This window comes from Streptomyces sp. NPDC019937, assembly GCF_040631655.1.
In the GTDB taxonomy this organism is placed as follows: Bacteria; Actinomycetota; Actinomycetes; order Streptomycetales; family Streptomycetaceae; genus Streptomyces.
Window position 1 is genome coordinate 1 of the sequence record NZ_JBEYAL010000059.1, and the last position, 42,172, is coordinate 42,172.

Here is a 42,172-nt window from a genome sequence, read left to right on the forward strand (position 1 = left end):
CAAGGAACGGACGCTTCCTTTGAAACCGTATCACCGGTTTCTCCGGGCTTTTCCCTCCGGACCTTTCAGCCTTTCGGCTTTCCGGCCTTTCGTGTCTCACACACTATCAGACCTTTTTCCGCTCTCCGAATCCGTGTCTTTCGCATGGCATGCGAAAGCAGATCCGAGATTTGGATCAAGTGACTGAAGGTGCCGCCCTCACCTGGACGAGTCCGCAGTTGACTGCGATGCTTCATCCGGATGGGCAGGAGTACGACAGTACAGCGCCTCACGCGGCCGTGGCAAATCGATTCGGGGTCCTCCGGGGGTCTCCGGCCTGCGCCGCTTGTGCGGAATCCCAAGTTCCTATGACTTACGCTTCTGGGCAGTGCGCTGTCCGGGACAGGCGGTGACGGCGCGAGATGGATCTTCACCCCGGGAGGCCTCCCATGACCACCGTGACGTCTCCGCTCGCCGGGCGCGCGATCGGACTGACAGCGGTTCCCGATCCCGTGTTCTCGGGCGCCATGGTCGGTCCGGGTACGGCGATCGACCCGGTGCTCGAGACCTGTGTGGCCGTGGCTCCGGTCGACGGCATCGTCGTCTCGCTGCACCCGCACGCGTTCGTGGTCGTGGACGAGGACGGGCACGGGGTCCTCACCCACCTCGGGATCGACACCGTGCAGCTCAACGGTGACGGCTTCGATGTCCTCATCAACAAGGGGGACACCGTGAAGCGCGGTGACGCGATCGTGCGCTGGGACCCCGCGGCGGCCGTGGCCGCCGGTAAGTCGCCGATCTGTCCGGTCGTGGCCCTGGAGGCCACGACCGATTCCCTTGCCGCGGTCCGGGAGGACGGCGATGTGAAGCCGGGCGACGCGCTCTTCAGCTGGACGTGACCCCGACGCCGTCCGGAACCGGTCCGGGCGGCGTCGACGGCTAGTACGACATCCACCACGGCGGGGTTCCGCCGTATCAACCGGGGACAGGTGACATGGAGACAACGCTGCGAGGCGTCGGCGTGAGCCACGGGGTGGCCATCGGCGAGGTGCGCCACATGGGCACGGCGGTACTGGAGCCGCCCGCGAAGCAGATTCCGGCCGACGAGGCGCCGCGTGAGCAGGGTCGGGCGCGCCAGGCGGTGGAGGCCGTATCGGCGGATCTGATCGCGCGCGGCAACCTCGCGGGCGGTGAGGCCCAGGCCGTGCTCGAGGCGCAGGCCATGATGGCGCAGGACCCGGAGCTGATCGCCGACGTCGAGCGGCGGATCGCGGTGGGCAGCACCGCCGAGCGCGCGGTGTACGACGCCTTCGCCGCGTACCGGGCGCTGCTGGCCGGGGCCGGGGAGTACCTGGCGGGCCGGGTGGCCGACCTCGATGACGTGCGGAACCGGATCGTGGCGCGGCTGCTGGGTGTGCCGATGCCGGGCGTGCCCGACAGCGACGAGCCGTACGTACTGATCGCTCGCGATCTCGCCCCGGCCGACACGGCGCTCCTCGACCCGACCCTGGTGCTCGGCTTCGTGACCGAGGAGGGCGGGCCGACGAGCCACAGCGCGATCCTGGCGCGCGCCCTCGGGGTCCCGGCCGTGGTGGCGCTGCCCGGTGCCGGGGAGCTGGTCGAGGGCACCATGATCGCCGTGGACGGCAGCACGGGCGAGATCTTCGTGTCGCCGAGCGAGGAGAAGCGGGCGGAGCTGACCCGGGCCGCCGAGGAGCGGCGGGCGGCGCTGGCCGCCTCGTCCGGTCCGGGGGCGACATCCGACGGGCACAAGGTGCCGCTGCTGGCGAACGTCGGCGGTCCGGCGGACGTACCGGCGGCGGTCGAGGCGGGCGCCGAGGGCGTGGGGCTGTTCCGGACCGAGTTCCTCTTCCTGGACGACAGCACGAAGGCGCCGTCGGAGGAGAAGCAGACCGAGGCCTACCGGCAGGTGCTGGAGGCGTTCCCCGAGGGCCGGGTGGTGGTCCGGGTCCTGGACGCGGGTGCGGACAAGCCGCTGGACTTCCTCACCCCGTCCGATGAGCCCAACCCGGCGCTGGGCGTACGCGGGCTGCGCACGCTGCTGGACCACCCCGAGGTACTGCGGACGCAATTGACGGCGCTGGCCAAGGCGGCCGAGGGGCTGCCGGTCTATCTCGAGGTCATGGCGCCGATGGTGGCCGACCGGCTGGACGCCAAGGCGTTCGCGGACGCGTGCCGGGAGGCCGGACTGCAGGCCAAGTTCGGCGCGATGGTGGAGATTCCGTCGGCCGCGCTGCGGGCCCGCTCGATCCTCCAGGAGGTCGAGTTCCTGTCGCTGGGCACCAATGACCTGGCCCAGTACACATTCGCCGCGGACCGCCAGGTGGGGGCGGTGTCGCGGTTGCAGGACCCGTGGCAGCCCGCGCTGCTCGACCTGGTCGCGGCGTCGGCCGAGGCCGCGCAGGCCGAGGGCAAGAGCTGCGGGGTGTGCGGTGAGGCCGCGTCGGACCCGCTGCTGGCGTGTGTGCTGACCGGTCTGGGCGTCACCAGCCTCTCCATGGGTGCCGCGTCGATCCCGTATGTCCGCGCCACGCTGGCCAAGCACACCCTCGCCCAGTGCGAGCGGGCCGCTTCGGCGGCGCGCGCGGCGGACACCGCCGAGGACGCCCGCCGGGCCGCGCAGGCGGTGCTGTCCGGCGAGTGAGCCGATGAGCTGAAGCAGGGCGAGAGGGCCCGTCCCGCCGCGGTGACCGCGGTGGGACGGGCCCTTCGCCGTGTCACTCCTCCTCGGGCCGGGGCAGCGGCCTGGGCAGGGGGAGGCCCGCCCGGTACTCGACGCCGTGCTCCGGCGGGATCGGCTCACCGGTCCGGGCGTCGGTGCAGTACGCGGTGAACACCTCGGCCTCGCTCAGTGGGCGGGGCCAGCCGTCGCGCAGCGCCCAGCCGCGGACCGTGTCCGGCGCTCCGGGCCGGCTCGTCCGCAGGACGATGCCGCCGGGGCTTCCGGTGGCGATGCCGCAGGCCAGCACGGTGCGGAAGACGAGGGCGCCGGGCTCGGCGAGCCTCGGCGGCCGGCCTTCGCGCACGGTGGCGTGCACCACGGCGGCCAGCGGGGTGTCGTCCACCGGGACGCTGCACACCAGGTGGTGCAGGCCCGGTCCCGCCGCGTCGAGCACCGCGTACAGCGCGGCCGTGGCGCGGTCGAACGCCGCGCGGCCGGTGCCGTCCCCACAGGCGTCGCAGCCGTCACGGCCGCCCGCGCGGGCGAGCACGGCCGACGCGTACTCCCAGGTGGCGCGCTCCTCGGCCGCGGTGATCAGGCGTGGCAGCAACTGGTCGACGGACTGGCCCTCGTAGACGACGGTGGCACCCGTGGACGCCACCTCCGCCGTGAAGCGGCTGCGGCTTGCGGGGGTGTCCGGGTCGAGCCGGGTGTGCGCGCAGTACTCCTGGTAGGCCACCGGGTCGAAGAGGGCGACGGTGGTGTGCACGCCCTGTGACGAGAGCGCCCGCAGCAGCCCCTCCATCCGCCGCAGGTACCGGGCATGGTCGTCGAAGCCGAACGACGCGTAACGCCGCATGGCGGCGAAGTCCTCCTCGGCCGCCAACAGCGCCACCACGCTGGGCACTTCCTTGCGCAGGGCGCGGATCGCGGTGGGCGTGCCGCGGTCGTCGCCGTGGTCGTGGGTGCGGCCGGGGCCGCCGGTTCCGGTGTCGGTGTGCGCCATGACTCCCCCTCAGCGCAAACGTTCAGTGCTCACTCACCGTAACCGGGGGCACCGACAACGCTCCCTCAGTCGGCGGCGACGCCCTTCGTCCGGGCCAGCCGCTCGTAGTAGCGCAGCAGCTCCAGGTCGTCCACGGATCCCGGGTTGACGGCCTTGTCCAGGGCCGTGCCCTGCAGGAGCCGCTTGACCGGGACCTCGATGCGCTTGCCGGTGAGGGTGTGGGGGACGCCCGGGACCTCGATGACCTCGTCGGGGACGTGGCGCGGGGACAGCTCGGCGCGGATGGTGCTCTTGATGCGGGCCAGCAGCTCGTCGTCGAGGGTGGCGCCCGGGGCGAGGTGGACGAAGAGCGGCATCCAGTAGCCGCCGTCGGGCTGTTCGACGCCGATGACGAGGGATTCGCGGATCTCGGGGAGGCGTTCGACCGCCTCGTAGATGTCGGCGGACCCCATCCGTACGCCCTGCCGGTTGAGGGTGGAGTCGGAGCGGCCGTGGATGACGACGGTGCCGCGCGAGGTGAGGGTGATCCAGTCGCCGTGGCGCCAGACGCCGGGGAACATCTCGAAGTAGCTGTCGCGGTAGCGGCTGCCGTCGGGGTCGTTCCAGAAGCGGACCGGCATGGACGGCATGGGGCGGGTGACGACCAGCTCGCCGACCTCGTCGGTCACCGGCCGGCCCTGTGGGTCCCATGCCTGGAGGTCGGTGCCGAGGCCGGGGGCCTGCAGCTCGCCGATGTGGACGGGGAGGGTGGGCACGGCGCCCGCGAAGCAGCTGCACACATCGGTGCCGCCGCTGACGGAGGCGATCCACATGTCCTCCGCCACCTCGTCGTGGATCCAGCGGAAGCCGTCCGGTGGCAGCGGTGAGCCGGTGGTGGCGACGCACTTCACCCGGGACAGGTCGAAGTCGCGCCCCGGATGGACACCGGCCTTGCGGCAGGCCATGACGTACGCGGCGGAGGTGCCGTACAGGGTGGTGCCGGTGCGCTCGGCGATGCGCCACTGGGCGGCGGTGTCCGGGTGGCCGGGGCTGCCGTCGTACAGCACCACGGTGGCGCCGACGAGCAGCCCGGACACCAGGAAGTTCCACATCATCCAGCCGGTGGAGGTGTACCAGAAGAAGCGGTCCTCGGGGCCGAGGTCGCTGTGCAGGCCCAGCTGCTTGAGGTGTTCCAGCAGGATGCCGCCCTGGGACTGCACGATCGCCTTGGGCAGTCCGGTGGTGCCGGAGGAGTAGAGCACCCACAGCGGGTGGTCGAAGGGCACCTGCTCGAAGACCGGTTCCGTCCCCTCGCGGACCAGGTCGTCCCAGGCGAGCGCGCCCTCGGGGGCGGGGGTGCCCAGCAGCGGGATGTGGACGACGGCGCGCACGGTGGGCAGTTCGCGGCGCAGCTCGGCGACGGTCTCGGTGCGGTCGTGGGTCTTGCCGCCGTAAGAGTAGCCGTCGACGGTGAACAGGACGACCGGTTCGACCTGCTGGAAGCGGTCCAGGACGCTGCGCGCGCCGAAGTCGGGGGCGCAGGAGGTCCATACCCCGCCGACGGCGGCGGTGGCGAGGAAGGCGATGGCGGCCTGCGGGATGTTGGGCAGGTAGCCGCTGACCCGGTCGCCGGGGCGGACGCCGAGGCGCCGCAGGGCGGCGGCGGCCGCGCCGACCCGGGCGCGCAGCTCGGCCCAGGTGACGGGGCGGGGCTCGTGGGTCTCGTCGACGTGCAGCAGCGCGGGGTCGTCGGCGCGGGCGGGGTCCTCGCCCGCGCGCAGGGCGTGTTCGGCGTAGTTGAGGGTGGCGCCGGGGAACCAGCGGGCGCCGGGCATGGCGGGGTCGGCGAGCACGGTGTCGTACGGGGTGCCGAAGCGCACCTCGAACCACTCGGCGACCGACTGCCAGAAGGTCTCCAGCTCCTCCACCGACCAGCGGTGCAGCGCGGCGTAGCTCGCGGCCGGGTCGCCGGGGAGGGCGGCGGGCGCGCCGTGCCGCTCGGCCGCCCAGGCGTGGAAGCGGGTCAGCTGGGCGCGGGCGATCCGGTCCGCGCCGGGCTGCCACAGGGGGCCGGGCAGGTGGTCGGGGTGCGCTGCGGTGTTCATCTGTGTTCGGCTCCCGGGAGGTCCGCTTCGGTGCGCTAGATCCGGTTGGTCCGCGTCGTCGGCTGCTTCGGCGTCCGAGCAGGACGATGCCATGTGATCGACTTGTGCACCAGGGGCGCCACTCCACATCCGCGGTGGGTGGCATGTGGGACGACCACGGGTGAACGGCAGTTGAACTATGGTCGCGTCCTGCCTCGTCAATGGCACAGTGATCAGTATGAATGCGCGTGGCCTGGTGCGGTCGGTGAAAGTGGTCGGTACGGCGCGGGGGCTGCGCTCCCTGCGCTGGGCGTGGCGGCGCCGCCGCACGGACGCGACCGGACTGCCGCGGCGGGGCGCGGAGCTGGCCCGGGTGCCGGGTGTGGTGGAGGGCGCGGATCCGCAGCCGGGCGGTGGCGTGGTGCGGTTCGCGCGGTCCTCGCTGCGGGTGCGGGTGGCGGCGGGCGGGGCGGTGTTCTGCGGCTGGGACGGGGCCGAGCCGGAGCCGTCGTACGCGCTGGACGGGGCCTGTCCGGAGGCGGACGAGCGGGCCCAGCTGGAGCCGGACACGGACGGCGGCTGGCGGGTGGTGTCGGAGCGGGTGACGGTCGCGGTGTCGCGGATGGGCGCGGTGGAGGTGCGCACTCCGGGCGGGGTGGTGCTGCGGCGGGATCTGCCGCCGCGCTGGTGGGAGCCGGCCGGGGCGGTGGTCGACCGGGGCTGCGAGGGCGGGGCTGCGGGGGTGCCGGGCTCGCGCTGGCACCAGCGGTCGGAGGTGGCGGCGGACGCGCGGTTCTTCGGGCTCGGCGGACGGGCGGGCGGGCCGCGGCTGCGGGACGGCTCGTACCGGCTGTGGAACACCGACCCCGGCGGCGGCTTCGGGCCGGGCGACGATCCGCTGTATCTGACGATGCCGGTGCAGCTGGTGGTGGCCGACGCGGGCACCCATCTGGTGTTCCACGACAACTCGTGGGACGGCACGGTCGGCCTGCGGGAGGGCGAGGAGGGCGCGGGCTCGGGGCACGACCGGCCGGGTGGTGTGCGGATGCGCATGGAGGGCGGGCCGCTGCGCTACTGGGTGTTCGTGGGCACCCCGGCCCGGGTGCTGCACGGCTGGGCGGCGCTGACCGGCTCCCCCGCGGTCCCGCCGGGCTGGGCGCTCGGCCACCACCACGCGCGCCGGGGGTTCGGCGACGCACAGGAGGTGCGGCGGGTGGTGGCGGGCTACCGGGAGCGGGACCTGCCGCTGTCGGCGCTGCACCTGGACATCGACCATCTGTCCGGGCACCGGGTCTTCACGGTGGACGCGGCGCGCTTCCCCGATCTGCCGGGGCTCGCCGCGGAACTGCGCGGGGACGGGGTGCGGCTGGTGTCGATCGTGGACCCGGCGGTGAAGGCGGAGCCGGGCAACGCGGTGTACGACAGCGGGTCGGCGGCGGAGGGGTTCGTGACCGACGCCCGCGGCCGGGAGGTGCGCGGGGTGGTGTGGGCGGGCGAGTCGGTGTTCCCGGACTTCACCGATCCGCGGGTGCGCAAGTGGTGGGGCGGGCTGTACGCGGAGCGGCTGGAGCAGGGCTTCTCCGGGGTGTGGCACGACAGATGCGAGCCGGTGTCGTTCGCCGCCTTCGGCGAGCCCACGCTGCCGCGCTCGGCCCGGCACGCCCTGGAGGGCCGGGGCGGGGACCACCGGGAGGCGCACAACGTGTACGGGCTGGCCATGGCCCGGGCCGGGTACGAGGGGCTCGGCGAGCTGCGCCCCGACGAGCGGCCCTTCCTGTTCTCCCGCTCCGGCTGGGCGGGGCTCCAGCGGTACGGGGGCAGCTGGTCCGGTGGTGTGACGACGGGCTGGCCGGGGCTGCGGGCCTCGCTGGCGCTGGTGATCGGGCTCGGTCTGTCGGGGGTTCCGTACTCGGGCCCGGACATCGGCGGCTTCACCGGTTCTCCGTCGCCGGAGCTGTATCTGCGCTGGTTCCAGCTGGGCGCGTATCTGCCGCTGTTCCGTACGCATTCGGCGATCGCGGCCGGGCGGCGCGAGCCGTGGGAGTTCGGGGCCACGGTGCTGGAGCACGCGGCGGCGGCGCTGCGCGAGCGGCAGCGGCTGCTGCCGTACTTCATGACGCTGGCGCGGCTGGCGGAGCGTACCGGCGCGCCCTATGTGCGGCCCGTGTGGTGGCGGCAGCCGAAGGACCGCGGCTTGCGCGACTGCGAGGACGCCTTCCTGCTGGGCGACGCGCTGCTGGTGGCGCCGGTGCTGGAGGAGGGCGCGGTGCGGCGGGCGGTGCGGCTGCCGCGCGGCCGCTGGTACGACACGGCGACCGGCCGCGCCTACGAGGGCCCCGGGCAGGTGGTGGTGGACGCCCCGCTGTCCCGGATCCCGGTGCTGGCCCGGGCGGGCGCGGTGATACCCGTCGCGGCGCCGGACGGCGGCGTGGAGCTGGAGGTGTGGGCGCCGTGTCAGGGGCGCAAGGGCGGCGGGGCGATGGCGGTGGACGCGGGCGACGGCTGGGCCGAGGCGGAGCTGGTGCGGTTCGTCTCCCGGCTGCGCGGGGACGAGGTGCGGGTCGAGCGGGAGGGCGGCGTCGAGGCGGGGTATCCGGTGCGGGTCCGGGGTGGTTCGCGGCCCGGCGGCACGGGGTAGTTGGGTGTGCATGCCAAGACTCACCACCGCGCTGCGCGCGCTCGCCCTGCCCGTCGCCGCTCTCATGGCCCTCGCCTCGCCCGCCCCGGCGCAGGCGGAGGCCGGGCCCGAGGCGCCGAAGGAGTTCGTGGCGCTGAGCGATGTGGACCCGACGATCCGCCAGGAGATCCGGTACTTCACGCCGCACAACTTCACCGGCCGCCCCGTGGACGGCTATCGCGAGCCCCTGTGCCTGCTGACCCGCCCGGCGGCCAGGGCGCTGCACCGGGTGCAGCGTCAGCTGCTGCGCCGGGGCTACACCCTGAAGGTGTACGACTGCTACCGGCCGCAGCGCGCGGTGGACACCTTCGTCGACTGGGCGAAGGACCTCGACGACCAGCGGATGAAGCGCGAGTTCTATCCGGACGTCGACAAGACCCGGCTGTTCGAGGACGGCTACATCGCCGAGAAGTCGGGGCACAGCCGGGGCAGCACCATGGACCTGACGATCGCGAAGCTGCCCGCGCTGCCGACCCGCCCGTACGTGCCGGGCGAGAAGCTGGTGCCCTGCTACGCGCCGAAGAAGGACCGCTTCCCCGACAACTCGGTGGACATGGGCACCGGTTACGACTGCTTCGACACCCTCTCGCACACCCTCGATCCGCGGATCAAGGGCACGCAGCGGGCCAACCGGCTGCTGCTCAAGGGCGCGATGGAGGCCCAGGGCTTCGTCAATCTGGCCGAGGAGTGGTGGCACTACACGTACCAGCCGGAGCCGTTCCCGGACACCTTCTTCGACTTCCCCGTCTCGCGCCGGTCGCTGACGAGGCACTGAGACTCACAGCCGCCCGCCCGCGGTGTCCGAGGACAGCCGCTGCGCGATGGCCACGGGCACCACGGACAGGGCGATGAGCGTCGCGGCGACGACGTTGACGACGGGGGCCTGGTGGGGCCGGGCCAGGTTCTCGTAGATCCAGATGGGCAGGGTGCGGGTGCCGGGGCCGGCGGTGAAGGTCGTCACCACGATCTCGTCGAAGGAGAGCGCGAAGGCGAGCAGCGCGCCCGCGAAGAGCGCCGAGCGCATGGCCGGGAAGGTGACGTGGCGGAAGGTCTGCCAGGGGCGCGCCCCGAGGTCCGCGGACGCCTCGGCCATCGAGGGCGCGATGCGACGCAGCCGGGCCGCCACGTTGTTGAAGACGACCACGACGCAGAAGGTGGCGTGCCCGACGACCACCGTGAACAGGCCGAAGCCGATGCCGAGCGGGCCCAGGACCGTGCGGAAGGCGGCGTTGAGGGCGATGCCGCTGACGATGCCGGGCAGCGCGATCGGCAGCACCAGCAGGAAGGACACGGTCCGGCGGCCGAAGAAGCGGTGCCGGTGGACGGCGTACGCGGCCATGGTGCCCAGGCACAGGGCGATCCCGGTGGCGGCGAGCCCGGCCTTGAGCGAGGTGAGCAGGGCGTCGCGGGCGCCCTGGTTGTGCAGGGCGGCTCGCCACCACTGGCCGGTGAGGCCGCTGGGCGGCCAGCCGAAGGAGCGGTCGGCGTTGAAGGAGTTGAGCAGGACGAGCAGCAACGGCGCGTAGACGACGGCGAGTCCGGCGGCGGTGACGCAGCCGAGGACGATCCGGGCGGTGCGCGACAGCCTCATCCTGCGTTCTCCTAGAGCGAGTCGAGGGCGCCGGCGCGGCGTACGGCGGCCAGGTAGCAGACGATGAGGACGACGGGCACGGCGGAGAGCGCGGCGGCCATCGGCAGGTCGAGGGTGACCTGGGAGGCGATGGCGTTGCCGAGGAGCTGGGTCTTGCCGCCGACGATCTGCACGGCGATGTAGTCGCCGAGGCTGAGCGAGAAGGTGAAGACGGATCCGGCGAGCAGGGCGGGGCGTACGGCGGGCAGGACGACCGAGCGCAGGGTGCGCCAGGTGCCGGCGCCGAGGTCGGCGGAGGCTTCCAGGGTGCGTTCGGGGAGCCGTTCCAGGGCCGCGTACACCGGGAGGATCATGTACGGCAGCCACAGGTAGGCGAGCACCAGGACGACGGCGGTGGTGCCGTAGCCGGGCCCGTGCAGTCCGAGCGGGGAGAGCACGGAGTTGACCACGCCGTCCTCGCCGAGCATCACCCGCCAGGCGTACGCCTTGACCAGGTAGCTGGCCCACAGCGGGGTGAGCACGGCCACCAGCAGCGGCCGGCGCCACCGCGGGCCCGCGACGCGCGCCATGCAGAACGCCATGGGGAGGGCGAGGAGCGCGTCGAGGACGGTGACGGCGGCGGCGGTGGTGAGGGTGCGCAGCGCGATGGTGCGGTAGACGGGGGTGGTCAGCAGTTCGTGGACGTTGTCGGTGTTCCAGGTGCGGACGACGTCGGAGGTGAAGGAGTCGGTGGTCCAGAAGGCGGAGAGGAGGAGGACGGCGAGCGAGCCGAGGTAGGCGAGGGTCAGCCACAGCAGCGGCGGTCCGAGGAGCGCGGCCAGGCGCAGCCGCGCCCGGCCCGATGCGCGGGACACGCGCTAGCCCTTGACCTCGGTCCAGGCGCGGGTCCACTGGGCGTAGTCGGTGCAGGTGGTGTTCTTGCGGCCGTCGAGGCACTGTTTGATGGGCGTGGTCCAGAAGTGGACGCGCTGGAAGTACTTCTCGTCGTCGGCGTGGAAGACGGCGCAGTGGTTCGGGTCGGCGGTCTCGGCGCACGCCTTGCGGTTGGCGGGGGCCTCGCCGAAGTACTCGGCGACCTGGGCGTTGACCTTCGGGGAGACGATCCAGTCGAGCCACTTGTAGGCGCAGTTGGGGTGTTCGGCCTTCGCGGAGACCATCCAGGTGTCGGACCAGCCGGTGGCGCCCTCCTTGGGGAGCACGGCCTTGACGGGCGCCTTCTCGGCCCGGGCGAGGTTCGCGATGACCTGCCAGGTGGTGCCGATGACGCTGTCGCCGCCCTTGAATGCGGTGATTTCCTTCTGGTAGTCGCTCCAGTACTCGCCGACCGCCCGGTGCTGCTTCTTGAGCAGGGTGACGGCGGCGTCGAGCTGCCGGGAGTCGAGCGCGTACGGGTTCTTGATGCCGAGCGACGGTTTGGCTCGCATCAGATAGAGGGCCGCGTCGGCGATGTAGATGGGCGAGTCGTACGCGGTGACCCGGCCGTTGTGCGCGGCGGCGTCGTCGAAGACGGCGCGCCAGGAGTCGGGCGCGGGCTTGACCTTGTCGGTGCGGTACATGAGGAGGTTGGCGCCGCGGCCGTGCGGGATGCCGTACATGCGGCCGTCCCTGGAGTTGAACGGCTGCTGTTTGAGGGCCGGGAAGATGTCCTTGTAGTGGGGCACCAGCTTGGTGTTGACGGGGGCGGCGTCGCCGGAGGCGATGAGGCGCAGGGTGGCGTCGCCGGAGGCGGAGACCGTGTCGTACTGGCCGGTCTTCATGAGGGAGACCATCTCGTCGGAGGTGCCCGCGGTCTTGGTGTTGACCTGGCAGCCGGTCTTCTTCTCGAAGGGGTGTACCCAGTCGGCCTTGGGGTCGTTGGAGCCGTCCTCGGCATAGCCCGCCCAGGCGATGATGTTGACCTTGCCCTCGCCCTTGCCGAGCTTGTCGGGGGCGTGTGCGGCCTTGCCGCCGTCGTCGTCGGATCCGCAGCCAGCGGCGGTCAGCAGCAGCGCGCACACGGCTGCCGCGGACCTCCACGCGGATGTCGTCCGTTTCCGCATCCGGTCCTCCTCGTCCCACGTGGTGCTCGAGGCCCCGTCAGTATCCGCGCGTCCCTCATGCCGACGCCAGGGTGCCTTCGGCAATGAGAAGGTCAACTGGGCACCGGGAAGGCGTCCTTCTCGTCCCAGACCAGCCTGATCTCGGCCTGCGGGCGGGCGGTGGGCGGGAGTTCGGAGAGGTTCTGCCGGTGCACGGTGAGCCGGTCGCCGTGCGGAAGCGCGACGGTGAAGCGGGTGTGCGCCCCGGCGTGCACGATGTCGGCGATGCGCCCCGTGACCGTGCGCTCGCCGTCGAGGGGCGTGTCGGCGGGGTCGGCGAGCCGGATGCGCTCGGGGCGGATGCTGTACGCGCCGGGGCGGCCGATCACCCGGACGGCGGCCTCGCCGCGCAGCAGGTTGGTGGTGCCGACGAAGCCCGCGACGAAAGCGGTGGCGGGGCGTTCGTACACCTCCACGGGCGGGCCGGTCTGCTCGATCCGGCCGCCCGCGACGACGGCGACGCGGTCGCTCATGGTCAGCGCCTCCTCCTGGTCGTGGGTGACCAGGAGGAAGGTGATGCCGGTGGTGCGCTGGAGTTCCTTCAGCTCGGTCTGCATCTCCTGGCGGAGCCGGAGGTCGAGGGCGCCGAGCGGTTCGTCGAGGAGCAGGACGGCGGGCCGGTCGACGAGGGCCCGGGCGAGGGCGACGCGCTGGCGCTGGCCGCCGGAGAGCGCGTCGGGGCGGCGGGAGGCGAAGCCGTCGAGGCGGACGGTGGCGAGGGCCTCGCGGGCGCGCGCGGTGCGCTCCGGCTTGCGGACGCCTCGTACGGTGAGCGCGTACGCCACGTTCTGCTCGACGGTCATGTGCGGGAAGAGCGCGTAGTCCTGGAAGACGGTGTGGACGTCACGGCGGTGCGGGGGCAGCGCGGTGACGTCCCGCCCGGCGAGTTCGATACGGCCGCTGGTGGGCCGCTCGAACCCGGCGATCAGGCGCAGCAGGGTGGTCTTGCCCGAGCCGGAGGGGCCGAGGAGCGAGAAGAACTCGCCCGGGCGGAGGGCGAGGTCGACGGCGTCCAGCGCCCGGACCGTACCGGCGGTGCCGAACTCCTTGGTGACGGCGGTGCAGCGGACCGCCTCTTCCGTCTCCGCCACGCTTGGCTCACGCCGTTCACTGGCATCCGTCATGTACCTGGGTTACCCAGCGTGCGATCCCTGTGCAACACTCCTGACGTACCGTCAGTTATCACCGTGTCGTCCGTCAGGAGAGGCCGTGGCGTCTGCGCGTACGCCCGTGGTCGCCGGGTGGTTCACCTCCGGCGACGGGGACTTCCGGCTGCTGGGCACCCGCTGCCGGGCCTGTGGCGCGGTGTACTTCCCGCGCGAGGACACCTTCTGCCGGGCACCTGGTTGCGCCGGTGAGGAGCTGGAGGAGGTGCCGCTGTCGCGGCGCGGCCGGGTGTGGTCGTACACCGACGGCCGCTACCGCCCGCCCGCGCCGTACCCGTCCGATCCCGCGCGCGACTGGGAGCCGTACACGCTGATCGCCGTGGAGCTGGCCGCCGAGCGGATGGTGGTGCTCGGGCAGGGCGCGCCCGGGGTGACGGTGGCGGATCTGGCGGTCGGCATGGAGGTCGAGGTGGTGCCGGGGGTGCTGGCCGGGGAGGGCGGGCGGAGCTGGTCGACCTGGCACTGGCGGCCGGTCGCCGCGGAGGCGCGGTCATGACCGGCGAGGTGGCGGTGCTCGGCGCCGGGATGCACCCGTGGGGCAAATGGGGCCGGAGTTTCGTGGAGTACGGGACGAAGGCGGCGCGGGCGGCGCTCGCGGACGCCGGGCTCGACTGGCCGGACATCGCGTCGGTGGTCGGCGCGAACACCGTGCGCTGCGGCTATCCCGGCCAGGTGGCGGGGGCGACCTTCGCCGGGGCGCTGGGCTGGCAGGGGGCGCGCGTCACCAGCGTGTACGCCGCCTGCGCGTCCGGTGCGCGGGCCATCGACACCGCCCGCGCCCAGATCCTGGCCGGAATGGCGGACACCGTGCTGGTGGTGGGCGCGGACGCGGCGCCCAAGGGGTTCTTCGCACCGTCCGGCGGTGACCGGCCCGATGACCCGGACTGGCTGCGCTTCCGGGTGCTGGGCGCCACCAACCCGGCGTACTTCGCGCTGTGGGCGCGCCGCCGGATGGCGGTGTACGGCGACACGCCCGAGGACTTCGCGACGGTGAAGGTGAAGAACGCGGCCGCGGGCGCCGCCAACCCTCATGCCCGCTACCGCTCCCCCGTGACCGCCGAGGAGGTGGCCGCGTCGCCGGTGGTGGCCGATCCGCTGCGGCTGCTGGACATCTGCGCAACCTCGGACGGGGCCGCGGCGCTCGTGCTGAGCAGCGTGGACTTCGCGCGGCGGCACGGGGTGGCGGACCCGGTGCGGATCCGGGCCGTCTCCTCCGTATCGCCGGAGTATCCGCGGACCGCGCTCGACCTGCCGGACATCGCCACCGACTCCGCCGCCGGGTTCGGTTCCGCAGCGGACGCGTTCCGCCCGTCGATCGCGCGGGCGGCGTACGAGGAGGCGGGGATCGGTCCGGAGGACCTGTCGCTCGCCGAGGTGTACGACCTGTCCACCGCGCTGGAGCTGGAGTGGTACGAGGACCTGGGGCTGTGCGGCGCCGGGGAGGGCGCGGGGCTGCTCCGTGAGGGCGCGACGGCGCTCGGCGGCCGGATCCCGGTCAATCCGAGCGGTGGGCTCGCCTCCTTCGGGGAGGCGGTCCCGGCGCAGGCCATCGCCCAGGTGTACGAGCTGACCCAGCAGCTGCGGGGGCGGGCGGGCGACCGCCAGGTGGCGGGGGCGAGAGTGGGCATCACCGCGAACCAGGGCCTGTTCGGCCATGGCTCGTCGGTGATCGCGGTGCGCTGAGGTGCGCGCGGTGCGCTGACGGGCTCCGCCGCGGGGATCCGGCGTTACGGATCCGGGCGGCGGAGCGGCCGGTCAGTGGGTGGCCGCGGTGGCGAGCAAGGCGTGTTCCACCACCGATATCAGCACATGCTTGACGGACTCGCGCTCGCGCGCGTCGCACATCACCACCGGGGTGCCCGGGTCGAGGTCCAGCGCCTCGCGCACCGAGTCCTCCGGGTAGCTGTCGGCGCCCTCGAAGCAGTTGACGGCCACCGTGAAGGAGATGCCGCGCCGCTCGAAGTAGTCGACGGCGGCGAAGCAGTCCTCCAGCCGGCGGGTGTCGGCCAGCACCACCGCGCCCAGCGCGCCGGTCGCCAGCTCGTCCCACAGGAACCAGAAGCGGTCCTGCCCCGGAGTGCCGAAGAGGTACAGCACCAGGTCCTCGCGGAGCGTGATGCGCCCGAAGTCCATCGCCACGGTGGTGGTCTTCTTGCCCTCCACTCCCGCGATGTTGTCGACCGGCCTGCCCGCCTCGGTGAGCAGCTCCTCGGTGCGCAGCGGTTTGATCTCGCTGACCGCGCCCACCAAGGTGGTCTTTCCGGCACCGAATCCGCCCGCCACGAGAATCTTGAGCGTCACGGGTTCGATGATGTGGGGGCGGCCCGGGTCAGAGTGCCCGTAGACCATTGATCACCTCGCGCAGAATCCTCTCGTCCGGCAGTTCCGCCGGAGGTACGGGCCGGGACACTCGGACGAGTGCCGCGTGAAGCAGGTCACCGATGAGTACGCGGACCACGCCGACCGGAAGGTCGAGCTCGGCCGCCAGCTCGGCGACGGACTGTGGGGTGTCACGGCTGAGTTCGACGATGTCGATGTGCTCCGGTGACAACGTCTGGTCGGCGACGCTCCCCCCGGTGCCCACCCGGTCGGCGACGACGACGGCGATCAGGTCGAGCTTGTCCTCCGCGGCGCTGCGGGTGCGGCCCCGCGTCATCGCGTAGGGCCGGACCACCGGTCCGGCGGCGTCGTCGAACCAGCGGTCGTCGGTCGCACCGTCTCCGGTCATCTCCCCCCGCCTCCGTCACCCACCGGATCGCGCGGCGGAGCCCAAATGCGCTCCCACCCGCTTGACCAGCAGCGTCATCTCATAGGCTACCTGTCCGACGTCGGAGTCCGCATCGGCGAGCACCGCGAGGCAGCTGCCGTCACCGGCGGAGGTGACGAACAGGAAGGCGTCGTCGAGCTCGACGACGGTCTGCCGGACCCGGCCGACGTCGAAGTGGCGGCCGACCCCCTTGGCGAGGCTGTGGAATCCCGAGGCCACGGCGGCCAGGTGCTCGCCGTCCTCCCGGGACAGATCCCGTGAACCGCCGGTGGGCAGTCCGTCGCCGGAGAGCACCAGCGCCTTGCGGATGCTGCCGACGCGGCCCACGAGTTCGTCGAGCAGCCAGTTCAATTCGCCCGACGGTGCCGATCCGTTGCGTGCTGCGGCGTTCGATGCGGTCATCGCCCGTCCCCCTCATCTCTCGTTCCTGGTGCCGTGTCCGAACCGCCGGGACCGGTGGCCGTCTGCCGCCGACCGCGCTGCCATCCCCGTTGCAGCGAGGCCATGGTGGCCCTCGCCTGTTCGGCATCGCGTTCGGGATCGGTGTCGGCAGCGTATCGGCCGCCCTCCGCCGGTGGTTCGGGGTCGTCCTTCAACTGCGGGGCGAGGCTCGCCTGCCGTACCCGCTTGGGGAGCCCGGAGGCGGGCCGGCGCTCCGGCGCCGGACGCTCCGGGGCCGGCGCCTGGTCCTGGCGCCGGTCCTCGCCGTCGTTCCCGGCCTCCGGGTCCGTTTCCGGATGCCGTGTCCGGTCGGCCCAGGAGGGCCGGGTGTGCCGTCCGCCGCCGCTGCCGCCGCCGTCGACCGGGTGGCCGTGGTCGGAGACCAGCACCGGCGGCACGCGGCGGGGCAGCGGCGCGGGGCCGCCGTCGCGGGCGCCGGAGCGGCTGTCGGACGCCTGCTGGTGCTGCTCGGCGGAGGGCTCGCTCACCACGGACGGGGACGGGCCGCGGGGCCTGCGCTGCTTGGGCAGGGCGGCGTCCCGCTTCCGCCGCTCGTGGCGGCCGGTGTCGGCGTCCGCGCGGTCCCCGCCGGAGCCCGCCTCGGTGAGCAGGGCGGACGGGATCAGCACGACGGCGGTGGTGCCGCCGTACGCGGAGGGCTGGAGCGAGACCCGTACGCCCTGCCGCTGGGCGAGCCGGCTGACCACGAACAGACCGAGCCGGTCGGTGTCGGACAGCTCGAACTCGGGGGTCTCCGCGAGCCGGAGGTTGGCCTCGGTCAGGGCGTCGGGCGTCATACCGAGGCCCCGGTCGTGGATCTCCAGGGTGAAGCCCTTGGCGACCCGCTCCCCGTGCACCTGGACGGCGGTGTGCGGCGGGGAGAAGACGGTGGCGTTCTCCAGGAGTTCGGCGATGAGGTGGGTGAGGTCGCCGACGGCGGGGCCGTTCACCGCCACCCGGGGCAGCCTGCGGATCTCGATCCGCTCGTAGTCCTCGACCTCGGCGACGGCGGCGCGCACGACGTCCATCAGCTGGATGGGTTTGCGCCACTGCCGGGCGGGGGCCGCGCCGGAGAGGATGACCAGGCCCTCGGCGTGCCGCCGCATGCGGGTGGTCATGTGGTCCAGCCGGAAGAGGTCGGCGAGTTCGTCGGTGTCCTCGGTACGCCGCTCCATCGCGTCCAGCAGGGTCAGCTGGCGGTGCAGCAGCACCTGGCTGCGGCGGGCGAGGTTGACGAAGACGTCGGAGACGCCCCGGCGCAGTTCGGCCTGTTTGACGGCGGCCTCGACGGCGGCCCGCTGGAGGGTGTTGAGCGCCTGGCCCACCTGGCCCATCTCGTCGGAGCCGTGCCGCAGGCGGGGCACCTCGCGTTCGACGTCGACCGGCTCGCCCGCGCCGAGGCGGCGCATCACGCTCGGCAGCCGGACGCTGGACGCCTCCTGGGCGTCGTCGCGCAGCCGGGACAGGTCGCGGACCAGGCCGCGGCCGATCCGGACGGAGACGACGACCGAGACGACGAACGCGAGGAGGCCGAGGATGGCGGCGGCGCCCGCCTTGAGCAGGACGCTGTTGGCCACCGGGTCGATGCGCTTCTGGAGCCGGTCGGTGGCCTCGTCGCCCAGCCGGTCGTAGTCATTGAGGACGGGCCCGGCCGCGTTCTCCCAGTGCTCCCGGTCCATGGCGCCGATGGCCTGCCTCGGCTCCATGGTGGCCAGGATCCTGCCCTCGGCGATGCGCAGCGCCGCGGGGGCGGCGTTGGTGCGCCGGTAGTCGGCGAAGATCTTCTGCTCCGAGGCGGGCAGGATCGGCAGGTTGGTGTTGTAGAGCAGGGTGCGCTCGGCGATGAGGTCGGACATCGACTTGAGGTCGTTCAGCGTCAGCTTCCGTGCCGTCAGCGCGGAGACGTACAGGGCGTCCTCCCGGGACAGCGCCTCCCGGGCTCGGATCATGGCGACCAGCGCGCGGCCCTGCTTGTCCAGGTCGGTGTCGGGCACGGCGTGCAGCGAACTGCGGAACGCGTAACAGAGCTCGACGAGTTTGTTGTAATACTCATAGGCGGCGGTCCGCGAGGTACCGTTGTCCTCGACCTTCCGGCGCAGGCTGTCGAGGCCTTCGGATGCCTTGAGGACGTCGTCGAGCAGATCCTCGGACTCGCTGTTCATCCGGTCGTGCAGGGCGCTGTCGGACTCGGCGTCGCGGAGCCGTCCGATGGCCTCGTCGGTGGTGCGCTGCCGGGTGTGGAGCAGGGGCAGCGCGTCGGACTGGCGTGGGTCCGCGAGGAGGATCAGGGTCTGACGGCGCTCCTGCTGGACGGCGTGCACGGCGTCCTCGGCGGGCTGGCCCGCCTTGTCGATGATGGCGGAGGCGTCGAGCAGTTGCAGCGCCTCCCGGCCGGTGATCACTGTCGCGAAGGCCCAGATCGCCGTCAGCGAGACAAGCGGCACCAGCAACAGCGCCACGATCTTCCTGCGGATGGACTTCCCGCGAAAGTGCATGGCCTCCCCAACGTCGTCCCCGGGGGCCGGGGCGGTGACTGATGTTCTCGGACAACGAGCGACAACGAGCGGCGCGAGCCTACTACTGAGGAATGGTCATTCCGAAGGCTTGTCCTACGGCTTCCGGCAACTCTCCACATTCGATGATCACCAGTTGTCAGGTGATTATCGGACTTAAGCCCCGTGGCAGCGCACACCGACGCCCGTCACGGTGCGCGCAGGGCCGGACACCGTTGGCCGGATTTCCTCTCCCCACGGGAACCGCCGATCGCTGCCATTCGTGATCCAACAAGGCACACTAGGGGTGCATACGACCCAAGTCCCGCCATGTGTGACCGACCGGACCGGGGCAGCGCCGAAAGGGGTGGGAACGTCATGGACGCCTTGGACAAGGATCGCGACATCCCGGCACCAGGGGCCCGCCGGCTGTGGACCGAGGAGCCGGCCCGCAGACGGCGGCTGCCCGATCCGGTGCGCACGTCGGCGGTGCGGGCGGTCATCATCGTGGCGGTGACGATGGTGCTGGCGATGGTGGCGGTGCTGTGCGCGTTCGCCGGTTCGTGGTTCGCCTTCCCCGCCGTGCTCATCGCGGTGGCGAGCACGGTGGTGGCGACCTGGGGAGTGCTGGACGTCTGGGTGACCCGCCAGGTGTGGAACCAGCGTTACGGGGTGGTGTCCCGGCCCAGCAGCACGGCGCGGGAGATGCGCCGGCAGCGGCGGCGGGCCCGTAAGGAGGCGGTCAGCGCGCGGCGAGCCGGGGAGCGCGGGCGAGCTCGCGGCGCAGCCGCGTGAACGGCTTGGGACGGTTGACGGCGAGGACGGCGGTGGGGACCGCGTCGCGCTCGTAGACGGCGAGGAAGCCGGCGCCGGGGTCCGCGCCCTCATCGGGGTCGCCCTCCGCGATCCGGACGGTGTCGCCGGGTTCGCGCCGGCCGGCGAACTGGATCCGCGCGCCGTACTGGTCGGACCAGAAGTAGGGCAGCGCGCCGAACGGCTGGACGGTGGTCCCGGCGAGCAGGTTGCGGGCGGCGACCGCGCCCTGTTCGGCGGCGCTGGTCCAGTGCTCGGCCCGTACGGTGCGTCCCGTACCGGGCAGGGCGAGGCGGGCCACGTCGCCGACGGCGACGACGGACGGCAGCGCGGTGGCGCAGCCCTCGTCGCACAGCACCCCGTCGTCCAGGGCCAGTCCCGAGCCTTCCAGCCATCCGGTGACCGGGCGCACCCCGACCCCGACGACCACCACGTCGGCGGGCAGCACCCGGCCGTCGGCGAGTTCGACGCCGGTGACGCGGTCGCTGCCGCGCAGGGTGGCGACGCCCGTGCCGCACAACAGGGTCACGCCGTGCGCGGCGTGCAGCGCGGCGCACGCCCGGGCCATGCGCTCCCCCAGTTGCGGGACGAGCGGCAGCGGCGCGGCCTCCACCACGGTCACGTCGAGACCGAGCGCGGCGCAGGAGGAGGCGACCTCGGCGCCGATGAAACCGGCGCCGATGACGACCACCCGCTCCGCCCCCGCCCTCAGCTCGGCGCGCAGCCGCCGGGCATCGTCGAGGGTGCGCAGGGTGTGCACCCCGGGCGGGGCGGCGGCGCGCAGCGTCCGGGGCGCGGCCCCGGTGGCGATGACGACGCCGTCGGTGCGCAGGGTGCGGCCGTCGGCCAGTCCGACCGTGCCCGCCGCGGGGTCCAGCCGGTCGGCCCGGACGCCGAGCAGCCACTCGGCGTCCAGTTCGGCGTCGTCCTCGGGGCCGGTGAGAGCGAGCGGGCCGAGGCCGCCGTCCGGCTCGCCGTCACCGGTCGGGCCCTCACCGGTCGGGTCCTCACCGGTCAGGAACGCTTTCGACAGCGGAGGGCGGTCGTACGGGCGGTGGCGCTCCTCGCCGACGATCACCAGCCGCCCGTCGTAGCCCTGGTCGCGCAGGCCCCGCGCCGCGTGCAGTCCCGCGAGCGAGGCCCCGACGACGGTGACCGTCCGCATCATGCGACGGCTTCTTCCTGGGCGGCGGGCACCAGGGGGTGGACATGGAGCATTCCGTCGACCACCGTGACGGCATGCGTCCGTACCGGTTTGCGGGCGGGCAGACAGGTGGGCATGCCGGAGCGCAGATCGAACAGGGCGGCGTGCAGCGGGCATTCGACGTAGCAGCCTTCGACCCAGCCTTCGGAGAGGGAGGCGTCCTGGTGGCTGCAGGTGTCGTCGACGGCGTAGAACGCGCCCTCGGAGTGGAACACCGCGATCGCCGCGTGGCTGTCGCCGGCCTCGATGCGCACCGACTCGCCTTCCGGCAGATCCTCGATACGGCAGACGGGAATCATTGGCCCCCCTCACGTTGATCGGTATCATGCGTTGTGAATGGCGCATCGAAATGCGCGATGCGCAACAGAATCCAGATTAGGAAGGCAGCCGTCAAGAGTTGCCCGTCGAGAGGCCCCACTCGGAGCCGCCGGATGGTGAGATCAGACCCATGACGAACACGACCGAGGACCGGGCCGAGGAAAAGCGGGGGGCCGCCGGGGCAGTGCAGTCGGTGGACAGGGCGGTCAGCGTCCTGGAGATCCTCGCCAAACTCGGCGAGGCCGGAGTGACCGAGATCGCCGATGAGCTGGGAGTGCACAAGTCGACCGCGTTCCGGCTGCTGGGCGTGCTGGAGAACCGCGGCCTGGTGGACCAGGAGCGCGACCGCGGGAAGTACTACCTGGGCGCCGGGGTGCTGAGACTGGCGGGCGCGGCCGCCATCCGGCTCGACATCTCGCAGGAGGGCGCCCCGGTGTGCCGGGCGCTGGCCGACGAGACCGGCGAGACGGCCAACATCGCGGTCCTGGACGGGGACGCGGCGGTCAACATCATGCAGGCGCGCGGGGCCGCAGCCGTCACGGCCTACAACTGGCTGGGGCGGCGCACCGCGCTGCACGCGACCGCCAGCGGCAAGATGCTGCTGGCCCATCTGAGCGGCGAGCGGCGGGAGCGTCTGGTGACGCGGAAGCTGCCGCGGTTCACCGAACACACCATCACCACATCGGCCGAGCTGCGGCAGCAGCTGGAGACCGCCGCCGAGCGCGGTTTCGCCTACTCGTGCGAGGAACTGGAGATCGGGCTGAACGCGGTCGCGGCCCCGGTGCGCGGCCACGACGGCGCGGTCATCGGCGCCATCGGCGTGTCCGGGCCGGTGTACCGGATGGCCCAGAGCCAGCTGCTGGACCTCGCCGAGCAGGCCATGAAGACCGCCGAGGAGCTGTCCCGCCGCATGGGCTTCCCCGGTTGACCGGATAACGTCCATCGACCCACCCGAAGGGGCCGGATCCGATCCGGCCCCTTCGTCGTGCGCTGGAGGGGAAACCCACTGTCAGCGCTGGTTTACGGACGGTTTTCGCGTACCTCTTGACGCGTCGTGGACGCGGCTTTCAGGATGTCCCTCATCGCGCAACACGCCGCGCCATACGCAACTGAGGGGTAACCAGCGGCCCTTGAACCGGCTGGCTTCCCCACCTCTTCCCCGTAGCTCATGCCAGCTCGTGCCAGCTCCCACGCACCGGTCCCTGCCAGCGCAGGAGAACAGAGGAGTGAGCCATGCCGCAAGAAGTCCGCGCCGTCGTCGCGCTGAAAAGGGCCGCACCCGTGGAGGTGCTGCCGGTCCTCGTGCCCGATCCCGGACCCGGCGAGGTGCTGGTGGGGGTCCAGGCGTGCGGGGTGTGCCACACCGATCTGCACTACCGGGACGGCGCCATCGGCGACGAATTCCCGTATCTGCTCGGACACGAGGCGGCCGGGATCGTCGAGGCCGTGGGCCCGGGGGTCACCGGGCTGGCCCCCGGCGACTACGTGGTGCTGGCCTGGCGCGCGCCCTGCGGCGCCTGCCGCTCCTGCCGCCGCGGCCGCCCCTGGTACTGCTTCGAGAGCCGCAACGCCGCCCAGCCCATGACCCTCGCCGACGGCACCCGGCTGAGCACGGCGCTCGGCATCGGCGCGTTCGCCGAGAAGACGCTGGTCGCGGCGGGGCAGGCGGTGAAGATCGACCCGTCGGCCCGCCCCGAGGCGGCCGGGCTGATCGGCTGCGGGGTGATGGCCGGCTACGGCGCGGCCGTGCACACCGGCGGGGTGTCCAACGGCGACACCGTCGCGGTGATCGGCTGCGGCGGGGTCGGCAACGCGGCGATCGCCGCGTCCGCGCTGGCCGGGGCGCGCCGGGTGATCGCCGTGGACATCGACGACGCCAAGCTGGACGCGGCCACCCGCTTCGGCGCCACCGACACCGTCAACTCCCGGGGTACGGACCCGGTCGAGGCGGTCCGCGAGCTGACCGGGGGCGTGGGCGCCGACATCGTCATCGACGCGGTGGGCCGTCCCGAGACCTACCGCCAGGGCTTCTACATGCGCGATCTGGCCGGAACGCTGGTGCAGGTCGGGGTGCCGGACCCGGAGATGCGCATCGAGTTGCCGCTGATCGACGTGTTCGGGCGGGGCGGCGCGCTCAAGTCGTCCTGGTACGGGGACTGTCTGCCCAGCCGGGACTTCCCCGTCCTGGTCGACCTCCACCTCAGCCGCAAGCTCGACCTGGAGGCGTTCGTCAGCGAGACGATCTCGCTGGACGAGGTGGAACCCGCGTTCGCCAAGATGCAGCGCGGTGAGGTGCTGCGCTCGGTGGTGGTGCTGTGATGACCAGGGATGTGACGGCCGGGAACGTGACCGGTGATCAGAAGGACCGGCGCGTCGTCATCGTCGGCGCCGGGATCGTCGGCTGCTCGCTCGCCGACGAGCTGACCGCCCGCGGCTGGAGGGGGGTCACGATCCTGGAGCAGGGCCCGCTGACCGCCCCCGGCGGCTCGACCTCGCACGCGCCCGGGCTGGTGTTCCGGACCAGCCCTTCCAAGACCCTCACCGAGTTCGCCGTCTACACGGTGGAGAAGTTCTCCGCGCTGGAGGCCGACGGACTGTCCTGCTTCAACCCGGTCGGCGGTCTGGAGATCGCCACCAGCGAGGAGCGCTGGGCCGATCTGCACCGCAAGGCGGGGCTCGCCGCGTCCTGGGGCGTCCGGGGCGAACTGCTCACCCCCGCCCGGTGCGCCGAGCTGTGGCCGCTGCTCGATCCGGAGAAGATCCTCGGCGGCTTCCACACCCCCGACGACGGGCTGGCCCGCGCGCTGCTCGCCTGCCGTGCCCAGATGGAGCGGGCCACCGCGCGCGGCGCCCGCTTCCTGGAGCGGCACACCGTCACCGGCATCGAGCAGGAGGGCGGCCGGGTCACCGCCGTCGTCACCGACCGGGGCACCTTCCCCGCCGACATCGTCGTCTCGGCGGCCGGGTTCTGGGGGCCGCTGATCGGTGCGATGGCGGGCGTCCGCGTCCCCCTGCTGCCGCTGGCCCATCAGTACGCGAAGACCGCGCCGCTGCCGGAGCTGGCCGGGGTGAACGACCCGCGGACCGAGGCGAGCCGGCCGCTGCTGCGCTTCCAGGACCGCGATCTGTACTTCCGCGAGCACACCGACCGCATCGGCATCGGCACTTACGCCCACCGCCCGATGCCGGTCGACCCGGCCGCGGTGCCCGCCTACGACGACGCGCCGGTGATGCCGTCCTCGCTGCCGTTCACCGAGGCGGACTTCGCGCCCAGCTGGGAGGAGAGCGTCGGGCTGATCCCGGCGCTCGGCGCGAGCCGCGTCGAGGAGGGCTTCAACGGGGTCTTCTCCTTCACCCCCGACGGGATGCCGGTCATCGGCGAGTCCCGTGAGGTGCGCGGCTTCTGGCTGGCCGAGGCGGTGTGGGTGACCCACTCCGCGGGCGTCGCCAAGGCCGTCGCCGAGTGGATGACCGACGGACGGCCGTCCATCGACGTCCACGCATGCGATCCGTACCGCTTCGAGGACGCCCAGACCTCCCCCGCCTACATCGCCGAGCGCGGTGCGCAGAGCTTCGCCGAGGTCTACGACGTCATCCACCCGCTGCAGCCCATGGAGCGGCCGCGCCCGCTGCGGGTCAGCCCCTTCTACGAGCGCCAGCGGGAACTGGGCGCGTACTTCCTGGAGGGCGGGGGCTGGGAGCGGCCGCACTGGTACGAGGCCAACGCCCCGCTCGCCGAGGGGCTCGAACTGCCCGCGCGCGACGCCTGGTCGGCCCGCTACTGGTCGCCGATCGCCGCCGCCGAGGCCAAGGCCACCCGGGAGCGGGTCGCGCTGTACGACATGACCCCGCTCAAGCGGCTGGAGGTCTCCGGCCCCGGCGCCCTGGACTTCCTGCAGCGCATGACCACCAACCAGCTCGCGAAGAAGCCGGGCGCGGTCACCTACACCCTGCTGCTGGACGAGGCCGGAGGCGTACGCAGCGACCTGACCGTCGCGCGCCTCGCGGACGAAAGCTTCCAGGTGGGCGCGAACAGCGGCCTCGACCTGGACTGGCTGCTGCGCCACGCGCCCGACGGCGTCCACATCGCCGACATCACGCCCGGCACCTGCTGCGTCGGGGTGTGGGGCCCGCTCGCCCGGGAACTGGTCCAGCCGCTGACCCCGGACGACTTCTCACACCGGGCGTTCGGCTACTTCAAGGCCCGGCGCACCTACATCGGCCATGTCCCGGTGACCGCGATGCGACTGAGCTACGTCGGCGAGCTGGGCTGGGAGCTGTACACCACCGCCGACCTGGGCCTGCGGCTGTGGGACACGCTGTGGGAGGCCGGGCAGCGGCACGGGGTGATCGCCGCCGGCCGCTCCGCCTTCAACAGCCTGCGGCTGGAGAAGGGCTACCGGGCCTGGGGCCATGACATGACCACCGAGCACGATCCGTACGAGGCGGGCGTCGGCTTCGCCGTCCGGATGGACAAGGGCGACTTCGTCGGGCGCGCGGCCCTGGAGGGCCGCGGCGAGGAGACGGCGCGGCGCAGGCTGGCCTGCCTCACCCTGGACGATCCGGCCGCGATCGTCATGGGCAAGGAGCCGGTGTACGCCGTCGGCGAGACCGGGCGGCCCGCGGGCTACGTGACCAGCGCCGCGTACGGCTACACCATCGGCCGCACCGTCGCCTACGCCTGGCTGCCCGCCGACGTGGCCGTCCCCGGCACCGCCGTCCACATCGAGTACTTCGGGGAGAAGGTCCCCGCGACCGTCGCCACCGAGCCCCTCTTCGATCCGGGCATGGACCGCATCCGCCGGTGACCCCCCGCGCCCGATCGACCTCCTCGACCTCCCGTCGGCCGACCACCGCCGCGCCCACCTTACGGAGAATTCCATGACCGTGGCTCCCGAATCCCCCGCCGCCACGTCCCCCAGCCTGATCAGCACCCTCCCCGGCCACTGGTACACCTCCCCCGCCGTCTTCCGGCGGGAGCAGGAGCACCTCTTCGAGGCGATGTGGTTCTGCGCGGCGCGCAGCGCCGATCTGGACCGGCCGGGGGCGTTCCGCACCGTGCGGGTGGGCCGCGAGAGCGTGCTGATCACCCGTAACCGCGCCGGTGAGCTGCGCGCGTTCCTCAACATCTGCCGCCATCGCGGCGCCCGGCTGTGCACCGAGGAGTCGGGCACGGTGCGGCGCTCGCTCCAGTGCCCGTACCACGCCTGGACGTACGACCTGGACGGTCGGCTCACCGCCGCCCCGAACCTGACGAGCATGCCCGATGTGGACCGCACCGAGCGCGGGCTGCTGCCGGTGCGGCTGCGCGAATGGCTGGGGTACGCCTGGGTGTGCCTGGCCGATGAGCCGCCGTCGTTCGAGGAGACCGTCGTCGGGGCGGTCGCCGAGCGGCTCGGCGACGCCGGGGCCGTGGAGCGGTACGGCGTGGCGGGGCTGTCGCTCGGCCGCCGGATCGACTACGACATCAAGGCCAACTGGAAGCTGATCATCGAGAACTTCATGGAGTGCTACCACTGCGCCACGATCCACCCCGAACTCACCGAGGTGCTGCCGGAGTTCGCCGACGGCCTGGCGGCGCAGTACTTCGTGGGGCACGGTGCCGAGTTCGCCGAGGAGGCCCAGGGGTTCACGGTGGACGGCAGCGCGGGCTTCGACCGGTTCAGCGGCATCGCCGACGAACAGGACCGCCGCTACTACGCGATCACCGTGCGGCCGCAGGTCTTCCTCAACCTGGTCCCCGACCATGTGATCGTCCACCGGATGTTCCCGATCGCCGCCGACCGCACGCTGATCAGCTGCGACTGGCTGTACGCGCCGGAGGTGGTGGCGTCGGAGCGGGACCTGTCGAAGTCGGTCGAGCTGTTCCACCGGGTCAACGTCCAGGACTTCGACGCCTGTGAGCGCACCCAGCCCGCCATGGACTCGCGCGCGTACCGCCGCGGCGGGGTGCTCGTGCCCAGCGAGCACCACATCGGGGCCTTCCACCGATGGGTGACCGACCGGGTCCCGGGCCCGGAAGGGGAGGAATGCCCGTGAGGGATCTCTTCATAGGCGGCGAGTGGACCGGGGCGGTCGACGAGCGCACCCGGGAGATCAGATGTCCGGCCGACGGCTCGCTGGTGGCGGTCGTCGACGAGGGCGGCGGCAAGGACGCGGCCGAGGCGGTGGCCGCCGCCCGGCGGGCGTTCGACCACGGCCCGTGGCCGCGTACCCCGGTCGCCGACCGCGGGGACCTGCTGCTGCGGGTCGCCGGTCTGCTGGCCCGGGACCGGGCGGCCCTGGCCCGGGCGGAGTCCCTGGACACCGGGAAGCGGCTGGTGGAGAGCGAGGGGGACGTCGACGATGTGATCGCGTGCTTCCGCTACTACGGGCAGCTGGTGCGCACCGAGGCGGACCGGGTCGTGGACACCGGCACCGAGGGCGCCGTCAGCCGGGTCGTCCACGAACCGGTCGGGGTCTGCGCGCTGATCACCCCGTGGAACTATCCGCTGCTGCAGACCGCGTGGAAGGTGGCGCCCGCGCTCGCCGCGGGCAACGCCATCGTCCTCAAGCCCAGCGAGCTGACCCCGTCCACGGCCATCGCGCTGATGCGGCTGCTGGACGAGGCGGGGCTGCCGGGCGGGGCGGCCAATCTGGTGCTGGGGCCGGGCGCCGAGGCGGGCGCCCCGCTCACCGACAACCCCGATGTGGACCTGGTGTCCTTCACCGGCGGGCTGCGGACCGGGCGGCGCGTCATGGCCGCGGCCTCCGGCACGGTCAAGCGGACCTTTCTGGAGCTGGGCGGCAAGAACCCCAACATCGTGTTCGCGGACGCGGACTTCGAGGCGGCCGTCGACTACGCGCTCACCGCCGTCTTCCTGCACTCGGGGCAGGTCTGCTCGGCCGGTGCCCGGCTGCTGGTGCAGAACCCGGTGCACGACGCCTTCGTGGAGGAGGTGGTGCGGCGCGCCCGGAGGATCCGGCTCGGCGGGCCGTTCGACGAGCGGGCCCAGACCGGTCCGCTGATCTCCGCCGCGCACCGGGCCAAGGTCGAGGCCTACGTGGCCACCGGGCTCGCGGAGGGCGCCCGGCTGCGCTGCGGCGGCGCCCGGCCAAAGGATCCGGAGCTGCGGGACGGCTTCTACTACCGTCCGACGGTGCTCGACTCGTGCCACAGCGGGATGTCGGTGCTGGCCGACGAGTCCTTCGGGCCGGTCCTCACGGTGGAACGTTTCACCTCGGAGGAGGAGGCGATACGGCTCGCCAACGACACGGTGTACGGGCTGGCCGGGGCGGTGTGGTCCTGCGACGAGGGGCGGGCGCGGCGGGTCGCGTCCCGGCTGCGGCTGGGCACCGTATGGATCAACGACTACCACCCCTCGGTGCCGCAGGCGGAGTGGGGCGGGTTCAAGCAGTCGGGGACGGGGCGGGAACTGGGGCCGAGCGGGCTGGCCGAATACCGGGAGGCGAAACACATCTGGTGCAACACCCACCCCAGGCCGCAGGGTTGGTTCACCTGATCCACGCAGCGCCCGCCCGATAGGGGAGTGTCCACCTTGTCCACAGCACAGGATGACGCCGAGCTCACCGAGTTCGGCTACCGCCCCGAATTGAAGAGAACCCTCGGCAGCTTCCACACCTTCGCCGCCGGGATCAGCTACATCTCCATCCTCACCGGCACCTTCCAGCTCTTCTACTTCGGCTTCGCCCAGGGCGGACCCGCCTACTGGTGGTCCTGGCCCATGGTGTTCGCCGGACAGCTCATGGTCGCGCTGTGCTTCGCCGAGCTGGCCGCCCGCCATCCGGTCGCCGGATCCGTCTACAACTGGTCCAAGCGGCTGGGCAACGCGCACGTGGGCTGGCTGGCCGGGTGGATGATGCTGGTCGCCTCCATCGTGTCGCTGGCCGCCGTCGCCCTGGCCTATCAGCTCACGCTGCCGCAGATCTCCTCGTCGTTCCAGTTCATCGGGGACGGCTCCGGTACGTACGACACGGCGACCAACGCGGTGCTGCTGGCCGCCGTGCTCATCCTCTTCACCACGCTGGTCAACGCCTTCGGGGTCAAGCTGATGGCCCGGATCAACACGGCCGGGGTGTTCCTCGAACTCGTCGCCACGGTCGTGCTGATCGTCCTCCTCGCCGTCCACGTGGTGCGCGGCCCGGGCGTCGTCACGGACACCGCGCACACCGGTTCCGGGCAGAACCTCGGCTATCTGGGCGCCTTCCTCACCGCCTCGCTGGCCTCCGCGTACGTCATGTACGGCTTCGACACCGCCGCCTCCCTCGGCGAGGAATCCCTGGACCCCTCGCGCAACGCGCCCCGGGCGATCCTGCGCGCGCTCATCGCGTCCTTCGTGCTGGGCGGGCTGATCCTGCTGCTGGCGCTGATGAGCGTCGGGAGCCTGACCGGCAAGGGGCTGTCCACGGACGGTCTGCAGTACGTGGTGCTGGACGTGCTGGGGCCGACGGTCGGCAAGGCGATGCTGTGGTGCGTGCTGATCGCGGTGACGGTGTGCGCGCTGGCGGTGCACACGGCGGCCGTACGGCTGGCGTTCGCGATGTCCCGGGACAACAACCTGCCCGCCGCGTCGCTGATGGCCCGGGTGAGCCCGCGCTTCCAGACCCCGGTGCTGCCCGCGGTGATCGTCGGCCTGCTCGCGCTGGCCGTGCTGGCCGTCAACATCCGTCAGCCGCAGATCTTCTCGGTGGTGACCAGCATCGGGATCATCATGATCTACGTGGCGTATCTGCTGGTGACCCTGCCGATGCTGGTGGCCCGGGTGCGCGGCCGGTGGACTCCGGCGGGCGAGGGGCGGTTCTCGCTCGGGCGGTTCGGGCTGCCGGTCAATGTGCTCGCGGTGCTGTGGGGCGCGGGCATGACCCTCAACCTGGCCTGGCCGCGCGACGCGGTCTACAACGCGGCGCCCCCGCACCACTGGTATCTGCGCTGGGGCGCGTTCCTCTTCGTGGGGACGGTCGCGCTCGGCGGCTTCGCCTACTACTGGTTCGTCCAGCGCCACCGTACGGGCGTGCTGGCCGAGCACGCGGCGGCGGGCGGGGGCGCCGGCGACAGCGGCGTCTCGGCGGCCGCCAAGGTCTGACCGGCCCTCTCCACGCTCCGCCGTTCGGGTGATGCGGGGTGCGCGGCGTTGCCTTGCGCCTCACCGGAATGGGTTACTGGGTCCGTCAGTTTCCGGCGGGCCGCCCATCCTTTCCGGAGGAGTGGAAGGCGCGCCGTCATGCTCATTCCGCATCGCCCGGACGGGCTCATCGTCCTCACCGACCGCCTCGGGAAACGTGTCGCCGTCATCGACCCCGCCTCCCGCACGGTCGTCCACCTGGCCGGAGGGCGCGCCCCGCGCATGGCGCCGGGCCTCTCCGGCCGTCTGGCGGTCCCCACGGGCGTGCTCACGGCCGGGCCCTTCGGCGACTTCGACCTGCTCAACCCGTTCTCGGGCGTCTTCCCCAACCAGGGCCCCTACACCGGCGGCACCGTGGTCACCCTCATCGGCCACCACTTCACCGGTGCCACGGACGTGCGCTTCGGTCCCCGCCCGGCGGCGAGCTTCACCGTCCTCGACGACGCGACCATCATGGCCGTGACGCCGCCCGGGAACGGGGCGGTTCCCGTCACCGTCACCACGCCCGGCGGCACCGCCCGCATCGGCTACTTCTTCTATCTGCGCTGGCCCAGCCTGCAGGGCATCGTGCCCGCCGCCGGTCCGATCGGCGGCGGCAACATCGTCGACCTCCACGGCAACAACCTCTCCACCGCGCTGCTGGTGAACTTCGGCGACGCCACCGCTCATCCCACCGCCGTCTCCGACCAGCAGCTCCTGGTGGCCGCTCCCCCGGCCGCGGGCCCTGGCACCGTCCCGGTCTACGTCACCACGACCGGCGGGATCAGCAACCGGCTGCTCTACACCTACGTGGCCGTGCCCACGGTCACCGCCCTCTCCCCCCGGACAGGCCCGATCGCGGGTGGCACCACCGTCCTCGTGACCGGCACCGCGCTCTCCCGCACCACCGCCGTCACGGTCGGCGGCGTCCCGGCGGCGTCCTTCCGCACGTTCTCCGACACCCTGCTCGTCGTGGTGACGCCGCCGGGCACGGCCGGGGCCGCCGACATCACGGTCACCACCCCCGGGGGCAGCGTGACGGTCCCCGGGGCCTTCGGCTACCAGGCACCCACGGAGACGACGGTCACCTCGGCGCCCGACCCCTCGGTGGTCGGCGAGGCGGTCACCTTCACCGCCACCGTGGTGGGCGAGCCGCCCACCACGGGCACCCCGACCGGCACCGTCACCTTCGACTTCGGCGACGGCACTCCCGTGGTGACAGCCGCCCTCACCGGCGGCGGCACCACGGTGGCCCACGCCTACGCCGACCCGTCGGCCACCCCGTACACCGTCACCGCGTCGTACCGCGGCGACGCCCTCTTCATCCCCTCCAGCGGGACGGACACCCAGACCGTCGGCCAGGCGGCGACCACCACGGCGGTGACCGCCGCGCCCGATCCGTCCCAGCCCGGGCAGCCGGTCACCGTCGTCGCCCAGGTCGCGCCCGTGGCGCCGGGAGCCGGTACGCCGACCGGCACGGTGACCATCGACTTCGGCGACGGCACCCCCGTGACCACCCTGCCGCTGTCGGGCGGGGCGGCGGCCGTGAACCACGCGTACGCGGACGTCGGCGGAAGCCCGTACACGATCACCGCCGCCTACAGCGGTGACGCCGACTTCACCGCGTCCAGCGGCACCGACACCCAGACCGTCGAACAGGCCGCGACCACCACCGAGGTGGCCCTCGCGCCGAACCCGTCGGTCGTGGGCGAGCAGATGACCGCCACGGCGACGGTCACGGCCGTACCGCCCGGCGCGGGCACCCCCACCGGCACCGTCACCTTCGACTTCGGCGACGGCAGCCCGGCCACCACGGTCCCGCTCACCGGCGGCACCGCCGCCGCCCCGCACACGTACACCGGCGCCGCGGGCAGCCCGTACCCGGTCACCGCGGCCTACAACGGGGACGCGAACTTCACGCCCTCGGCGGAGACGGACAGCCAGTCGGTGGGCCAGGCGCTGACGACGACGGCCGTGGTCTCCGCGCCCGATCCGTCCGCGACGGGCGAGCAGGTCACCGTGACCGCCACCGTCGCCCCCGTACCGCCCGGCGCGGGCACCCCGACGGGTACGGTCACCTTCGACTTCGGCGACGGCACCCCGACCGCCACGGTGCCCCTCACCGGTGGCACCGCCGCCGCCCCGCACACGTACACCGCCGCCGACGGCTACCCCGTCACGGCCACCTACAACGGCGACACCGACTTCACCGCCTCCGTCGGCACCGACACCCAGACCGTCCAGCCCGCCGCCACCACCACCGCCGTCGCCACCGCGCCCGACCCGTCCACGGTGGGCCAGGAGGTCACCGTGACCGCCACCGTCGCCGCGGTACCGCCCGGCGCCGGTGCCCCCACGGGTACGGTCACCTTCGACTTCGGCGACGCCACCCCGCCGGTCACCGCGTCCCTCACCGGCGGCACCGCGAGCACCACCCACGCCTACTCCACCGCCGACGACTACACCGTCACCGCGACCTACAACGGCGACGCCGACTACACCGCCTCCTCGGGCACCGACACCCAGAGCGTCGTCTCCGCCGACACCGCCACCGCCGTCAGCTCCGCGCCCGACCCCAGCACCGTGGGGCAGCCGGCGACGTTCGTGGCGCAGGTCGTGCCCGAGTCCCCGGCGGCCGGTGCGCCGACGGGCACCGTGACGTTCGCGTTCAGCGACGGCGGCCCGGACGTCACGGCTCCCGTCGTGGGCGGTACGGCGATGGCCCGCCACACCAGCCCGGACGTGACGGAGAGCCCGCTCACCGTCACCGCCGCCTACAGCGGGGACGGGAACTTCAACGCCTCGACCGGCACGGACTCCAGCGAGATCGCCCCGGCCGTGTCGGCGACGACGGTGACGGCCTCACCGTCGCCCTCGGTGACCGGCCAGACGGTCACGTTCACGGCGGCCGTCGGCGCGGTGCCGCCCGCCGCCGGCACCCCGACCGGCACAGCCACCTTCGACTTCGGCGACGGCACCGCGCCCGCCACCGTGCCGCTGTCCGGCGGCACCGCGAGCACCACCCACGCCTACGCCCACGCGTCGCTCACCCCCTACCAGGTCACCGTCACCTACGGGGGCGACGCCAACTTCCTGGCGTCCACCGGCACCACGCTCCAGAGCGTGGAGCAGGCCTCGACGACCACCACGGTGACCGCCTCGCCCGAACCGTCCGTGACGGGCGCCACGGTGACGGTCACCGTGACTCCGGAGGCGTCCGCGTCCGGCGTCCCGACCGGGTCGGTCACCTTCGACTTCGGCGACGGCACCCCGGTGGTCACCGCCCAGCTCGTGGGGGGCTCGGGGACGGTCACCCACGCCTACGCCAGCGCGGCCGGCAGCCCCTACACCATCACCGCCGCGTACAGCGGCGACGCGGACTTCGCGCCCTCCGAGGACACCATCAGCCACGTCGTCGCGCCCGCTTCGACCGTCACCCGGGTGACGTCGTCGGCGAATCCGTCGGCGGTGGGCCAGACCGTGACGATGTTCGCGCGGGTGTCGCCGACGCCCCCGGGCGCCGGTGACCCGTCCGGCACGGTCACGTTCGACTTCGGCGACGGGTCCGCGCCCGTCACCGCGGCGGTCTCCGGCGGGCGGGCCCAGGCGGCGCACGCCTACACCAGTACGGCGGGCAGCCCGTACACCGTCACCGCCACCTACAACGGCGACGCCGACTTCGCCGCCTCCACCGGGACCACCGTGCAGGACGTGGAGGTGAGCGTATCCACCACGGCGACGACGGTGACCTCCACACCGGACCCGTCGGTCGTGGGCGACGCGGTCACGATCTCCGCGACCGTGGTGGCCGTCCCGCCCGCCTCGGGCACCCCGACCGGCACGGTGACGTTCAGGTTCGGTGACGGCACCGCCACCTCCACCGTTCCGCTCACGGGCGGTGCGGCGTCGGTCAGCCACACCTACACCGCCGCCGGCGCCGGGTACCCGATCACCGCGATCTACAGCGGCGACACCAACTTCGCGGGGTCGGCCGGGATCGACACCCAGACGGTCACCCGGGCCCCGTCGACGACCACGGTCAGCACCGGCCCGGACCCCTCCATGACGGGTGAGCCGGTCACCGTCACCGCGACCGTCGCCCCGGCCCCGGGCCGCACCGGGACCCCGAGCGGCACGGTCACACTCGACTTCGGCGACGGCACCGACCCGATCCGGGCGCCCCTCACCGCGGGAGTCGCGATCGCCGTCCACGCGTACGCCCACACCGCGGGCAGCCCGTACACCGTCACCGCGACCTACAACGGGGACGCGAGCTTCAGCGGTTCCACCGACACCGACAGCCAGACCGTGAACCCGGCGGACACCACCATCAGCGTCTCCTCATCACCGGACCCCTCCCGGGCCGGCCAGCCGGTGACCGTCTCCGCGGCCGTCGCGACCGTCCTCCCGGCGACGGGCACCCCCCTCGGCACGGTCACCTTCGACTTCGGCGACGGCACCCCGGCCGTCACCGTCAACGCCGTGGGCGGTCTCGCGACGGTCACGCACGCGTACACCACCACGGCCGGGAGCCCGTACACGATCTCGGCCGCGTACAACGGTGGCGCCGACTTCACCGCGTCCGACGCCACGGACGCCCAGACCGTGCTGCCGAGCGCGAACACCATGACGCTGACAGGGCAGCCGGACCCCGCGGTGGTGGGCGAGCCGGTGACCGTCACCGCCACGGTCGCGGCGGTGGCGCCGGGCGCCGGAACCCCGGCCGGCACCGTCACCGTGGCCTTCGGCGACGGCACCGCGCCCGCCACCGTGCCGCTGACCGGCGGAGCCGTCGTCGTCACGCACGCCTACACCAGCACCGTCGGCAGCCCGTACTCGATCACCGCCACCTACAACGGCAGCGGCGACTTCACCACCTCGGTGGACACCGAACCCCAGACGGTGGTCCAGGCCGCCACGACCACCACCGTGGCCTCCGCGCCGAACCCGTCCGTCTCCGGCCAGACGGTCACCTTCACCGCGATCGTGGCCCCGCAGGCGCCGGGCAGCGGCACTCCGACGGGCACGGTGACCTTCGACTTCGGCGACGGCACGGGCCCGGCCGCGGTGCCCGTCGTCGCCGGGGTGGCGACCGCCATCCACGCCTACGCCGGTACGTCCGGCAGTCCGTACCCGGTCACGGCCGTCTACGGCGGCGATGTCAACTTCACCGGTTCCAGCGGCGCCGCCTCGCAGACCGTCGTCCAGTCCCCGTCCACGACGGCCCTCGTCACCGAGCCGGACCCCTCCCTGGTGGGCGAGCCGGTGGCCGTCACCGCGACCGTCACGGCGGCGGCACCCGGCGGCGGCACCCCGACCGGCAGCGTCACCATCGACTTCGGCGACGGTACGGCGCCGGTCACGGTGCCCCTCACCGACGGCGAGGCGACGACCACCCACGTCTGGGACGACACCGAGGGCGTCCCGTTCACCCTCACGGCCGACTACGGCGGCGACGCCGACTTCGCCGCCTCCACCGGGGCGGACACCCACTTCGTCGGCCCGGCGTCGACGAAGACCGCCGTGGCCTCCTCGCCCGACCCCTCGGTGGCGGGCCAGCCGGTCACCGTCACCGCCACGGTGGTGCCGGTCGCGCCGGGCGCCGGGAGCCCGATGGGCACGGTCACCTTCGACTTCGGCGACGGCACCCCCAGCGTCGACGCCCCCGTGACGGGCGGCACCGCCACCGTCACCCACGTGTGGGAGAGCGCCGCGGGAAGCCCGTACACCATCACCGGCGCCTACAACGGCGGAGCGGACTTCACCGGCTCCGCGGGCACGGACCTGCAGACCGTGGGCCGGGCGGCGACCACCACCGCCCTCATCGCGGTGCCGGAGCCGTCGGTGACGGGCCAGCCGGTGACGTTCATCGCCCATGTGGTGCCGGGCGCCCCGGGGAACGGATCGCCGACCGGGACGGTGACGTTCGACTTCGGCGACGGCACCCCCACGGCCGGCGTACCCATGACGGACGGCACGGCGACGGCCCAGCACACCTATACGAGCGCCACCGGCGGGCCCGTGACGGCCACCGCCACCTACAGCGGCGACACCGACTTCACCGGCTCGGTGGGCACCGAGTCCCACACCGTGCGACCCGCCTCCTCGACGACCGTGGTCAGCTCCTCGCCCGACCCCTCGGTGGCGGGCCAGCCGGTCACCGTCACCGCCACCGTCACGGCGGCCGCGCCCGGCGCGGGAACCCCCACCGGCGCCGTCGTCTTCACCTTCGGCGACGGCACCCCCACCGTCAGCGCCCCCATGACGGGCGGCACCGCCACCGTCACCCACACCTGGGCCGGCACCTCCGGCAGCCCCTACACCATCATCGCCGACTACGGCGGGGACGCCGGATTCACCGCCTCCACCGGCACCGACACCCAGACCGTCGGCCCGGCCCCGACCACCACCACCGTGACCACCTCGCCCGACCCCTCGGTGGCGGGCCAGCCGGTCACCGTCACCGCCACCGTCACGGCGGCCGCGCCGGGCGCCGGAACCCCCAGCGGCACGGTCACGTTCCACTTCGGCGACGGCACCCCCACCGTCAGCGCCCCCATGACGGGCGGCACCGCCACCGTCACCCACACCTGGGCCGGCACCTCCGGCAGCCCCTACACCATCACCGCCGACTACGCCGGCAACCCGGACTTCACCGCCTCCACCGGCACCGACACCCAGACCGTCGGCCCGGCCCCGACCACCATGACCCTGGTGTCCTCCCCGGACCCGTCCGTGGCCGGGCAGCAGGTCACCTTCACCGCCCGGGTCTCGGCGGCGGCTCCGGGCGCGGGCGTCCCCACCGGGACCGTGACCTTCACCTTCGGCGACGGATCCCCCACGGTCACGGCGCCGGTGTCCGGCGGGGTGGCGACCGCCACCCACGCCTACGCGGACAGCTCCGGCAGCCCGTACACGGCGACGGCCGCCTACAGCGGGAACGCCGACTTCGCCCCCACCACGGCCACCGACACCCACACGGTGTCGGCCGGGGCCGCCACCACCGTGACCACGGTCGTCTCCTCCCCGGACCCCTCGGTGACCGGCCAGGCGGTGACGTTCACCGCGACCGTCGCCCCGACCCCGCCCGGCGCCGGGGTGCCCACCGGCACCGTCACGTTCCACTTCGGCGACGGCAGTCCGGTCGCGTCGGCGCCGCTCTCCGGCGGCGTGGCGACCGCCACCCACCCGTACGCGAGCGCGGCGGGCAGCCCCTACACCGTCACCGCCGACTACGGCGGGGACACCAACTTCAGCTCCTCCACGGGCACGGACACCCAGACGGTCACCCCGGCGTCCACCACCACGACGGTGACCTCCGCCCCCGACCCGTCGGTGGTGGGCCAGCCGGTGACGTTCACCGCGACGGTGGCACCGGGCGCGCCGGGCGCCGGGGTGCCCACCGGGACCGTCACGTTCGACTTCGGCGACGGCAGTCCGGTCGCGTCGGCGCCGCTCTCCGGCGGCGTGGCCAGGATCAGCCACACGTACACGAGTGCGGGCGGCCCGTATCCGGTGGCGGCCGGCTACGGCGGGGACAGCAGCTTCGCGTCGTCCAGCGGCAGCGACACCCAGACCGTCACCCCGGCGTCGACCGCCACCGCCGTGACCTCCTCGCCCGACCCCTCGGTGGTCGGCCAGCCCGTCACCATCACCGCCGCGGTGGCCTCCGTGGCCCCGGGGGCCGGAACCCCGGCCGGCACCGTCACCTTCGCCTTCGGCGACGGCACGACCGCCGCCACCGCTCCGGTCAGCAACGGACTGGCGACGGTCACCCACACCTACGGCGGGGCCTCGGGGAGCCCGTTCACCATCACGGCCACCTACAACGGGAACGCCAACTACACGACGTCCAGCGGCACCGACACCCAGACCGTCAACAAGGCCGCCACCACCACCGCCGTCACCTCCTCCCCCGACCCCTCGACGGTCGGCCAGCCGGTGACGCTCACCGCCACGGTGGCGGCGATCGCGCCGGGGGCGGGAGCCCCGACCGGGACCGTCACCTTCACCTTCGGCGACGGCACGACCGCCGCCACCGCCACTCTCTCCGGCGGCGTCGCCACCGTCACCCATGTGTTCAGCGGTACGTCCGGGACCGCGTACCCCCTCACCGCCACCTACAACGGAAACGCCAACTTCACCACCTCCAGCGGCACCGACACCCAGACCGTCAACAAGGCCGCCACCACCACCGCCGTCACCTCCTCCCCCGACCCCTCGGTGGCGGGCCAGGCGGTGACCTTCACCGCCACCGTCGCGGCGACGGCGCCCGGCGCCGGGACCCCGACCGGCACCGTCACCTTCACCTTCGGCGACGGCACGGGGGCGGCGTCCGGCACGCTGTCCGGTGGGGTCGCGACCGTCACCCATGTGTTCGGCGGTACGTCCGGCAGTCCGTACGCCATCACCGCCACCTACAACGGGGACGCCAACTTCACGGCCTCCAGCGGCACCGACACCCAGACCGTCAACAAGGCCGCCACCACCACCGCCGTGGCCTCGTCGCCCGACCCCTCGGTGGCCGGCCAGCCGGTGACGCTCACCGCCACGGTCTCCCCGGTGGGGCCGGGGGCGGGGACCGCGACCGGCACCGTCACCTTCACCTTCGGCGACGGCACGACCGCCGCCACCGCGCCCCTCTCGGGCGGCATCGCCACCGTCAGCCACACCTACACGACGACCACCGGCAGCCCGTACCCGGTCACGGCCACCTACAACGGCGACACCAACTTCACCACCTCCAGCGGCACCGACACCCAGACCGTCAACAAGGCCGCCACCACCACCGCCGTCACCTCCTCCCCCGACCCCTCGACGGCCGGGCAGTCGGTGACCATCACCGCGACGGTCGCGGCGGTCGCCCCCGGGGCCGGGGCCCCGACCGGCACGGTCACCTTCACCTTCGGCGACGGCACGACCGCCGCCACCGCCACCCTCTCCGGCGGCGTCGCCACCGTCACCCACACCTACGCCAGCAGGACCGGCAGCCCGTTCGCCATCACGGCCACCTACAACGGCGACACCAACTACGCCACCTCCCGCGGCACCGACACCCAGACCATCAGCACCAAGGCGGCGACCACCACGACGGTCACGTCGATCACCGGCCCCTCGGTGGTCGGTCAGCCGGTGACGATCAGGGCCGTCGTCTCGTCCACGGCCGGCAGCCCGACCGGTACGGTCACCTTCTCCTTCGGCGACGGCACCAGCACCACCACCGCGCCCCTCTCCCTGGGCGTCGCCACCGTCACCCACACCTACACGACAATGACCGGCAGCCCGTTCACGGTCACGGCCACCTACAACGGCAGCGACACTTTCGCGACGTCCAGCGGCACCACCGCACAGACCGTGAACAAGGCGTCCACGACGACCGCCGTGGTCTCCTCGCCGAACCCGTCGACGACGGGCGACCCGGTGACGGTCACCGCGACCGTCACCGCCGTCTCCCCCGGCACGGGCACCCCCACCGGAACCGTCACCATCGCCATCCCGGGGCGCACCCCGCAGACCGTGCCCCTGGTGAACGGCACCGCCTCCGCGACGTTCAACCCGCTGCCCAAGGGCACGTACACCGTCACCGCCAACTACAACGGCAGCGTCGACTACGCGGCGTCCGCCGGGACCACCACGCAGACCGTCACCACCGGCCAGGCGTAGCCCGGCGCGCTCACGGACCGTCCGCCGGTGCCCCGGCGGGCGCGCCGCCGGTGTCCCCCTCCGGGCGCCGGTACATGCGCGTCGCGGTGATCTGGCCGTGCACCTGCTCCCCTTCCGGGTCCTGGGCCGGCAGGCCCGGCCGCAGATGCTCCTCGACGCTGATGTACTTGAGCCCGGCCCGCAGGTCCGCGTCGTTCCGCAGCCGGATCACCAGCGGGAACTCGGCCAGCGCCGTCGTGTCGAACAGCCCCGTCGTGTAGAGCAGCTGGACGCCCAGCGCGTCCGCGACCGCCCGCTGGAGCTCCAGCAGATATGTCGCGTTGGCCCGGCCGATCGGGTTGTCGAGGAACAGCGTGCCCGCGTGGCGGTGCTTGTCGCGGCCCCGGTCGTTGCTGCGCAGCGCGGCCATCGTGCAGTACAGGGCGATGGCGGCGGTCAGCAGCTGGCCGCCGGAGAAGACGTCGCCCATCTGCCCCACCGGCACCCGCTCCGCGCGCAGCACCGCGTCCGGCTTCAGGATCTCCACGGCCACCCCGCGCGGCTGGAGCGCCGCGGAGACACCGCGCAGCAGCAGGGACATGCCGTCCCGGCGCAGGTCGGAGTTCTTCTTCACCGCCGAGCGGGTCGCCTCGTCGATGACCTCGCCCAGCCGCTCGGTGAGCGTCGCCTGGTCCGGGTCGTCGAACCGGATCCGCAGGAACTCCTGCCCCGACCATTCGCCGAGCCCCTCCGGGAGCCGGGAGAGCCGCTGCGCCGAACGCAGCGTGGCCAGGCACGACTCGACCAGGCCGCGCAGCCGGTCGACGATGGAGTCCCGGTTGCGCTCCAGCTGCTCCAGCTCGTCGGTCAGCACCCGCAGCCTGGGCGCGAACGCGTCCGCCCAGGCGGCGGCGTGCTCGGGCAGCGCGGCCGCGGGCAGTTCGCGGATCTGCTGGCGGGCGGGGGTGCGGACCTGCTCGTAGCGGGTGGAGTTGGCGTGCCGTACGAGGACGTCGCTCGCCTCCCGGACCGCCGACTCGGCGCCCGACAGATCGGCCGCGCAGCCGCGCAGCGAGCGGCGGGCCTCGGTGGCCGCCTGCCGGGCCTCGTCGAGGCCGCCCGCGTACGGGTCGGGGCGCTCGCCGTCGTCCTCGGCGCCGGGGCCCTCGCGGAGCAGGTCCCGCAGCAGGGCGGCGGTCTCGTCGAAGCCGCCCGCCGCGTCCTCGGCGGAGCGGTGGGCGCGCAGCAGGTCGGCGTGGGCGGTGCGGGCGGTGTCCAGCGCGTCCGTGCGGGCCGCCAGCTCGGCGTTGGCCGTGCGCAGCAGCTCCTTCGCCTGCTCCGCATCGGCTGGAACCATCTCCTCCGGCAGGGCGGTGTGGGCGTCGTCGCCGTCGGCCGGGGCCAGCCGCTCGGCCTCGCCGCGCAGCCTGCCGAGCTGTTCGCTCGCCGCCGACGCGCGGGTCTCCAGCATCTGGACCAGCGATTCGGCGCGGGCCGCCGCGGCCTGCCGGGACGGGCCGTCGGCGCCGTCGGTGCCCTCCAGCAGCTGGGCGGCGCGGGTGCGGACCTTGTTGGTGAGCCGGTCGAGGGTGGCGAGCGCCGCGCTCTCGTCGCTCTCCGCGCGGGCCTGTTCGGCCCGCAGATCGGCGCCGACGCCGACCTTCTCGTACACCTGGGACGCCGTGCGGTACGCCTCGCGGAGCGCGGGCAGCGACGCGGTGGGCGGCTCGGTGTCCTCGCCGAGGTCGTCGGGCGCCCCCGCGATCTCCGCCCGCTCGGCGCGCAGGGCGCGGGCGGTGCGGTGCGCGTCGTCGGCCGCGCGCTGGGCCGCGCGCCGGTCCTCGTCGGCGGCGCGCGCCCGGTCCACGCAGGCGGCGGCCTGCTCCTCGGCCTCGGCCGCCTCGTCGGCGAGTTCGCGCAGCCGGGTCTGCCAGGTGGCGCGCTCACGCAGCCGGTACGCGAGCCCCGCCAGCGCGTCCGCCACCCGGCGGGCCCGCTGGGCGGCCTCCTGCCGCTCGTCCCGGACCCGGGCCGCCTCGGTGGCCGCCTCGTCCGCCTCGGCCCGCGCCGTGCGCGCCTCCGCCAGCTCCCGCTGCGCCGCCTCGGCGGCCTCGGCGGCGCCCTCGGCCGCGGCCGCCAGCTCGGCGAGCC

At 73.3% G+C, this 42,172-nt stretch carries 26 protein-coding genes and 1 pseudogene; 14 read left to right on the plus strand and 13 right to left on the minus strand.

Going from position 1 to position 42,172, the window contains the following annotated elements:
* Positions 1-428 precede the first annotated feature (428 nt).
* On the plus strand, positions 429-878 hold the full coding sequence (locus ABZ562_RS37480; RefSeq protein WP_361488870.1) for a PTS glucose transporter subunit IIA: 450 nt from the start codon (positions 429-431) through the stop codon (positions 876-878).
* A 95-nt stretch (positions 879-973) separates the two neighbouring features.
* Positions 974-2,644 carry a phosphoenolpyruvate--protein phosphotransferase gene (gene ptsP, locus ABZ562_RS37485; protein ID WP_361488872.1) on the plus strand — a complete coding sequence of 557 codons (1,671 nt, stop codon included), beginning with the start codon at positions 974-976 and terminating at the stop codon, positions 2,642-2,644.
* A gap of 73 nt (positions 2,645-2,717) precedes the next feature.
* On the opposite strand, the gene ABZ562_RS37490 is transcribed toward ptsP, so the two are convergent.
* Entirely contained in the window at positions 2,718-3,668 is a 951-nt protein-coding gene (locus ABZ562_RS37490; RefSeq protein ID WP_361488875.1) for a hypothetical protein, read from the minus strand.
* 65 nt (positions 3,669-3,733) lie between these two features.
* Positions 3,734-5,752: an acetoacetate--CoA ligase gene (locus ABZ562_RS37495; protein WP_361488878.1), complete on the minus strand. Its 2,019-nt coding sequence runs from the start codon at positions 5,750-5,752 to the stop codon at positions 3,734-3,736.
* 217 nt (positions 5,753-5,969) lie between these two features.
* Here ABZ562_RS37495 and ABZ562_RS37500 point away from each other — a divergent pair, with 217 nt between their 5' ends.
* Positions 5,970-8,369, plus strand: a complete 2,400-nt coding sequence (locus ABZ562_RS37500) for a glycoside hydrolase family 31 protein (RefSeq protein WP_361488880.1) — start codon at positions 5,970-5,972, stop codon at positions 8,367-8,369.
* Positions 8,370-8,379: 10 nt separating this feature from the next.
* Positions 8,380-9,183: a M15 family metallopeptidase gene (locus tag ABZ562_RS37505; RefSeq protein ID WP_361488882.1), complete on the plus strand. Its 804-nt coding sequence runs from the start codon at positions 8,380-8,382 to the stop codon at positions 9,181-9,183.
* Positions 9,184-9,186: 3 nt separating this feature from the next.
* Here ABZ562_RS37505 and ABZ562_RS37510 read toward each other — a convergent pair whose 3' ends face one another.
* The 4 genes from ABZ562_RS37510 to ABZ562_RS37525 form a co-directional block, all read right to left on the minus strand.
* A complete protein-coding gene (locus ABZ562_RS37510; RefSeq protein ID WP_361488885.1) occupies positions 9,187-9,999 on the minus strand; it encodes an ABC transporter permease in 813 nt (270 codons plus the stop codon).
* A gap of 11 nt (positions 10,000-10,010) precedes the next feature.
* A complete protein-coding gene (locus tag ABZ562_RS37515; RefSeq protein WP_361488888.1) occupies positions 10,011-10,853 on the minus strand; it encodes an ABC transporter permease in 843 nt (280 codons plus the stop codon).
* Positions 10,854-10,856: 3 nt separating this feature from the next.
* A complete protein-coding gene (locus ABZ562_RS37520) occupies positions 10,857-12,038 on the minus strand; it encodes an ABC transporter substrate-binding protein (protein ID WP_361488891.1) in 1,182 nt (393 codons plus the stop codon).
* 92 nt (positions 12,039-12,130) lie between these two features.
* Positions 12,131-13,201, minus strand: a complete 1,071-nt coding sequence (locus tag ABZ562_RS37525; RefSeq protein ID WP_361488893.1) for an ABC transporter ATP-binding protein — start codon at positions 13,199-13,201, stop codon at positions 12,131-12,133.
* An 85-nt stretch (positions 13,202-13,286) separates the two neighbouring features.
* On the opposite strand from ABZ562_RS37525, the gene ABZ562_RS37530 reads away from it, so the two are divergent.
* Positions 13,287-13,739, plus strand: a complete 453-nt coding sequence (locus ABZ562_RS37530) for a zinc ribbon domain-containing protein (RefSeq protein WP_361488896.1) — start codon at positions 13,287-13,289, stop codon at positions 13,737-13,739.
* Positions 13,736-14,926 carry a lipid-transfer protein gene (locus ABZ562_RS37535; protein WP_361488898.1) on the plus strand — a complete coding sequence of 397 codons (1,191 nt, stop codon included), beginning with the start codon at positions 13,736-13,738 and terminating at the stop codon, positions 14,924-14,926. The genes ABZ562_RS37530 and ABZ562_RS37535 overlap by 4 nt, the downstream gene beginning before the upstream one ends.
* 72 nt (positions 14,927-14,998) lie before the next feature.
* Here the strand turns inward: ABZ562_RS37535 and ABZ562_RS37540 are convergent, their stop codons facing one another.
* From ABZ562_RS37540 to ABZ562_RS37555, 4 genes are read right to left on the minus strand one after another with little or no spacing between them, the layout of a single operon-like run.
* Positions 14,999-15,592 (minus strand): ATP/GTP-binding protein, encoded by a 594-nt coding sequence (locus ABZ562_RS37540; protein ID WP_055556451.1) that lies wholly within the window; start codon positions 15,590-15,592, stop codon positions 14,999-15,001.
* Positions 15,573-15,971, minus strand: coding sequence for a DUF742 domain-containing protein (locus ABZ562_RS37545; protein ID WP_361488901.1), 399 nt, complete (start codon positions 15,969-15,971; stop codon positions 15,573-15,575). The genes ABZ562_RS37540 and ABZ562_RS37545 overlap by 20 nt, the downstream gene beginning before the upstream one ends.
* Before the next feature lie 15 nt (positions 15,972-15,986).
* Positions 15,987-16,412: a roadblock/LC7 domain-containing protein gene (locus ABZ562_RS37550; protein ID WP_055556454.1), complete on the minus strand. Its 426-nt coding sequence runs from the start codon at positions 16,410-16,412 to the stop codon at positions 15,987-15,989.
* Complete coding sequence (locus ABZ562_RS37555) at positions 16,409-18,946, minus strand: nitrate- and nitrite sensing domain-containing protein (RefSeq protein ID WP_361488904.1); 2,538 nt, start codon at positions 18,944-18,946, stop codon at positions 16,409-16,411. The genes ABZ562_RS37550 and ABZ562_RS37555 overlap by 4 nt, the downstream gene beginning before the upstream one ends.
* A gap of 375 nt (positions 18,947-19,321) precedes the next feature.
* Here ABZ562_RS37555 and ABZ562_RS37560 point away from each other — a divergent pair, with 375 nt between their 5' ends.
* On the plus strand, positions 19,322-19,738 hold the full coding sequence (locus tag ABZ562_RS37560) for a hypothetical protein (RefSeq protein WP_361488907.1): 417 nt from the start codon (positions 19,322-19,324) through the stop codon (positions 19,736-19,738).
* Here the strand turns inward: ABZ562_RS37560 and ABZ562_RS37565 are convergent.
* Complete coding sequence (locus tag ABZ562_RS37565) at positions 19,686-20,921, minus strand: FAD-dependent oxidoreductase (RefSeq protein ID WP_361488928.1); 1,236 nt, start codon at positions 20,919-20,921, stop codon at positions 19,686-19,688. The genes ABZ562_RS37560 and ABZ562_RS37565 overlap by 53 nt on opposite strands.
* The gene (locus ABZ562_RS37570; protein WP_055556460.1) at positions 20,921-21,259 is read right to left on the minus strand and encodes a bifunctional 3-phenylpropionate/cinnamic acid dioxygenase ferredoxin subunit; all 339 of its coding nucleotides are present in this window, start codon (positions 21,257-21,259) and stop codon (positions 20,921-20,923) included. The genes ABZ562_RS37565 and ABZ562_RS37570 overlap by 1 nt, the downstream gene beginning before the upstream one ends.
* Before the next feature lie 149 nt (positions 21,260-21,408).
* Between ABZ562_RS37570 and ABZ562_RS37575 the strand changes: the two genes are divergently transcribed.
* The 7 genes from ABZ562_RS37575 (at position 21,409) to ABZ562_RS37605 (ending at position 40,042) form a co-directional block, all read left to right on the plus strand.
* Positions 21,409-22,206 (plus strand): IclR family transcriptional regulator, encoded by a 798-nt coding sequence (locus ABZ562_RS37575; RefSeq protein WP_361488910.1) that lies wholly within the window; start codon positions 21,409-21,411, stop codon positions 22,204-22,206.
* Between the two features lie 305 nt (positions 22,207-22,511).
* On the plus strand, positions 22,512-23,597 hold the full coding sequence (locus ABZ562_RS37580; protein WP_361488913.1) for an S-(hydroxymethyl)mycothiol dehydrogenase: 1,086 nt from the start codon (positions 22,512-22,514) through the stop codon (positions 23,595-23,597).
* Positions 23,597-26,086 (plus strand): FAD-dependent oxidoreductase, encoded by a 2,490-nt coding sequence (locus tag ABZ562_RS37585; RefSeq protein ID WP_361488916.1) that lies wholly within the window; start codon positions 23,597-23,599, stop codon positions 26,084-26,086. The genes ABZ562_RS37580 and ABZ562_RS37585 overlap by 1 nt, the downstream gene beginning before the upstream one ends.
* Before the next feature lie 73 nt (positions 26,087-26,159).
* On the plus strand, positions 26,160-27,317 hold the full coding sequence (locus tag ABZ562_RS37590; protein WP_361488918.1) for an aromatic ring-hydroxylating dioxygenase subunit alpha: 1,158 nt from the start codon (positions 26,160-26,162) through the stop codon (positions 27,315-27,317).
* Positions 27,308-28,780, plus strand: coding sequence for an aldehyde dehydrogenase family protein (locus tag ABZ562_RS37595; RefSeq protein ID WP_361488921.1), 1,473 nt, complete (start codon positions 27,308-27,310; stop codon positions 28,778-28,780). Before ABZ562_RS37590 ends, ABZ562_RS37595 begins: the two co-directional genes overlap by 10 nt.
* A 27-nt stretch (positions 28,781-28,807) precedes the next feature.
* Positions 28,808-30,361: an amino acid permease gene (locus ABZ562_RS37600; protein ID WP_361488923.1), complete on the plus strand. Its 1,554-nt coding sequence runs from the start codon at positions 28,808-28,810 to the stop codon at positions 30,359-30,361.
* 138 nt (positions 30,362-30,499) lie between these two features.
* A complete protein-coding gene (locus ABZ562_RS37605) occupies positions 30,500-40,042 on the plus strand; it encodes an Ig-like domain repeat protein (RefSeq protein ID WP_361488925.1) in 9,543 nt (3,180 codons plus the stop codon).
* Between the two features lie 10 nt (positions 40,043-40,052).
* Here ABZ562_RS37605 and ABZ562_RS37610 read toward each other — a convergent pair.
* Positions 40,053-42,172 (minus strand): annotated as a pseudogene (locus ABZ562_RS37610) (hypothetical protein); the annotation flags it as partial.

What these genes read in the sequence shown, in the direction of transcription:
- ABZ562_RS37480 (WP_361488870.1), top strand. Translation starts at nt 429, where the DNA reads ATGACCACCGTGACGTCTCCGCTCGCCGGGCGCGCGATCGGACTGACA.
- ptsP (WP_361488872.1), top strand. Translation starts at nt 974, where the DNA reads ATGGAGACAACGCTGCGAGGCGTCGGCGTGAGCCACGGGGTGGCCATC.
- ABZ562_RS37490 (WP_361488875.1), bottom strand. Translation starts at nt 3,668, where the DNA reads ATGGCGCACACCGACACCGGAACCGGCGGCCCCGGCCGCACCCACGAC.
- ABZ562_RS37495 (WP_361488878.1), bottom strand. Translation starts at nt 5,752, where the DNA reads ATGAACACCGCAGCGCACCCCGACCACCTGCCCGGCCCCCTGTGGCAG.
- ABZ562_RS37500 (WP_361488880.1), top strand. Translation starts at nt 5,970, where the DNA reads ATGAATGCGCGTGGCCTGGTGCGGTCGGTGAAAGTGGTCGGTACGGCG.
- ABZ562_RS37505 (WP_361488882.1), top strand. Translation starts at nt 8,380, where the DNA reads ATGCCAAGACTCACCACCGCGCTGCGCGCGCTCGCCCTGCCCGTCGCC.
- ABZ562_RS37510 (WP_361488885.1), bottom strand. Translation starts at nt 9,999, where the DNA reads ATGAGGCTGTCGCGCACCGCCCGGATCGTCCTCGGCTGCGTCACCGCC.
- ABZ562_RS37520 (WP_361488891.1), bottom strand. Translation starts at nt 12,038, where the DNA reads ATGCGGAAACGGACGACATCCGCGTGGAGGTCCGCGGCAGCCGTGTGC.
- ABZ562_RS37525 (WP_361488893.1), bottom strand. Translation starts at nt 13,201, where the DNA reads ATGACGGATGCCAGTGAACGGCGTGAGCCAAGCGTGGCGGAGACGGAA.
- ABZ562_RS37535 (WP_361488898.1), top strand. Translation starts at nt 13,736, where the DNA reads ATGACCGGCGAGGTGGCGGTGCTCGGCGCCGGGATGCACCCGTGGGGC.
- ABZ562_RS37540 (WP_055556451.1), bottom strand. Translation starts at nt 15,592, where the DNA reads ATGGTCTACGGGCACTCTGACCCGGGCCGCCCCCACATCATCGAACCC.
- ABZ562_RS37545 (WP_361488901.1), bottom strand. Translation starts at nt 15,971, where the DNA reads ATGACCGGAGACGGTGCGACCGACGACCGCTGGTTCGACGACGCCGCC.
- ABZ562_RS37550 (WP_055556454.1), bottom strand. Translation starts at nt 16,412, where the DNA reads ATGACCGCATCGAACGCCGCAGCACGCAACGGATCGGCACCGTCGGGC.
- ABZ562_RS37555 (WP_361488904.1), bottom strand. Translation starts at nt 18,946, where the DNA reads ATGCACTTTCGCGGGAAGTCCATCCGCAGGAAGATCGTGGCGCTGTTG.
- ABZ562_RS37560 (WP_361488907.1), top strand. Translation starts at nt 19,322, where the DNA reads ATGGACGCCTTGGACAAGGATCGCGACATCCCGGCACCAGGGGCCCGC.
- ABZ562_RS37565 (WP_361488928.1), bottom strand. Translation starts at nt 20,921, where the DNA reads ATGCGGACGGTCACCGTCGTCGGGGCCTCGCTCGCGGGACTGCACGCG.
- ABZ562_RS37570 (WP_055556460.1), bottom strand. Translation starts at nt 21,259, where the DNA reads ATGATTCCCGTCTGCCGTATCGAGGATCTGCCGGAAGGCGAGTCGGTG.
- ABZ562_RS37575 (WP_361488910.1), top strand. Translation starts at nt 21,409, where the DNA reads ATGACGAACACGACCGAGGACCGGGCCGAGGAAAAGCGGGGGGCCGCC.
- ABZ562_RS37580 (WP_361488913.1), top strand. Translation starts at nt 22,512, where the DNA reads ATGCCGCAAGAAGTCCGCGCCGTCGTCGCGCTGAAAAGGGCCGCACCC.
- ABZ562_RS37585 (WP_361488916.1), top strand. Translation starts at nt 23,597, where the DNA reads ATGACCAGGGATGTGACGGCCGGGAACGTGACCGGTGATCAGAAGGAC.
- ABZ562_RS37590 (WP_361488918.1), top strand. Translation starts at nt 26,160, where the DNA reads ATGACCGTGGCTCCCGAATCCCCCGCCGCCACGTCCCCCAGCCTGATC.
- ABZ562_RS37595 (WP_361488921.1), top strand. Translation starts at nt 27,308, where the DNA reads ATGCCCGTGAGGGATCTCTTCATAGGCGGCGAGTGGACCGGGGCGGTC.
- ABZ562_RS37605 (WP_361488925.1), top strand. Translation starts at nt 30,500, where the DNA reads ATGCTCATTCCGCATCGCCCGGACGGGCTCATCGTCCTCACCGACCGC.